A 56100-nucleotide genomic window follows, 5' to 3' on the forward strand; every position below is an offset into this window, starting at 1 on the left:
GTCATCGTCAGGCTCTTAATACCCAAAGCCCCAGTATCCTTGATGCTGGGCTTTTTTCATTTCAGGTCTGGGAAAATAATAGAAGGTCTTCCTGGCCGAGCTATTTACTGATCAGCTCTATCAGACCACCCATAATGCTTTGCATCAGCGCAAAGCGGTCACTGGTTCGTTCTGCGTGGGCCTGAAGTTGCCCTGCTTGCCGGCTGGTTATCCAGGCCAGGGCGATTACCAGCGTTATCACGGCGGCGGACAGCCATCGTATGTTCTTTCTCAGGCGCCTGCTTTGCTCTGCCTGATGGATATGCTTTTCTTCCTGCTGCTGTTTGAGTTCCCTGAGTTGCTCTTCCAGTTCTTCGTAAGCCACCTCCAGGGTGGACATTCGTCCGCTGATCTTTCTCTGTGCCTGTTCCGGAGCTTCGGTAACAGGTTGTCCGACGTTCTCCACAGCCAGTCTGAGCGCTTCGCTGTGCTCCGGTTCCGGGATGTCTGAGAGGATCAAATCCAGGGTTCGCATCAGCTGCTCACGGTCCACCTGCTTGCGGATAACCCCGGCCGCACCGAGCGCCCGGGCCTCTTCGATGTATTTTCCTGCGTTCTGGGAGGTGTACATGAATACGGGGATATCACGGGTATCCGGAAGGCTTTTCAGCTTTTCAAGGGCCTGGAAGCCGTTCATGCCTGGCAGCATATGATCGAGGAAGATGACATCAAAGTGATCGGATTGAAGAACTGGAAAGGCCTGTTCGGCTGTGGCCACGGCTTTGCTGGAAATGTCCGCACGCTCGAGCAGGCGCGCAAGAATGATGCGCGCTGTTGAAGAGTCCTCGATGATAAGCGCGTGGCCCCGTGGCATTCCCTGTCCCTCTGTGGTTAACCGTTTATGGTCTCAGAGGAAACTATATAAGCAGATCAGAAAATATACAGTGGACTAACGGGCCTGGGTGTCATATTTGAGACACCCTTTTGATTTTTCCCTTGTGCAGTGTCAGCGCTTCTGTTTGAGCTGCTTGTTCACCAGTGCCCGCAATGCCGCCGGCTTAACCGGCTTGTAAAGTACCTGGTAGCCTCGGCTGATCGCATCTTCACGTACCTCCGGCGCCATGTAGCCGGTGATCAGGATGCCCGGGATGCCGGCTCCCAGAACCTCTCTGATGCCGTCCATGGCATCGAGCCCGTTACGGTTATCATCCAGCTGGTAATCCGCCAGGATGATATCCGGTTTATGGCCTTCGAGCTTGTTCAGGGCGCTTTCCAGGCTTTCCGCGGCGGTTACCTCGCACTGCCAGTTGCTCAGCAGCGCTACCATTCCCTGAAGGATCGCAGCATCGTTATCGATGCATAGCACCTTCAGGCCGCCCAGACTGGACACCCTTCTGGAGTTGCTGCCTGCCTTGCTGGCACTGGCATGGACCTGCTCTGCCGGAGCCCTGGGCACGGTGACGGCAAAAGTACTGCCTTTGCCCTGGGTTGAGTGCACGGTTACCGGGTGGTCCAGCATGCCACTGATACGGTCGACGATGGCCAGTCCGAGGCCCAGCCCCTTCTTGTCCCGGCCGTGCTGGAAACGCCTGAACTCCTCGAAGATGTGAGCGAGTTGCTCTTCGGACATCCCGGGGCCGGTATCCCAGACTTCAATACGCAGGAAGCCCTTCATGCGCCGACAGCCCATAAGGATCTTGCCACTTGCGGTATAGCGGATGGCATTGGACAGGAAATTCTGGACTACCCGCCGCAATAGCTTCGCATCCGAGCGTACCCAGGCCGAGCTGGGCACCACGTGCAGTTCCAGCTCCTGGTCCTTGGCGATGGCGGAAAACTCGGTAGCCAGGTGCTTCAGGAGGTCGTTAACCGGGAATACCGTAATATCCGGCTCCAGGGCACCGGCATCCAGCTTGGAAATATCCAGCAGGGTGCTGATGATTTCTTCTGCGGCCCCGAGAGAGCTGTCGATGTGCTCGACCAGCTGTTTCGGTTCGCCATCGGTGATCTTGCCGGACAGGGCCGAGGTAAACAGCCGGGCAGCGTTCAGGGGCTGCAGGAGGTCATGGCTGGCTGAGGCAAGGAAGCGGGTCTTGCTCTGGTTAGCCTGTTCCGCCACGGACTTGGCCTTGAGCATCTGCTCGTTGATTACCTGCAATTCCTGGGTCCGTTCCCGAACCCGTTGCTCCAGGTAGATGTTGGTTTCCTTAAGCGCCTGTTCGGTGCGCCGCATGGCAGTGATGTCCTGGAAAGTGGTTACGTAACCACCGCCGGGTATAGGGCTGCCGTCTACCCTGACCACTGTGCCATCCGGCCGTTGACGTTCGTAGGACATGGGCTTGCCATCGCGCATGGCGCTGCAACGGTCTTCTATGATCTCGTCGATACGCCGGGCCGACAGGTTGGCGTTGGTCAGGTTGTAGCGCATCAGGTCTTCGACAGGCCGGCCTACCCGGACAAACCCTTTCGGGTAATGGAACAACTCCAGGTAGCGGTGGTTCCAGACCACCAGCTGTTGCTGGTGATTCACCACAGACACCCCGAGACTGATGTTCTCGATGGCGGATTGCAGCAATTCCCGGCTGAAGGTCATGGCCTGGGAGGCTTCATCAACGATGCTGACCACATCTTCGATCTGCATATCGCGACCGGTCAGGGTGGATTCCAATACGACGCGGGCGGTCGAGGCACCGATGACCGAGGCAAGCTGCCGCTCGATATACTTCATCAGGTGCGATGAGGCAGGCCGGTGCGGATACAGGCGAATGGCATTACGCCGCTCGTAGTTCCGGAAGATGCTTTCCGAGCGTTCCTCGCCCATGAAGCGGTCGGTAAGGGCTTGCAGGTCAGAGGTCAGAATTTCACCCTGCCAGCTCTGGTGCTGGGCGCTTTCCGCTTTTGGTTGGGCCTCATGGAAGAACGCGGCAATTTGTATCTTTTCGCGAATACGTTGCCGGGTGACCAGCGACAGGAAGATGTAGGTCCCCGTGTTAACCCCCAGGCTCCACAGAATGCCATGGCTGGTCTGGTCCAGTTCAGAGCCAAACAGGGCAGTTGGGCGGGTCCAGTGCCAGCCGAAGAGGCCGTTCTCGATGAACCCGGCGGATATCCAGCCGGTAGCAGCCAGTGCAGGCAGGAGCAGGGTGTAGCACCACATCAGGAAACCGAGGCCAAGGCCCCAGACTGCGCCGGTGTAGTTACCCCGGCGCCACAGAATGCCGCCAACCAGGGCCGGGCCGAACTGGGCAGCGGCGGCAAACGAGAGCAGTCCGAAGGCGGTGAGGCTGTAATCGGCCCCGGCCATTCGGTAAAAGCCATAGGCGGTCAGCAGGACTACAAAGATCGCGGCCCGGCGTATGGACAAGAGCAGGAAGCTGAGGTCCGTCCGCCGGTTCATGCGCGGACGGAAGAAGCGCAACAACCCGGGCATGATGATCTCGTTGCTGACCATGGTGGCGATGGCCACCGAGCAGACAATCACCATGGCGGCCGCAGCAGAGCCACCGCCAAGAAACGCCAGTACCGCCAGCCATTGCTCGCCGGCCATGATCGGGAGCTGAAGGATAACGATGTCCGGGTCACTTCCGGCCATGTCTGCGTGCAGCAAGCCGCCGGCAGCGATGGGGATCACAAAGGCGCTGGCAATCACCAGGTAGATGGGCATGGCCCAGCGGGCAACCTCGAAATCCCGGTGGTCCGTGTTTTCAACCACCATAACGTGGAACTGTCGTGGCAGGCAGATAATCGCCAGCATGGCCACCAGGGTTTGGGTGAGGAACGCCGGTGCCTCTATAGCGTCGGTGGTCAGGGTGCCAATCAGGTCCGCCTCGGCGGCTTTCTGGAACAGGTCACCGAAACCGTTGAACAGCCCGTACCCGACGAACAGGCCGACAGCGACAAAGGCGATCAGTTTGATCAGGGATTCGAAGGCCACCGCCTGGATCATGCCACGGTGGTGTTCCGTAGACTCCAGGTGGCGGGTGCCGAACAGCACGGTGAACACGGCCAGGGCAAGGGTGATGTACCAGGCCGAATCGTTCCAGGCTGCGGTACTGATCTCCTGATAGGTATCGCCGGTGCTGGACAGTACGTTGAAGCCGAGGGCAATGGCTTTCAGTTGCAGGGCGATGTAAGGCACGCTGCCGATCAGCGCGAAGATTGCCACCATCGCTGCCAGCAGTTGTGATTTGCCATAACGGGAAGCGATGAAGTCGGCAATCGAGGTGCTGTTGTTGCGCTTGCTGATGTAGATGATTCGTCGTAACAGGGGCGCAAAGAACACGAAAACCAGCAGGGGCCCCAGATAGATGGGGAGGAAGCCAAAGCCTTCCTGGGTGGCGCGGCCGACGGCGCCGTAGAAGGTCCAGGAGGTGAAGTAAACCGCCAGGGAAAGACCGTAAACATGGGTTCGCGCCAACCTGTTCCGGTAAAGCCCGGGGTGGCGGTCACCCGCCCAGGCAATCAGGAACAGCAGGGAGATGTAGGAGATCGAAATCAGTACAAGCAGCCAGGCGCTAATCATGTTGGGTTGCTATCCGGTCTTGGTTATTCAGGCCCCGCAAACAGTTGTGTACAGGGGGTCCTGAAGGTTCAGCAGTTTCATATTGTCGACCCTGGGGCTGCCGTCGGAACCCAGCGGTACCAGCTCGCGGCTCTGGCAGTTAATCAGGTGAACCCGGTGCGAAACGGCATCGGTAACGGTCTGGGAGAAGCGGTAAAGGGTAAACCGGACGATATTGGAATCCGGGGTATCTTTGCTGATGCTGGCTACATCCACCGTGGAAAACGCGGTTACGTAGGGGAAAATAAAGGTCCACGGGCGGAAGAAGATCTTTTCCTGTTCGGTGTTTACCACAACGGCCTGTTCCGGCAGCAATGAGCGTTTGTGGTCATACCAGGTGTATTCGCCGTAGATTAGGTAGCCGAGCATACCGGCACCGGCAAACACCGGGATAATCCATTTGGGCGCGCGCTTGGCGGTGGCGGCACGAATGCCCAGGGCAATACCGGCAGCACCCAGTCCGCAGAATACAGTGGCAACAAAAGTCCAGAACATAAATCGGTATCCTCAAAAAAGAACGGGCTCCCTCACAGAGGAAGCCCGTTCGGTATCAACCTGTCATTGCAGGCAATGATTCAGGCTGTCTTGCAGTTTAATGGTCTTGGGCAGATCCGGCACCGCGCGGGTAACGGACGCTTTCAACCAGTTCCTGGATCTCAACGGGCGGTTCAGCAGTCACTTTGGATACTGCGAAGGCTACCGCAAAGTTGACCACAGCACCAACTGCACCGATGGACAGCGGGGAGATACCCAGTACCCAGTTTTCAGGCGTGTCTGCCAGGTTGTTGGTGCCCGGGATGAAGAACCAGCCTTTGTAGATGAAGATATACACCAGGGTGAAGATCAGACCGGACAGCATACCCAGGGTTGCGCCCACGTTGTTCACACGCTTGGAGAAGATACCCATCATCAGCGCCGGGAACAGGGAGGCTGCCGCGATACCGAATGCCAGCGCTACCACCTGGGCTGCGAAGCCCGGAGGGTTGGCGCCCAGCCAGGTAGCAATCACAATGGCAACCGCCATGGAGATACGGGCCGCCATCAGTTCGCCTTTCTCACTGATGTTCGGGTTGAGTCGGCCTTTGATCAGGTCGTGACTCACCGCCGAGGAGATTGCCAGCAACAGACCCGCTGCAGTCGACAGGGCTGCTGCCAGACCACCTGCGGCGATCAGGCCGATAACCCAGCCCGGCAGGTTGGCGATTTCAGGGTTGGCCAGTACCAGGATGTCGTTGTTAACAACCATCTCGTTGCCTTCCCAGCCACGCTCGGAAGCGGTAGCGGCGAAGTCAGCGTTCTTGTCGTTATACAACTGGATACGGCCGTCGTTGTTCTTGTCCTCGTAGGTGATCAGACCGGTCTCTTCCCAGGTGGCAATCCAGCCCGGACGCTGATCGTACTCGATCGGCTGGGCAGCAGTGCCTTCCGGATAGATGGTGGTCATCAGGTTCAGACGAGCCATGGACGCTACAGCCGGCGCAGTCAGGTACAGCAGTGCGATGAAGACCAGGGCCCAGCCGCCGGACCAGCGCGCGTCAGCAACCTTGGGAACCGTGAAGAAGCGGATGATTACGTGGGGCAGACCTGCAGTACCGATCATCAGGGACAGGGTAAACAGAACCATGTTCAGTTTGTTGTCCACATCTGCGGTGTACTCGCGGAAGCCAAGGTCGGTAACAACCTGGTTCAGCTTGGCCAGCAGCGGCATGCCGGATTCGGCGTGGGTAGAGAACATGCCCAGGCCCGGAATCGGGTTGCCGGTCAGTTGCAGGGAGATGAACACCGCCGGAATGGTGTAGGCAACGATCAGAACGCAGTACTGGGCTACCTGGGTGTAGGTGATGCCTTTCATACCGCCGAGTACCGCGTAGATGAATACAACCACGGCTGCGATGATTAGGCCGTTGGTCGCTTCAACTTCGAGGAAGCGGGAGAACGCAACACCGGCGCCAGCCATCTGGCCGATAACGTAGGTGACAGATGCTACGATCAGGCAGATAACAGCGACCAGGCGGGCGTTGGGGCTGTAGTAACGGTCACCGATGAACTCGGGTACCGTGAACTTGCCGAACTTCCGCAGGTACGGGGCCAGCAGCATGGCCAGCAGCACGTAACCGCCGGTCCAGCCCATCAGGAAGGTGGAGTTGGCGTAACCGCCGGCGGCAATCAGGCCCGCCATGGAGATGAAGGATGCCGCAGACATCCAGTCGGCACCGATAGCCATACCGTTGGTTACCGGGTGAACACCGCCACCGGCAACGTAGAAGTCGCTGGTGCTACCGGCCTTCGCCCAGATGGCGATGCCGATATAGAGGAGGAACGAGCCCCCTACAAACAATAGGTTAATTGCAAATTGGCTCATTGGTTCTTACTCCTCGTGTACGCCGAATTGTTCGTCGATTTTGTTCATGCGCCAGGCGTAGAAGAAAATCAGAACAATGAAGGTAAGAATCGAGCCTTGCTGGGCAAACCAGAAACCGAGGTCGGTCCCGCCGACTTCAATGCCGGCCAGCATGGGGCGTAGCAGGATGGCAAAACCATAGGAGCACAGGCCCCATATGATCAGACTGCCAAAGATAAGGCGTAGGTTCGCCTTCCAGTAGTTCTCAGCGTCGTAGCTATGACCTGACATACAAAATCACTCCTGTATTGTTGTTGTAGAGCTTTGCTGGGTTTTTGCTGGGGTGGTGCGGAAAGAGAATTTATTATTCATGTAATACTTCTCCGACTTGTTGTCATCTCCGACTTTACCGGTCAATGCGTTTGAGGATATTGGCAAATAGTCTAAGTCTCAGTAACTTGCCTTGCATTTGATCAAGGACATCAACGATAAGCCGAGCTAAATCAAAGTCGGTGCATCTGCTGTAAACGGCGTTGATAATGCAGTTTATCGACCAGTTCTTTCAGGGTTTTTACGTCTTTCTTCTGAGCCATATTGAGCGCTGCAAGGGTCAATTCGGCCGTTACCATCGCATCTGCCGCAGCGTGATGCCGTTCACTAATTTGAAGATTGAAGTAGTCGGCCCAGTTATCCAGCCCGCGCCCCTTGGTCTCGGCGTGGGGGAAAAACGCCGGTAACAGCTCCGCCACATCCATCCACAGGTGCTGAGAGGTGTAGCCCAGTTGGGCTTTCAGGGTCTTCTCTAGGAATTTCTGGTCGAACGCTGAGTGGTAGGCCAGGATGGGATCGCCGTTCATCCACTCCAGCAGGTGCAGCAGGGCATCTTCGGTCTCATGGCCCTGGGTCAGGGCTTCTGGCCCGATGCCGTGAATCAGCACGGTTTCGCTGATATCCAGCTCCGGACGGCGCAGGATCAGGTCAAACTGGTCATTCAGGTGGATGACGCCGCTTTCGATGGCCACCGCGCCAATGGCGATGACTTCGTCTTTCGAGAAATTGAGCCCGGTGGTTTCCAGGTCCAGCACGACCAGCCGGGAACGGGTCAGCAGCTGGTCGCTGGCTGTTTTCGGGGCCGGCAGGCTGTCGGTGTCGTGGTCACCGGTAACGCCGCCCCGACGCTGGGCCAGCCATTGTTTGATCTGTTCGAGCATGGTTGCCGGCCTATAGTTGGTAGGTGATTTCCAGTTTTTGCTGCAGCCGCTGGGCCTGGCGGAAAGATTCCCGCAGTATCCGTCTGTCCAGCGGGTTCAGGTCATCCGGATCTATGTAGTTGGTCAGCTCTTCACCTTTATCGAGCATTTCCTGGTGGGCGCGCATGCGGATGGCCTGAATCAGGCTGTAGGCTTCTTTCCAGGCATTGGCATCCTTGGCGTCGAACACATCTTTGCGGGCCAGTGCATCAATCCGTTCCAGTGTGTTGGCGGTTTCAACGCCGTGGGCCAGGGCGAAGACCCTGACGGATTCCACAAACGGCGCCAGCCCCTGGCGTTTCAGGTCCAGGGAGTGCTTTTTCTCGTCGTTCAGGTAACGGAAGTTGCGGAACATGGTCAGCGGCGGTTTGCGCTGCAAGGCGTTGCCGGCCAGCATTTTCTGGAACAGGGCGTTCTTGCGGATGCGGGCCAGTACGTTTTCCAGTAAACGGTGCAGCGGTTCCGACGGGCCGAAGACGGCGCGCATATCCAGGAAAATCGACGAATAGACCAGGTTCTGCGGGGTCGATGCATCGATAAAGCGTATAAACCAGTCGTCCCATTCGCCGATGCTCAGGCACAGTTTCGCGTTGCTGGCCATGATGTTGCCCTTGCACAGGGTGAAGCCGCACTCAGCCAGCTCATCATTGACCTTGCGGGCGAAGGGCAGCAGCTTTTCACGAACCTGTTCCGGGGTCATGCCTTCCGGAGTCTCGAACAGGATGCCGTTGTCCTGGTCGGTCAGCAGGGTCTGCTCCTGCCGGCCTTCGCTGCCGAAGGTGAGCCAGGTGAACGGAATGCCCGGATCGTTCTTTTTCAGGTTCAGTTCCAGCACCCTTCGCACGGTGACATCATTCAGGGTGGTGATGATCTTGACCACCTGGCCGGAGTCCGCGCCATGGGCCAGCATGGCATCCACCAGCCTGGAAACGTCGGTGCGCAGGGCCACCAAGGTGCGGAGGTGGGTAGCGGTGCCGATGGTGCGGGCAAGGTTGACCAGGTCTACCCGCTGGAGGGAGAACAGGTCCCGCTCGGAGACCACACCGATGAGTCGCTGTTCTTCGTCCACCACGCACAAATGGGCAAAGTGATGTTCAGCCATCAGCATGGCTGCCTCGAAGGCATCGGCGGTTGACGGCAGGCAGCAGGGATTCGACGTCATTACCTGGCTGATGGGGGTGTCCAGTGGCCCCTTTTCTTCGGCAACCATGGTGCGCAGGTCGCGCAGGGTAAAGATGCCGGTGGGGTGGCGGCCGTCATCGGTAATGATGATGCTGCCCACGTTGTTTTCGTGCATCCGGGCCACGGCTTTGCGCACCGGCAGGTCCGGGGAGCAGACGATTGGATTGCGCAAGGCATAGCGTTCCAGCGGGGTGTCCAGGCTGTTACTGGAGCCGATGGAGGCCATGGCCTTGGATTGCAGGCGCTGGTTGACCTGCTCCAGCAGGCTGCTGACCCCGCGCAGGCAGAAATCCCGGAACGGCTCGCTTTCAGAAATCAGGGTTACGAAATCTTTCTTCTCGATGCTCAGGCAGAAGGTATCCCCGGCCGCCCGGTGCAGGGTGCGGGTCGGCCGCTCGCCCACCAGCGCGGCCAGGGGGAAGCATTCGCCCTGGCTGATTTCGAAGGTGGTTTCGGTTCGCTCTTCGGTTTTGTGCTGGCGCTCGCCCCGGATCCGGCCTTGCTTGACTACATAGAATTGCTTGGCCTGACCGTCTTCCGGCGACAGCACCACATCACCGTCCGCGTAGAAGCTGAGGGTGGCATGTTCGGCAAAGTGCGCCAGGTGGGTGTCGTCCATGCTTGAAAAGGGAGCGTGTTCCCGCAGGAACGACATAATCGCGCGGGTATTCTGGGGGCGGGTGGTGTCCTGGTTTGCTGCGGCCATAGCGGAGTTCGTCCTGGTCCTGGTGGCGCGGCGGGTTACCGGCGCTCATTCGTTATTGTTGTCCTTCTGCAGTGTAGTGCAGCAGGTCGTTGTTGTACCTTACGATTTTCGTCGCAAACCTTGTCGGTTGTCTGCTTTATGGTAGCCCCGGGCAGTGGTAGAGTTCTGATACTTGTCAATCCGGAAGCAGTTAGTGTCATGACCAGTAAAGACGAACGCCTGGCTTTCCTCGAAGAGATGAAGGATGTCCGGCGGATCCGTAAACCCAACAAAGCGGAAGTGGCGGTTCCACGGGAACTGACGCCGGGCCACCTGGCACGCCAGCAGGCTGCGGTAGAGACCCCGGTGCGCGACCTGAACCCGCTGACCTCAGACATGGTGGAGCCGCTGACGGCCCACGATGTACTGAGCTGGATGCGTCCGGGCATTCAGCATGGCGTGTTCCGCAAGTTGCGGCTGGGCCAGTATCCCATTGAAGCCCGGCTGGACCTGCACCGGATGACCGTAGAAGAGGCCCGGCGGGAAGTGTTCGCCTTTATTAACGATTGCGTGCGCTATGGCCTGCGCTCGGTGATTATCCTGCATGGCAAAGGGGAGCGTAATCCGGACGGGATCGCCCAGCTGAAGAGTTACCTGGCCAAGTGGCTGCCGGAGCTGGATAGCGTGTTGGCGTTCCATTCGGCCCAGAAGCACCACGGTGGCACCGGTGCCGTCTACGTGATGGTGCGCAAAAGCGAACGGGACAAACAGCATAACCGGGAAGTACACGGCAGCCGCTAGGGTGCCTGAACAGTGTGACAAACGAGGAAAGTAATATGACCAAGCGTTCTGTAGCAGTGTTGATGTTAGCAAGCCTTTTTGCCCTGACCGGCTGTAAAGACCGGGTGATCTGGAACGACAACGGCAAGGTGGATGAGGCAACCCAGGACCGGGAAGTCTGGAACACCAATGGCCAGGTCGATTCCGGCGAGCGCAAGATCTGGGTGAATAAAGACGGTAAGGAAGTGGTCAAGTAAGCCCGCGGGCTTGTTTCAAACCACGACACAAAAACTAGAGGAACGGCTCATGGCGTTCAGCCTGACAGTGAATGGAAACCGGCACACGGTGGATGTAGATCCGGATACGCCCCTTTTGTGGGTCATCCGGGATGAACTGGGCCTGAAGGGTACCAAGTTTGGTTGTGGTGCCGGCCTGTGTGGCGCCTGCACTGTGCACGTGAATGGCCAGCCGGCCCGTTCCTGCTCCACCGCCATTGAGCTGGTGGATGGTGCCGAGATTACCACCATCGAAGGGCTGTCAGAGGACGGCAACCTGCATCCCCTGCAGCAGGCCTGGATCAGCGAGGGCGTTCCCCAGTGCGGCTATTGCCAGTCTGGCCAGATTATGACCGCTGCCCACCTGCTGGCAAATAACCCTTCGCCCTCCCGGGATGACATCGTGGCCGCCATGACCGGCAACCTGTGCCGCTGCGGTACCTACGCCCGCATTGTGGCCGCGGTGGAATCGGTGGCCGGCGGTGTTGGCCATTATCAGCCTGGGCAGGAGGGCGCCTGATATGACCATGAACCGCCGTGATTTTATCAAAGTCAGCACTGGTGCCTCCGGCAGTCTGGTGCTGGCCTTGTCGCTCCCGGGCTGTGCCTCGGTACAAACCGGCTTTGAGCCGGAAACCGGTGAATGGACGCCGGATGTCTGGCTGGAGCTCAACAAGCAGGACGAAATTACCTTCACCCTGGCCCGGGTTGAAATGGGTCAGGGCACCTATACCGGCCTGACGACCCTGATTGCGGAAGAGCTGGATGTGGATCCGGCCCGGATTCAGGTGAAGTTCGCCCCGGTAGCGCCGGAATACCGTAACCCGTTTATTGGCCTGCAATTGACCGGCGGCAGTACCAGCGTAGCGAGTAGCTGGCAGCCCCTGCGGGAGGCGGGAGCGTCTGCCAGGTTGATGATGGTTATGGCCGCCGCCCGGGTTTGGGGGGTGGACGCCGATAACTGCCGTACCGACAACGGGCGGGTGCTTCATCCCAACGGGGTGGATTCCCTGCGTTATGGCCAGCTGGTTGAGCTGGCGGACAAAGAAGTGATTCGGGGCGATGTGCCCCTCAAACCCCGTTCGGAGTGGAAATACATCGGCAAGCAGGCCGGCAAACTGGACGCCCGGGCCAAGGCCACGGGCAACGCGGTTTACGGCATTGATGTCGAGCTGCCGGGCATGGTGTACGCGGTGATGACCCGCAGCCCTCGCTACGGAGGCCGTGCCCAATCGTTTAACCGCGATGAGATCCTGGCCATGGCTGACGTGCAGGCGGCGTTTATCACTGAACGCGGTGTCGCCGTGGTGGCAGGCAGTTACTGGAAAGCCCGGAAAGCACAGCAGGCTGTGCGCGTGGAGTGGGATTTCTCCGAGGCCCTGGATACCACGGTTGATGAGGTGTTCGAGGGCTATCGTAAAGCCGCCAGCGAAGACCCTGGCGAGCAGGAACGCTCTGAAGGCGATGTGGAAGAGGCCATCAGCAAAGCTGGGCGCGTGGTGGAAGCCGAGTACGAACAGCCATACCTGGCCCACGCGCCGATGGAACCCATGAATGCCACCGCCTGGTACCACGATGGCGGCATGGAGATCTGGGCACCAACGCAGGCACCGGATCTCGGGCGCATTGCGGCCTGCCGGAATTCGGACCTTTCACCGGATGACGTGACCGTACACACCACCTTCCTGGGTGGCGGATTCGGTCGCCGGCTGACCCAGGATTACATCGAGGAAGCCGCTGCGGTTGCCTATGAGCTGAAGGTGCCGGTCAAACTGATCTGGTCCCGGGAAGAAGACATGCGCCACGGTTTCTGGCGCCCCGCCATGCTGCACCGTATGACTGCCAGCCTGGACGGTTCTGATCTCACCGGCTGGGATCACCAGATTGTCGGCCCGCAGGTTCTGGACTGGTACGTGCGCAACGCTGCGCCGGCACAGTATCCCTGGGCACCAAAATTTCTCTACAACACCCTCGGTAAAGTGGGTTTGATGGTTGAGGGCCTGGCTACACCAAAAGATGTGTCTGCCATAGAAGGATCTATCGGCTATCCCTATCAGGTTCCGAATGTCAGCGTGCGACACACCCATACCGACCCCGGCGTGCCCATTACCTGGTGGCGCTCAGTAGGCTACTCCCACAATGGGTTTGCTGTTGAAACCTTTATGGACGAACTGGCCCACGAGGCCGGGCAGGATCCTCTGGAATTCCGCCGAAAACTGCTGGCCAAAGAGCCGCGCCACGCCAGGGTTCTGGAGCGGGCGGCGGATCTGGCGCAGTGGGGCACGCCGCTCCCCGAAGGCAGAGCGCGCGGCATAGCGCTGTTCCAGAGTTTTGGCACTTACGTAGCCCAGGTGGTGGAAGCCGGTATCGAGAACGGCGAGATCCGTGTGTACAAGGTGACCGCCAGCGTGGACTGTGGCCAGGTGGTGAACCCGCGCATCGTGGAAGACCAGATTTCCGGCGGTATTCTTTTCGGCCTGACGGCGGCGTTGTTTGGTGAAATCACCTTTAACAAGGGTGAAGTCCAGCAGAGCAACTTCCACGATTATCGGCTATTGCAGATGCACCAGGTGCCTGAGGTTGTGGTGGATATTGTCGACAGCGATGAAGCCCCCACCGGCGTGGGCGAGCCGGGTGTGCCGCCGGTGATTCCTGCTCTGGGCAATGCGCTGTTTGCACTGACCGGTAAGCGTCAGCGCCGGTTGCCGCTTACCGTATGATCAAGCGGTTTGGTGTAATAGACGGAGAATCCCAGTGTTTGATGTGACCCGATACGCTATTGCCGCCCAGTCCATCGTGGATGCCGGGCGCTTCCTGTATGACCGGGGCTGGTCGCCGGCCACCAGTAGCAACTATTCTGCCCGCATCGACAGCGACCACGTTGCTATTACCGTGTCCGGTCGTCATAAAGGCCAGCTCGCTGCCGGTGATGTGATGGTGGTAGACCTGAACGGCAACCCGGTCCAGAGTAACTGCAAGTCCTCGGCAGAAACCCTGTTGCACACGGTGTTGTACCAGGTGTTTCCGGATGCGGGTGCAGTGCTGCACACCCACTCGGTGAAGGCTACCGTGCTCAGCCGCCTGATCCCGCCGGGCAAATCCCTGGAACTGGAAGGCTATGAACTGCAAAAAGCCTTTGCCGGGGTAACCAGCCATGAGGGGCGGCTATCGATACCGGTATTCGACAACACCCAGGATATTCCGGCCCTGGCGGAACAGACCGGCGAATGGTTCCGGGCTCATCCGGAACAGCCGGGTTACCTGATTCGGGGCCATGGCCTGTATACCTGGGGCGCCACCATGGCCGATTGCCTGCGCCATGTGGAAGCCTTTGAATTCCTGTTTGAATGTGAACTTGAAACCATGAGAGTCCGCCCATGACCACCCTGAGCATTTTCCAGCAGAACCAGCCGCAAGCGGCCCACACCGTAACCACCGACCCGCAGGTGATTCGCGATACGCTGGCCAGCCAGGGTGTGCGCTTTGAGCAATGGCCAACCCGGGAGCTGCCGGCTTCGGCCACCCAGGAACAGATTCTGGAAGCCTACGCGGATGAGGTCGCCAGCCTGAAGCAGGAATGCGGTTTCCAGACCGCCGATGTGGTCAGCCTGACCGCGGACCACCCGGATAAAGACGCCTTCCGCCAGAAGTTCCTCGACGAGCACACCCACAGCGAAGACGAAGTGCGTTTCTTTGTGCGCGGGCAGGGGCTGTTCTACCTGCATTTTGGTGATCAGGTGTATGCCCTGATGTGCGAAAAGAATGACCTGATCAGCGTGCCGGATGGCACCCGCCACTGGTTTGATATGGGCCCGGAGCCGGAATTTACCTGTATTCGCCTGTTCTCTAACCCGGAAGGCTGGGTGGCCAGCTTCACCGGTGAGGAGATTGCCTCCGCCCTGCCCAGGTATGAAGCGCTGGCGGGGGTGGCCTGATGATCCGGGTGATTCTGACCGACATCGAAGGCACCACCAGCTCTATCTCCTTTGTACACGAGGTGCTGTTCCCCTACGCCAGCGAACACCTGCCGGCGTTTGTGCGGGCCCATCACCACACCACGCCGGCGGTTGCAGAGCAGCTGGCGATTGTGGCGCAGAAAAGCGGTGTCGACGGTAAGGACGTGGAAGCCCTTATCGAAGTGCTCCAAGGCTGGATCAGCGAGGACCGCAAGGAAGGTTCCCTCAAGGCCTTGCAGGGCATGGTCTGGGAGCAGGGCTATCACAGCGGCGAGCTGAAGGGCGATATCTACCCGGATGCGGCGGACTACCTGCAGCGCTGGCATGATCGGGGTCTGAGACTGTTCGTATATTCCTCTGGCTCGGTGAAGGCCCAGAAGCTGATTTTTGGTCACAGCAGTGAAGGCGACTTTACACCGTTTTTCTCCGGGTATTTTGATACCGGCGTAGGTGGCAAGAAAGAAGCGCAGTCGTACCGTAACATCCTGGATGAGCTGGGTGTCGAGCCGGGTTCTGTGCTGTTTCTCTCGGACGTTGAAGCCGAGCTTGAAGCGGCCGAGCAGGCGGGCATAAAAACCGCCTGGCTGGTACGTGAGGGTGAATTGCCGGACGCCGGTCGCTTCGTGGCCCGGGACTTTGCGGAGGTAGACGCGCTGCTGCGTAAACGCTAGGAGGTCGATTTATGCCCGGACTGTTAAGGCTGCAATGGCTGGTTCCGGGTATCTGTGCCCTGTTTCTGGCTGGATGTAACCCGTTCTCCGAAGCCAGGCCGATGATGACCGAGTACCTGGAACGCCTGGCCCGGGTACTTGAAGCCCCCGCTGTTTCCCTGCCTGAAGAGTTGCCGCCGGCATCGCAATTACCCCGCCGCCGTGACCGCGTGCTGGACATGCCGGAACTGGACATCGGCATGCTCGAATTCCTGTCGCTGTATGGCTGTGAGCTGCAGTATGTGGTGGGTGAGAAGAACTCGGTCATGGGCAGGGTGATGCAGCCGGTAAACCGCCTGCGATACGAAGTGCGTTTTATCCGCGCGGCGGAAGACTGCCTGCCGGAGGTGGAGGATGAAGACCTTGGGGAAACCCTGGCTGAAGCGATCGAGAGCAAGCGGGATTCGTTACCCCGGGCTGTCTGGAACGCTACCTGGGGCACCGAAGAAATCGAGAACCTGTTTACCCTGAGTAAAGGTTTTTACCCGGTGGGTGAAGGCCAGCTTCCGGTGTCTGACCTGCTGCGGGATCTGAAACAATTGAACGAGACGGTGAGGGCCTTGTCGCGGCAGCAGCTTGACGTTTCCCTGGACAACCTGGGTGCCATCCATCAGCGCTGGCAGGCCGAATACCGGGCCGGGCAACTGGTTAACAGTGCCCGCTTGCTCATTGCCACGCTGGATACCGGCACCGAAGTGCTTCAGGCCAGGCTGGCAGAACGGCCGCTATGCCTTAACGGGAAACCGAACAACCAGTCCGACATCGTTCGCAGTTTTTTCTTCAGTGTGTACATCGGTGAGGTTCAGCCCTACATGAGTGATGTCAGCCGGGCGGCCGATACCCTGATTGCGGGTTTCGCAGAGCTGGCGGCGAAGCAGGAAGCGCAAATGCCGGAAGTCTTTGGTGGCTGGGCTCGCCGGCACCTGCAGGCTGGTGAGGAAGGCAGCCTCTGGCATCAGCTTGATGGCGCAATGATGCGCCACACACGCCACTGGCAGCAACTGCTGGAACAATGCGGGCTGAGGCCGGGTGCCTGACAGCCCGCACTGGCTATAGCCGGCGTTAGCCCGCCGCCACTGGCCGGTTCACTTTCAGGTGCACCATGGCCACGGTGAACAGCAGGAAGGTGAGAATGGTCATGATTACTGGCCCTGCAGCACCTTCGCTCAGCCAGGCCGAAACCACCGCCTGGGTAAAGTAGAAGATCAGTACAAAGGCCATCCAGATATAGCCCCGGTTATGACCGCGGAAAACCGGCACGGCAAACGCCAGCAGCGGCAGGAGTTTGACCGTCAGCATCAGGGAAATCGAGACGCCTTCCACGGGTGCCGGGTAGAAGGTAGTCAGCAGCAAGCCGGCCAGCACCGAGATGTACAGGGCGATGGTCAGGCGTGCCGTGGTTTTTGCTTTGTCGTTGTGGAGCATAGAAGGTTCCGGGTGGTGGAGTTCGAATCAGTCAGCCAGTTTCACGGCCAGCCGGGCTAGCCGTTCGCCAAAGGCCTGGCACAGGGCTTTCTCGTGTTCGCTCAAACCTTGCTGGGCGCCGGTGCCGGCCCAGTGTGAAGGCCCGTAGGGGGTGCCGCCAGTGCTGGTTTCATTCAGGGCGCTCTCCGAGTAGGGCAGGCCGCACAGCACCATGCCGTGGTGCAGCAGAGGCAACATCATGGTGAGCAGGGTGGTTTCCTGACCGCCATGCAGGCTGCCGGTGGAGGTGAACGCACCGCCAGGCTTGCCGGCGAGCTTGCCGTTCAGCCACAGGTCTCCGGTGCCGTCCAGGAAGTGCTTGAGCGGTGCCGCCATATTTCCGAAGCGGGTAGGGCTGCCCAGTGCCAGGCCGGCACAGTTGGCCAGCTCTTCCCGGGTTGCATAGGGAGCGCCGGTATCCGGAACCGGGGGCAGGCTGGCGGTGGTGTCCGGCGACACCGGCGGAACGGTGCGGATCTTCGCTTCCATCCCGCTTACCCGGGCCACGCCCCGGCCAATCTGGGTAGCCATGTCGGCGGTCTGGCCGTTCCGGCTGTAATAAAGAACAAGAATGTACGGGCTGGTATCGCTCATGCCTGGCTCCTGGGTAATGCTTCAGAGAATCTCGAGTACGCTTTCCGGTGGCCGGCCGATGGCCGCCTTGCCGTTGGCCAGTACAATCGGCCGCTCGATCAGTTTGGGGGTGGCCACCATGGCTTTCACCAGCTGTTCCCGGCTCAGTTCCGGGTTATCCAGGCCCTGTTCCTTGTATTCGCTTTCTTTAGTACGCATCAGCTGGCGGGGCTCGCAGCCCAGCAGGTCAAGGATATGTAACAGTTCCTGCTCTGTCGGAGGCGTCTCCAGGTAGCGTATAATCTCCGGTTCGATGCCCTTTTGCTGAATCAGCTCAAGGGTCTGCCGTGATTTGGAGCACCGTGGGTTATGGAAAATGCGGGTTGGTTCTGTCATGGTCATGCCCGGTTTACAGTAATGGTTGCTGTCCTTTCGAAGGGCGGTAGTCTAACAGGAGGATATCCCTTGCAGTACCCTCGGCCGTTCATGCGTTCTCTGGCTTTAATTACGCTGGTTTTAGCGGCAGCGACCATCACCGGTTGTGAAAAAACCGAGCTGCAGCGTGCCGACGGTACGGCCGTGAACTGGGATGATTTTCGTGGCCGCTGGGTCTTGGTGAACTACTGGGCAGAATGGTGCAAGCCTTGCCTGGAGGAAATTCCCGAGCTGAATGAACTGGACAAGGCGCCGGACATCTCGGTGCTGGGTGTGAATTTTGACGGCGTTACCGGCCCGGCACTGGAACAGCTGGGAGAGGAAATGGGCATCGAGTTCCTGATGCTGGGCCAGGACCCGGGCCCGGAATTCGGCTGGAAAATGCCTGTAGGGTTGCCCGCCACATTTATTGTTGACCCCTCCGGCAACCTGGTTGAAACCCGGTTCGGGCCACAAACCGAAGAAGACATCCGCACATTGATTGGCAACTGACCATGGCAAACACTTTCGTTCACCTGCGCGTACATTCCGAATATTCCATGGTGGATGGCCTGGTTCGGGTCAAGCCGCTGATCGGCCGCGTGGCGGAGCTGGGCATGCCCGCCGTCGGCCTGACCGAACAATCCAATATGTGCTCCCTGGTGCGCTTCTACAAGGCCGCCATGGGCGCCGGCGTCAAACCGATCATCGGTGCGGACCTGTGGCTGGAAAACCCGGATGAGCCGGAGAACCCGTTCCGCCTGACCCTGCTGGCCCGCAACAATGACGGGTACCTGAATCTCACCGAAATCATCTCTCTCGGTTATACCGAAGGCCAGCGTTACGGCAAGCCGATTATCCGCAGGGAATGGCTGGAAGCCCGGCCGGCGGGTCTGATTGCCTTGTCCGGTGCCAAGATGGGGGATGTGGGTAAGGCTTTGCTGGCGGGCAAGCCGGAACTGGCCCGGGAGCGTGCCGAATACTGGATGAACCTGTACCCGGGCAGCTACTACCTGGAGCTGCAGCGTACCGGCCGGGGCGGTGATGAAGACTGCCTGCATATGAGCGTGGAACTGGCAGCTGAACTGGGCCTGCCGGTGGTAGCTACCAACGACGTGCACTTCCTGCAGGCGGACGATTTCGAAGCCCACGAGGCCCGGGTCTGTATTGGTGAAAGCCGGACCCTGGATGACCCCAGGCGGGATCGTCGCTTCAGCGATCAGCAATACCTGCGTAGCGCCGAGGAAATGATCGAGCTGTTCTCGGACATTCCCGAGGCCGTCGAGAACACCGTGGAAATCGCAAAACGCTGTTCGGTGAAAGTGCGCATGGGCGAGTACTTCCTGCCCAACTATCCGATCCCGGATGGCATGACCATGGACGATTACTTCCGCCATGTGTCCGAAGAAGGGCTGGAAGCGCGCCTTGCCAAGACCCTGAGCAAGGACGACCCGGAATACGACCAGAAGCGCGAAGACTATTACAAACGCCTGAAGTTCGAGCTGGATATCATCATCCAGATGGGGTTCCCGGGTTACTTCCTGATCGTTATGGACTTCATCAAGTGGGCCAAGAATAACGGCGTGCCGGTGGGCCCGGGCCGGGGTTCCGGTGCCGGCTCCCTGGTCGCCTATGCGCTGCTGATCACCGACCTGGACCCGCTGGAATACGACCTGCTGTTCGAGCGGTTCCTGAACCCGGAACGGGTATCCATGCCCGACTTCGACGTCGACTTCTGCATGGAAGGCCGGGACCGGGTCATCGAATACACCGCCCAGAAGTACGGCCGGGAAGCGGTTTCCCAGATCATCACCTTCGGTACCATGGCCGCCAAGGCGGTGGTGCGGGACGTTGCCCGGGTGCAGGGCAAATCCTACGGCCTGGCAGACAAGCTCTCCAAGCTGATTCCCTTTGAAGTAGGCATGACCCTCAACAAGGCCATCGAACAGGAGCCCCAGCTCAAGGAATTCCTGGAACAGGATGAAGAAGCCCAGGAAATCTGGGAAATGGCCCTGAAGCTTGAAGGCGTGTGCCGGAACGCCGGTAAACACGCCGGGGGTGTGGTGATCGCGCCCACCAAGATTACGGATTTCTCGCCGCTGTACTGCGACGATGAGGGCGGAAGCCTGGTCACCCAGTTCGATAAAGGCGACGTGGAAGACGCCGGGCTGGTGAAGTTCGACTTCCTGGGCCTTCGGACCCTGACCATCATCAAGTGGGCCTTGGGCATGATCAACCCGCGCCGGCAAGAGCGCGGGCTTGGTGACCTGGACATCAGCACCATTCCGCTGGATGACAAGCCCTCGTTCGACCTGTTGAAAAAGGCCGAAACCACCGCGGTGTTCCAGCTGGAATCCCGCGGCATGAAAGACCTGATCCGACGCCTGCAGCCGGACTCCCTGGAAGACATGATCGCCCTGGTGGCCCTGTTCCGCCCGGGGCCGCTGCAGTCCGGTATGGTAGATGACTTTATCGACCGTAAGCATGGTCGCCAGCCGATGTCTTATCCGCACCCGGATTATCAGTATCAAGGCCTGAAACCGGTATTGGAGCCCACTTACGGGGTCATCCTGTACCAGGAGCAGGTCATGCAGATTGCCCAGGTGATGGCCGGCTATACGCTGGGCGGTGCCGACATGCTGCGCCGGGCCATGGGTAAGAAAAAGCCGGAGGAGATGGAGAAGCAGAAAGCCATCTTCCTGGACGGTTGTGAGAACAACGGCATCGATAAAACCCTGGCCGAGAATATCTTCGACCTGGTAGAAAAGTTCGCCGGCTACGGCTTCAACAAATCTCACTCCGCAGCGTACGCGCTGGTGTCCTACCAGACCCTGTGGCTGAAAACCCACTACCCGGCCGAGTTCATGGCTGCGGTACTTACTGCCGATATGCAGAACACCGACAAGGTGGTCACGCTGGTGGAAGAGTGCCGGAACATGAAGCTGGACCTGCTGGTGCCGGATGTCAGCCGTTCTGCCTACACCTTCACGGTGAATGACGATGGCCAGATTGTTTACGGCCTGGGCGCGATCAAGGGCCTGGGTGAAGGTCCCATCGAAAGTATTGTTGAGGCGGCCAAAGACGGCCCGTTCCAGGATATCTTCGATTTCTGCCGTCGCATCGACCTGAAAAAGGTGAACAAGCGGGCCATGGAAGCCCTGATCCGCTCCGGTGCGATGGATAAGTTAGGCGCGGGCCGTGCCCAGCTGATGGCGAGCATCGAGAAGGCCATACAGCAAGCCGACCAGCAATCCCGTAACGATGCCGCTGGCATGGTGGATATGTTCGGCGAAATGCTCGAAGGCGGCGGCGAAGACGGTGATCCCTACGCAGATGTGGCCAACGTGCGCGAGTGGCCGGAGAAAGAACGGCTCAAGGGTGAGAAAGACACCCTGGGTATTTACCTTACCGGCCACCCGTTTGACGAATACGAGCGGGAAGTGCGGCGCTTTGTCCGTAACTCCATTGCCGACCTCAAGCCCAATAAGTCGCCCCAGCGGGTGGCCGGGCTGGTGGTGGCCCAGCGCACCATGAAAACCCGTACCGGCTCCACCATGTGCTTTATCACCCTGGATGACCGCAGCGCCCGTATTGAGGCCACGCTGTTCTCGGAAGCATTTTTCGAAAACCGCGAGCTGCTGCAGTCGGACCAGGTGATTGTGGTGGAAGGGCAGGTCAGCCACGACGATTATTCCGGCCAGATGAAAATGCGGGTCAGCTCGGTGATGGACGTAGCCACCGCCCGGCAGCAGTTCAGCCGGGGTATCCGGCTGGCCCTGCATGCTGACCAGCTGCAGAACGGCCTGCTGGACAAACTCGACGACACGCTGCGGCCTTTCCGTAACGAAGGCAGCCCGGTGTGGATCGAATACAGCAGTGCCGAGGCCAGCACCCGGATTGAGCTTGGGCCATCCTGGCGGGTGCAGCCCGATGACAACCTGTTGTTCGAGTTGAAACACCTGGTGGGAGAGAAGTCGGTGGAGTTGGTCTATGATTAAGACCAATGTCCGCTTTAGTTGAGCGTTTTGCGCTGCTATCTTTGTCCCAAATTCTGGTTATGGTGGGTTGACCGCCCACCTGGCAAGCAAATGATGGAACATCATGAACCCTAATTACCTGGATTTCGAACAGCCGATCGCCGACCTGGAAGCCAAGATTGAAGAGCTTCGCATGGTGGGTAACGACACCGACATCAATATCACTGATGAAATCAGTCGTCTGAAGAAGAAAAGCGTCAGCCTGACGGAAACCATCTTTTCAGACCTCAAGCCCTGGGACGTAGCTCGCCTGGCCCGCCATCCGCGCCGCCCCTACACCCAGGACTATATCGACCTGATTTTTGAGGATTTTGACGAACTGCACGGCGACCGTCGCTATGCGGATGACTTGTCCATCATTGGCGGCACCGCTCGCCTGGACAACAAGCCCGTGATGGTGATTGGTCACCAGAAAGGCCGCGAAGTGCGTGACAAGGTCAAGCGCAACTTCGGCATGCCGCGCCCGGAAGGCTACCGCAAGGCCCTGCGCCTGATGGAAATGGCCGAGCGCTTCAAGATGCCGATCCTGACCTTTATCGATACCCCGGGCGCCTATCCCGGTATCGGCGCCGAAGAGCGTGGCCAGAGTGAAGCCATCGCCTTTAACCTGGCGGTGATGTCGCGCCTGAAAACCCCCGTTATCTCCACCGTGATCGGTGAGGGTGGTTCCGGTGGTGCACTGGCCATTGGCGTGTGCGACCAGCTGAACATGCTTCAGTACTCCACCTACGCGGTTATCTCCCCTGAGGGTTGCGCGTCGATTTTGTGGAAGAGTGCGGAGTATGCCTCCCAGGCTGCGGAAGCTATGGGTGTAACTGCCCAGCGCCTGAAAGAGCTGGGTGTTGCGGACAACGTGATTGCGGAGCCCCTCGGTGGTGCCCACCGCAATCCGGAAAAAATGGCCGAGACCCTGAAAACGACCTTGGGTCAGGGCATTGACGAGCTGAGCCGTTTACCCCTGGACGAGCTGGTAAGCCGCCGTTACGAGCGCTTAACCAAGTATGAAGGCGGGCGGTAACACCGCCCGGGCTTCTGGCTGGCCCGGCGACCTGCTCGGGCCGGTCAGTCAACTTCCCGAATATTCCCGTCTCTGGGTGGCCTTCAGCGGCGGCCTGGATTCCACGCTGTTATTGCAGGCTGCCTCTGCCTGCCACCCCTCTGTTACTGCCCTGCACATCAATCATCAGCTCCAGCCCAATCATCAGCAGACCGAGCAATTCTGCCGGGATGTCTGCGAGCAGCTGGGTGTTGAATTGTCCGTTGCGCGGGTGGATGTCCCGGTTGGTGCCAGGGGTGCTGGCGGCCTGGAAGATGCGGCCCGTACAGCCCGTTATGAGGTGTTTCACAACACCCTGAACCCGGGCGACATGTTATTGATGGCCCACCACGCCGATGACCAGGCAGAAACGGTCCTTTTCCGGCTGTTGCGGGGCTCCGGTGTCAGCGGGCTGGCCGGAATGCCGAAAACGCGGCCGTTAGGCAAGGGCACCCTGTACCGGCCCTGGCTCGGGGTCAGTCGCGACAGGCTGGAGCAGGTGGCGACGAAACTTGGTGTGCGCTGGGTAGAAGACCCCAGCAACCAGAGCCGGCAGTTCGACCGCAATTACCTGCGCCACAGTGTTCTGCCGGGCTTGAAGGATCGTTGGCCCGGTTTGTTGAAGCGGGTTGCCCACAGTGCCCGATCCTGCGCCGAAAGTGACCAGTTGAATCAACGCCTGGCGGAACTTCAGTGGCAGATCTGTTCCGATAGCGGCCGCCTGGCGATTGAGCCGTTCTCCGCCCTGAGTGCCCCCGAGCGCCGTAACCTGGTGCGTTGGTGGATTCAGCGCGAGGGTTTCCCGCCGCCGGCTTTGGCAGGCTGGGACCAGGTTCTGGCTGAACTGCTTGAAGCCGGAGAGGATCGGGAGCCGGAGCTCCGGGGCGATGGATTCAGCCTGCGCCGTTACCGGGGGCATATTTACCTGGTGCCGGATAATCCTCCCGCGCCAGACCCAGTAGCGCTTACCCCCGGGTCGCCAGTGCGTTGGCCCGGCTGGTTGCTGTCGCTGAAATCGGTTGCCCCGGCAGAACAGCAAACAACGCCGCCGCCAATAAGGGTATCTACGAGGCAGGGTGGTGAGCGGGTCCGGCTGGCCCCGGGTAAGCCCTCCCGTGCGTTGAAAACCTGGCTGCAGGAACAGTCCGTTCCACCCTGGGAGCGCTCAGTATTACCGCTGGTCTGGCGGCAAACCAGCGAGGGCGAAGAGCTGATCGGGATTGGCGATTTGTGGTGTTCTGAACAATACTCGGGAGGCGCCCCTGCCACCGGCTGGCGGCTGATTGTGGAGAGGGATTGTGATTGAGTACAGAGGGGCTTTCTGGTAGTCTGGCGTCCCATCTTGAGATGAACAATCTCCCTCCTTCACCGAACCAGATAATCACGGAATCTGCATGACGCGTTATATTTTCGTCACCGGCGGTGTCGTGTCCTCATTAGGCAAAGGTATTGCGTCTGCCTCACTGGCAGCCATCCTCGAGGCACGCGGCCTGAAGGTCACTATTCTCAAGCTGGACCCGTACATCAACGTGGACCCCGGCACCATGAGCCCGTTCCAGCACGGTGAGGTTTTTGTCACCGAAGACGGCGCGGAAACCGACCTTGACCTGGGCCACTACGAACGCTTTATTCGTACCCCCATGAGCAAGCGCAATAACTTCACCACCGGCCGGGTGTACGAAGAAGTTATCCGCAAAGAGCGTCGTGGCGATTATCTTGGCGGTACTGTGCAGGTGATCCCGCACATCACCGACGAAATCAAGCGCCGTGTGGTTGAAGGCGCAGCCGGTGCCGACGTGGCACTGATTGAAGTCGGCGGCACAGTGGGCGATATCGAATCCCTGCCGTTCCTCGAAGCCTGTCGCCAGCTGAAGGTGGAAGTAGGCTCCCAGCGTGCCCTGTTCATGCACCTGACCCTGGTGCCCTACATTGCCACCGCCGGCGAGATCAAAACCAAGCCGACCCAGCATTCCGTGAAAGAAATGCGCTCCATCGGCCTGCAGCCAGACATTCTGCTGTGCCGTTCCGAGCACGAAGTGGATGCCAGCTCCCGTCGCAAGATTGCTCTGTTCACCAACGTGGAAGAGCGTGCGGTCATCCCGATGCAGGATGCCAAGTCCATCTACGCCATTCCGCGCATGCTGCACGAATACGGACTGGACCAGCTGGTTATCGAGCGCTTCGGCCTGGATGCCCGTGAAGCAGACCTGGGTGAGTGGGACGCTGTTGTGGAATCCCTGATGAATCCGCAGCAGGAAGTCACCATCGCCATGGTCGGCAAGTACATGGAGCTGCTGGACGCCTACAAATCCCTGATCGAGTCCCTGCTGCACGCCGGCATCAAGACCCGCACCAAGGTGAACATCAGCTACATCGACTCCGAAGACATCGAGCGTGACGGCACCGCCGTGCTGGAATCTGCTGATGCAATCCTGGTGCCCGGTGGCTTTGGTGAGCGTGGCGTGGAAGGCAAGATCCGCACGGTTCAGTATGCCCGTGAGAACAAGGTTCCGTATCTGGGCATCTGTCTGGGTATGCAGGTGGCGGTTATCGAATACGCCCGTAACGTGGCCGGCCTGAAAGACGCCCACAGCACCGAGTTCCGTGAGCACACCCCGGAGCCGGTCGTCGGCCTGATTACCGAGTGGCTCGACGCCAGCGGTGCTACCGAAGCACGCACCGAAGCCTCTGACCTTGGTGGCACCATGCGCCTTGGCGCCCAGGATTGCGTACTGACGGACGGCTCCAGCATCGCCGCCTGCTACGGCAAGAAAACCATTCGCGAACGTCATCGCCACCGTTACGAAGTCAACAACCACTTCCTGCCAAAGCTGGAAGAGGCTGGCCTGATCATCTCCGGCCGCTCCGCTGACGGCAAACTGGTTGAAGTGGTGGAAGCGCCGGAACATCCGTGGTTCGTGGCGTGCCAGTTCCATCCGGAATTCACCTCGACACCCCGCGACGGCCACCCGCTGTTCAAGGGCTTTGTTGAGGCAGCACTGGCCAACAAAAAGGGATCCTGAGTATGGCCCGCAGCAACCTGAACGTCTCGGGAATCGAAATCGCCAACGACAAGCCCTTTGTGCTGTTCGGCGGCATGAACGTACTCGAGTCCAGGGAACTGGCGTTTGAAGTGGCCGAAAAGTACGTGGATGTCTGCGGCAGGCTGGGCATCCCGTACGTGTTCAAAGCCTCCTTCGACAAGGCCAACCGCTCGTCCATCAACTCCTTCCGGGGCCCCGGCCTCGAGAAGGGGCTGCAGATCCTGGCAGACATCAAAAGCAAATTCGGCGTGCCCATCATCTCTGACGTGCACGAACCGGAGCAGGCGGCGCCTGCAGCTGAAGTCTGCGACATCATCCAGTTGCCGGCATTCCTGAGCCGTCAGACCGACCTGGTGGTGGCCATGGCCAAGACCGGTGCGGTCATCAACATCAAGAAAGCCCAGTTCTTGGCTCCCCAGGAAATGAAGCACATCATCACCAAGTGCGAAGAAGCCGGCAACGACCAGGTTATCCTGTGCGAGCGCGGCAGCAGCTTCGGCTACAACAACCTGGTGGTCGACATGCTGGGCTTCGGCATCATGAAGCAGATGAACGTGCCGGTGTTCTTTGACGTCACGCACTCCCTGCAGATGCCTGGCGGCCGGGCCGACTCGGCCGGTGGCCGACGCGCCCAGGTGACCGACCTGGCACTGGCTGGTATGTCCCAGGGCCTGGCAGGTTTGTTCCTGGAAGCCCATCCTGACCCGGACAAAGCTATGTGTGATGGCCCCTGTGCCCTGCGCCTGAGCCAGCTGGAGCCGTTCCTGGAGCGCGTGAAAGCTGTGGATGACCTGGTAAAAAGTTTTAAACCTATCGACACCGCCTGATTGGCGGTGTCGGCTATTTGAAAGACCGCATATTCCTGAGGTTGCCAAACCTGACGGCATACTGCGGACTACGAGAGCGAATGACTGGAAAGCCTTGGCGAAAATTTCGAAGGCCAAGGGTGGCCTGAGAGAAGCGCACATGGATGTGCTCGTAGCGGTTTTCGCCAAGGCTTTCCAGTTGTTCGCTCCGGCACCAAATTAAAAGTTAAGACTGGAGAAACAACCGAATGACCAAGATTGCCAACATCAAAGCTCGTGAGGTTCTGGATTCACGCGGTAACCCTACCGTTGAAGCCGACGTGATTCTGGAAGACGGTACGCTGGGTCGCGCTTGTGCGCCCTCCGGTGCGTCTACCGGTTCCCGTGAAGCGCTGGAACTGCGTGACGGCGACAAATCCCGTTACCTTGGTAAAGGTGTTCGCAAAGCCGTTGAAGCCATAAATGGCCAGATTCGTGAAGCTCTGGTAGGCAAGGACTCTGCAGACCAGCGCAGCCTCGACCAGATCATGATCGATCTGGACGGCACCGAGAACAAAGCCAACCTGGGCGCCAACGCCATCCTTGCGGTTTCCCTGGCTGCCGCCAAAGCTGCATCAACCTCTCTGGGCAAGCCGCTTTACGAGCACATTGCCGATGTTAACGGCACTTCCGGCAAGTTCTCCATGCCGGTACCGATGATGAACATTCTGAACGGTGGCGAGCACGCGGATAACAACGTCGACATCCAGGAATTCATGGTTCAGCCGGTTTCTGTAACCAGCTTCGCTGAAGCCCTGCGTGTTGGTGCTGAAATCTTCCACAGTCTGAAGAAGGTGCTGAAGGCTCAGGGCCTGAACACGGCCGTAGGTGACGAAGGTGGTTTTGCACCGAACCTGCCGTCTAACGAAGCAGCCCTTGCTGCCATCAAGCAGGCGGTTGAAGATGCGGGCTATGAGCTGGGAAAAGACGTGACCCTGGCCCTGGACTGTGCCTCTTCCGAATTCTACAAGGACGGTCAGTACCAGCTGTCCGGTGAAGGCAAGAGCTTTGATTCAGAAGGCTTTGCTGATTACCTGGCCGGCCTGTGCGAGCGCTATCCGATTGTGTCCATCGAAGACGGTATGGACGAGAGTGACTGGGACGGTTGGAAGGTTCTGACTGATAAGCTCGGCAGCAAGGTTCAGCTGGTGGGTGATGACCTTTTCGTAACCAACACCAAGATCCTGAAGCAGGGCATCGAGAAGGGTGTGGGCAATTCCATCCTGATCAAGTTCAACCAGATTGGTAGCCTGTCCGAGACTCTGGACGCTATCAAGATGGCTCAGGACGCCGGCTACACGGCGGTGATTTCCCACCGTTCCGGTGAAACCGAAGATACCACCATTGCTGACCTGGCGGTTGCTACCTGTGCAGGCCAGATCAAGACTGGTTCTCTGTGCCGTTCTGACCGGGTTGCCAAGTACAACCAGCTGCTGCGCATTGAAGAAGCGCTGGAAGGCAAGGCACCTTACCGCGGCCTGAGCGAAATCAAGGGTCAGGGCTGAGTTTTACCGATAAACTTTGACCTGTCGGCACTCGCTGGCAGGTAACAAAGTGTTAAGGCCATCGCGTTCCGGATGAAAATTCGGAAACGATGGCCTTTTTGCACAGTGACTTACGCGAATTTGTTGCTAATCTACTATAAGGTCTATACTTTACGGTCGTAGATACCGTTTAATCTGGTTAAATTCTGAGCTGATTTGGCATGAAAACGCTTTGGGCCATTCTGGTTGTGCTGATTCTCCTGCTGCAGGTTCGCCTGTGGATCGGGGAGGGTAGCTTTGCGCAGGTTTGGTCGCTGGAGAATTCGATTGCTGAGCAGCGGGCGGAGAATGCCGGGTTGGCGGCGCGTAATGACCGGCTGTATGCGGAGGTGCGGAACCTTCGTAATGAGCAGGGTGCTGTGGAAGAGCGGGCCCGCATGAATCTGGGTCTTATTCGCGAAGACGAGACTTTTTTTCTCGTAGTCGAGAACTGATTTCGGCATTGGGTGCTCCGAGCACCGGGGAGTGTCTCTCCGGGAACCGCTACGAGCACATCCATGTGCGCTTCTCTCAGGCCATCCATGGCCTTCGAAATTCCCGGAGAGACACTCCCCGGCGCTCTCCTGACATAGTGCGGGCCTTCCGATTATGAAATCTCAACTTTGGCTTGTTGTTCCTGCCGCCGGCATAGGCCAGCGCATGAAAGCTGAATGTCCCAAGCAGTACCTCAAGATCAATAACCGTTTTATCCTCGATATCACGCTCTCCCGTTTACTGGATAACGCACCGTTCAAGGGGTGCATGGTGCCGTTGAACCCGGCGGATCACTGGTGGCCGGATAGTGAGTCGGCTAAAGATGATCGCATCCAGACCTGTACCGGTGGCAAGGAGCGGGCGGATTCGGTGCTTTCGGCGTTGCATGCGTTGGCGGAGCAAGCGGAGGATTCTGACTGGGTGCTGGTGCACGATGCGGCTCGGCCGTGTTTGCATGGCCATGACCTTTCCAATCTGATTGATACCCTGTCTGAGCACCCGGTTGGTGGGCTTTTGGCGGCGCCGGTGGCGGATACGTTGAAGCTGGCGGGTGGCGGTGTGCAGCCCGAAGTTGAGGAAACGGTAGATCGGAGCCGGTTGTGGCGGGCGTTGACGCCGCAGATGTTCCGGTTTGGTGCATTGCGGGCGGCGCTGGAGTCTTGTCTTGAAAACAATCAGCCGGTCACCGATGAGTCCTCTGCCATGGAGTTTTCCGGTAAGATGCCTGTTCTGGTGGAAGGGCGGCCGGATAATCTGAAGATTACGGTGCCGTCTGACCTTGCTCTGGCCGAGTTTATTCTGGGCCGGCTGTAGGGTTTTCCCGCCTCTCGTTTATTTCTGTTTTTTTTCGGAGACGATCATGCGCATTGGTCAGGGCTTTGATGTCCATGCCTTTGGTGAGGGTGATGCTGTCATTCTCGGTGGTGTTGAGATTCCCCACAGTCACGGCCTGAAAGCCCATTCGGATGGCGATGTGTTGTTGCATGCGCTGGCGGATGCGTTGCTTGGCGCGGTCGCGCTGGGGGATATCGGGCATCTGTTCCCGGATACCAGTGACGAATGGGCCGGTGCGGATAGCCGGGATTTGCTTCGGCGGGTGATGGCGCGGGTACTGGAGGAAGGTTTTTCGGTGGTGAACGTGGATACCACCATTATTGCCCAGGCTCCGAAGATGGCGCCCCATGTGGAGGCCATGCGAATGAATATTTCCGAGGACCTGGGGGTGCCGGTGAATCGGGTCAGTGTTAAGGCCACCACCACCGAAAAGCTGGGGTTCACTGGCCGGGGTGAGGGGATTGCTTGCCAGGCGGTGTGCCTGCTTGAGGCGGTCAGCCTGTGACGGATGCTTCGGTAGAGCCACGTTGGCGGCTGGAGTGGCCGGTTTCTTCCGGGCAGCGGGTAGGTTCTGCCCAGTTGAAGGTGTCCCCTGAAGATTTCCGGGTGACCGAGTGTTTGTGGCCGGAGGTCGAAGGCCAGGCCGGTGGTGCCGAAGGTGCCGGTGAGCATCTCTGTGTGCGGCTGGAAAAGTCCGGGGACAATACCGAGTTCGTGGCCCGGGAGCTGGCCCAGCTGGCTGGCTGCAAGGCTTTCGAAGTGGGCTTTTGCGGGTTGAAGGACCGTCACGCGGTAACGTCTCAGTGGTTCAGTCTTTACTGCCCGGGGCGGGAAGCCTCTGATGCGGAATTGCTCAGTGCTATTGGCGAGCGCTGGCGGGTTCTGAACTGGCGGCGCCACGCCCGCAAGCTGCGCCGGGGCGAACACCAGGCCAACGGGTTCGAGCTGGTGTTGCGCGAGGTTCAGGGCGACAGGGAGGCGATGGAGGCTGCGTTGGCGTTGCTTGCGGAGCGGGGTGCGCCGAATTATTTCGGGCCCCAGCGCTTCGGTTTTCAGGGCGGCAACCTGGAGTGGGCGGTGAATCTTGATGTTTCCCGCCTGAACCGGAAGAAAGGCAGTCGTCATCGTGGTGGCGGAAGTGGTTCGAAAAACGTATTGTACTTTTCGGCGGCACGTTCGTGGCTGTTCAACGAGGTGCTGGCCGCTAGGGTAGAGGCCGGGAACTGGTTTGAGGCCATGGCCGGCGAACCGGAGGCCCATGGCAGCCCGACAGGCCCCTCGTGGGGTGATGGCGGCACTACAGCGACCGGTGAGCAGGAGCAGCTTGAGCGTTCCGTGGTGGCGGGCCATCCGGAATTCGAACGACTGTTTCTGAGTACCCGTATGAAGCCCGAGCGCCGGGCGCTGGTTACGCGCCCGGACAAGCTTCAGTGGCAATGGCAGGACGACAACACCCTGCGGTTACAGTTCACATTGCCACCTGGCCAGTACGCCACCACGGTGCTGGCCGATGTATTCGAGCTGCAGGACATGAGCCTCAGCCGGGATAATAAGTATTAAGAAAGCTAGCGGAGAACACTGTGCGTATTCTGTTGTCGAATGATGATGGCGTGCATTCGCCTGGCCTGATGGCCCTGTTTGAAGGGTTGCAGGGGCTGGGCGAGCTTGCCGTGGTTGCCCCGGACCGTGATCACAGCGGGGCCAGCAATTCCCTGACCCTCAGCCGGCCCCTGACGGTAGAAAAGCACCCCAGCGGCTTCTGGTCGGTAGATGGCACACCCACCGACTGCGTTCACCTGGCCGTTAACGGTCTTTTCGACAAGCCTTTTGACCGGGTGGTTTCCGGTATCAATACCCACGCCAACCTGGGCGACGACATTATTTATTCCGGCACGGTGGCCGCGGCTACAGAAGGCCGTCACCTTGGCCTGCCCGCTATTGCAGTGTCTCTGGTTAATAACGGTCACTTCCATTATGAAACCGCCGCGCGGGTGGTTCGGCTGCTGCTGGAACACAAGCGATACCTGGCCCTGGGCCCCCGTTCGATTCTCAATGTGAATGTACCGGACCTGCCCTGGAGTGAGCTGGCTGGTATCAAGGTGACCCGGCTTGGGCATCGTGACCGGGCCGAGGGTGTTGTGCCGGTAACCTGCCCGAGGGGCAAGCGCCGGTACTGGATCGGTGCCGCCGGTGGCGGTGGCGATGCCGGCCCGGGCACGGATTTCCACGCGGTTCAGAACGGCTTCGTTTCGGTTACCCCGGTGCACATCGATATGACCCGACACGAGGCAATGAGCCGACTGCAAGACTGGGTCGATGACCTTGAGGGCTTCGGGGAGGTGGCGCAATGAATGCCCCGCTTGAAGGCATCGGCATGACCTCGCGGCGCACCCGTTTGCGCCTGGTGCAGCGATTGCGGGAAGCGGGTATCGAGTCGGACCGGGTGCTGGAGATTATCGGCCAGGTGCCGCGGCATATCTTTCTGGACGAGGCCTTGTCACACCGTGCCTACGAAGACACGTCATTGCCCATCGGTTACGGGCAGACCCTGTCGCAACCCTATATCGTCGCCCGGATGACGGAATTGTTACTGGCCCACGAACCGGAGCGTGTGCTGGAATTGGGAACCGGGTCCGGTTACCAGACTGCGGTGTTGTCCCAGGCGTTCCGTGAAATCTTCAGCGTGGAGCGTATCAAGCCGCTGCAGGATCGGGCCAGGGAGCGTTTGCGGCAACTGAATATTCGTAATGCGATGCTCAAACATGCCGATGGTGGCATGGGCTGGCCCGAGAAAGGTCCGTTTGAGGGCATTATTGTGACGGCGGCGCCGATAGAGGTGCCCCGGGAATTACTGGATCAGCTGGCCGATGGTGGTGTGCTGATCGCACCGGTAGGAGAGGAGAATCAGGTGCTGGTCGAGATTATCCGAAGGGGCGACAGTTTCGAGCGCCGTGAGCTGGAACCGGTGCGGTTTGTGCCCCTGCTTGGCGGAGTGGTTCGTTAATGGAGCATAGCCCGGACTCATCGGTGAATCGCAGCCACCATCCGGTGGCTGTGTTTTTAAGGGGCATGGCCATGGGCGCGGCGGATATTGTTCCGGGGGTTTCCGGGGGCACCATCGCGTTTATTACCGGCATTTACTTCCGGTTGCTGGAGGCCATCAGTGCGGCCCCGGTAGCGTTCGTGCGCCAGTTTCTGAGAGGTGACATTCGCGGCTTCTGGCAAGCCATTGACGGCAGTTTTCTGGTGACCCTGCTGGCTGGTGTGGTTGCCAGTGTGGCCAGCCTGGCTTCGCTGATTACCTGGCTGCTGGACAGCCATCCAATCCTGATCTGGAGCTTTTTCTTCGGCCTGATTGTTGCCTCGGTTTGGCACGTGGGGCGCCAGGTCCGTCGTTTTTCGCCGTTTCTGCTGCTGCCTCTGTGTGCCGGAATTGTGTTTGCCTGGTGGGTAACCACGCTGCCGGCCAGTGAAGTGGCACCCTCACAGCTGGCGTTTTTCGGGGCCGGGGCACTGGCCATCTGTGCCATGATCCTGCCCGGGATATCCGGCAGCTTTTTGCTGGTGATTATCGGGATGTACTCGCCGGTACTGGCTGCCATAAAGTCATTCGAGGTGGCCCATCTGGGGCTTTTCCTGCTGGGTTGTCTGACCGGGCTGTTGTCTGTGGCCCGGCTGATCACCCTGGCATTCCGGCATTTCCACGACACGGTGCTGGCGCTGCTGACCGGGTTTATGATCGGTGCCCTTAGCAAGGTATGGCCCTGGCAGGAAACCCTGAGCTGGCGCACCAATAGCAAAGGCCAGGAGGTACCCTTGAGCCAGGCCCCGGTTGCACCGGACAGCTGGGCCGCTTTAACCGGGCAGGATCCGCAGGTTGTCGTTGCAGTGATGATGGCCCTGGCTGGATTGGTGCTGGTGCTGGTCCTGGAGTACGCCGGTCGTTTCTCTGCTCAAAGGCAGGCCAAGGCCGGTTAATAAACCGGGAAAAGTGTTACCTGGTGCACAATTTGATTGTTTCAGAAGGTAACAATCCTGTGTGCCAGGTAACTTGGATTCGATTGTGAATTGTGCAATATATTAACAAGTTAGTCCTGAAACATGAGAAATTGCATCCTGGACGGATGGTTTCTTATACGGTTTTATCATAATCAGGCATTTTTTATACGTGACTCTCTTTAACGGGCGCCATCAAGCAGCATTCCGTGTCAGGGCTTCGGCCCTGACAGGAACCCCGTGCTGCAGACGCCCCGGTCGCCTGGCGCGAGCAGCCGCCTTGCTCCTGCTCGCCCTCCTGTTGCCCCTATCCGGCTGTAACACGAACGCCATCTATCAGGACAATCTGTACAACCCCCCGGTTTACTGGGGTACCCATGTGGTCAAGAAGGGCGAGAACCTGTACCGGATTGCATGGCGTTATGGCCGGGACTACCGCGAGCTGGGTAATGCCAATGGCCTGGCGCCGCCCTGGAACCTGCAGGTGGGCCAGGTGCTGCGACTGGACAAGAAAGGCCGGATTCCCGAAAGCACCAGAACGGCATCTGCCCCGCGCAGCACCGCTCCCGCCCCGCGCCCCAAGGCGGTAACCCAGCGCCCGAAGGCGACAACGCCTCCTTCCACCCGAACTACCCGCCCGGCCGGTTCGGCTTCCGGCAGCAGTCAGACGGTGGCCAATGTGCGATGGCACTGGCCGCACGGTGGCACTGTTATTGCAAAATATTCCACATCCGGAAAAGTCAATAAAGGTATTGATATTGCCGGAAAACCCGGGGATGCTGTGAAGGCTGCAGCTAATGGAAATGTGGTTTACGCGGGAAGCGGGTTGCTTGGTTACGGTAACCTGATTATTGTGAATCACAACGAACATTATCTGAGCGCCTACGCACACAACCGCAAGATTCTGGTGCAGGAAGGGGAGGATGTTAAAGCCGGACAGGTAATCGCCGAGCTGGGAAGTACAGGGACAGACAAGCCGATGTTGCACTTCGAGATTCGCAAGAATGGCAATCCGGTAGACCCGTCCCGATACCTGCCCAGACGATAAATCAGGGGAGCCGGAAGTTCCCTCGTTGATTACCCGACGTCCTGACTGATACCGCACAAGACAAGAACAAGAATGGCAACGGTGGTTGCCAGCCAACAAGCAACTGTCCTGAAGAAAACCAACATTGAAAGCCCGCAATAATAAGAAGTATCGGGCGAAAACAGGATTATTGAGAGGCGGGGTAACGTAATGTCAGCAGAGCAAGAAGACATCATCATTGATCGCGTTGCAGAGATGGAAGACTCAGACGATCATATCTTGGCCGAGGACAAGCCTGATAAGGCCACGGCTGAAGACCCGGTGGCGGAAACCGAAGAGGGTTTTCCGACCCAGGGCAAATACTTCACCAGCGCAAAGCAGCTGGATGCCACCCAGTTATACCTTAACGAAATCGGTTTCTCCCCCTTACTGACACCCGAAGAAGAAGTGTACTTTGCGCGCCTGGCCCGTAAGGGCGAAGAGGCTGGTCGCAAGCGCATGATTGAAAGTAACCTTCGGCTGGTGGTCAAGATTGCCCGGCGTTACGTGAACCGCGGGCTCACCCTGTTGGATCTGATCGAAGAAGGTAACCTGGGTCTGATTCGTGCGGTCGAGAAGTTCGACCCGGAGCGGGGCTTCCGGTTCTCTACCTACGCCACCTGGTGGATCCGCCAGACCATCGAGCGGGCGATCATGAACCAGACCCGCACCATCCGTTTGCCGATTCACGTGGTCAAGGAACTGAACCTGTACCTGCGTGCGGCCCGGGAGCTCACCCAGAAGCTGGACCATGAGCCGACGGCGGAAGAGATTGCCCGGATGGTGGATAAGCCGGTCGCAGACGTAAAGCGTATGCTGGGGCTGAACGAACGGGTGGCCTCCATGGATACGCCTATAGGTGTGGGGAGTGACAAGTCCCTGATGGACACTGTGGCCGATGAAGGTGCGTCTGATCCGGCCGATGTGCTGCAGGATGACGATATCTGCTCCAGCCTGGAAACGTGGATAGACCAGCTGAGTGACAAGCAACAGGAAGTGCTGTCTCGCCGTTTCGGTTTGCGGGGTTATCCCATCAGTACCCTGGAAGAGGTGGGGCAGGAGATTGGCCTGACCCGCGAACGTGTACGGCAGATTCAGGTAGAAGCCCTGCGTCGCTTGCGGGAAATCCTGGAGAAGGACGGTCTGTCGGGTAACTTGCTGTTTAACTAACACATCTGACGCACCACACAGGCAAGTCGGTCATGGTCACATGGCCGGCTTTTTTGTTTAATGTGGCATCAAATGAGAACCAGGTGGTAAATGCCACCGGAACTTCGTTGTTAGAATGGGCCACCGGGCGGAATTCGGGTGTCGACCCGGTGCGAATGAAGCATTCAATAATAACGATCTTAAGGAAGGAAAGGACTATGAAGAAGACTCTTACAGCAGGTTTTGCATCTCTGATTCTCGCCGGCGCCCTGGCTACCCCTGCCCACGCCCTGACCGTAAGCGGTGTGGATGTTCCGGACACCTATTCCGCCATGGGCCAGGAACTGCAGCTGAACGGTGCAGGTACCCGCTCCAAGTGGTTCATGGATCTGTACGTTGGTGGCTTGTACGTTGCCGAGAAAGTCAGTGACGGGCAGGCGGTTATTAACGCCGACGAGCCCCAGGCAATCACCCTGCATATCACCTCCGGCATGATCACCAGCGAGCGCATGACCGAAGCCACCATGGACGGCTTCAAGTCATCCACCGACGGTGACCTGTCAGCCATCCAGTCTGATGTCGACCAGTTCATGTCCGTGTTCCAGGAAGAAATCAAGGAAGGCGACGTCTTTGACCTGGTCTATGCGCCGGGAGAAGGTGTGCATGTGCTGAAGAACGGCGAGCAGAAAGACACCGTAGGTGACCTGGAGTTCAAGAAGGCCCTGTTTGGTATCTGGCTGTCAGACAATCCGGCCCAGAAAGACCTGAAAAACAAAATGCTCGGCCAGAACTGAGTTTCTGGAAGGAGTGATGAAAAAGCCGGCGAATGCCGGCTTTTTCGTGTCTGAGGGGACGCGAGTGTTGGTTACTGATAGTCCCGCTTTTGCTTGAATTCGCAAAGGTCTTCGATAATACAGGCACCACATTTGGGCTTGCGGGCGGTACAGGTGTAGCGGCCGTGCAGGATCAGCCAGTGATGGGCGTCCATAAGGAATTCCCTGGGCACCAGTCGCATCAGCCGCTTTTCCACCTCCAGTACGTTCTTGCCAGGCGCAATACCGGTACGGTTGGAGACCCGGAAAATGTGGGTATCCACCGCCATGGCGGGCTGACGGAAAGCGGTGTTCAGTACCACGTTGGCGGTTTTCCGGCCGACTCCGGGCAGGGCTTCCAGCGCTTCGCGGTTATCCGGCACCACACTGCCGTGCTGTTCCATCAGGATCTTGCAGGTTTTGATGACGTTCTCGGCCTTGCTGTTAAACAGGCCGATGGTCTTGATGTACTCCTTCAGGCCGTCCACGCCCAACGCATAGATAGCTTCCGGGGTGTTGGCTACCGGAAACAGCTTGTCGGTGGCTTTGTTGACCCCCACATCGGTGGCCTGCGCCGACAGGATCACGGCAATCAGCAACTCGAACGGATTGCTGTAGTTAAGCTCCGTGGTCGGGTTGGGGTTGGCATCCCGCAGGCGGGTAAATATCTCGATGCGTTTCTGTTTGTTCATAGGAAGACGAAATCAGCTTCAGGAAATGTTGCCGGTTACCCGGACCCGTTTGCTGCCTGTGGTGGCGGCCACCGGCTCTGCCGCTTTCCGGCGTTCGCTCAGGTAATTGTCGATGCCGTTCTTCAACGCGATCAGCAGGCCAAGGCCTACGAAAGCGCCGGGCGGCAGCACCATAAACAGCATATCCGGATACTGGTCGAAGGGCCGTACTACCCAATCGGCTGCCATGGGCCCCAGCAGCAGGTGCATGTCGGCAAACAGGGTGCCCTGGCCGAGCAGTTCCCGCATACCGCCGAGCACAACCAGGACCGCCAGGAAGCCGAGGCCCATCATGGCACCATCCAGGATGGCCGGCAGCGGTGGGTTCTTGGAGGCAAAGGCATCGGCGCGGCCGAGAATGGCGCAGTTGGTAACGATCAGCGGGATGAAGATGCCGAGAATTTCGTACAGTTCGTAAGTGAAAGCCTGCATCAGCAGTTCTGCACAGGTAACAAACGAGGCGATGATCATCACGAAGGCCGGCAACCGGACGGACTCACTGACAAAGTTCCGGATCACCGAGACGGACAGGTTGGAACCAATCAGCACCAGCAGGGTGGCAATGCCCAGACCGATGGCGTTGACCACGGTACTGGTCACCGCCAGCAGGGGGCACAGGCCTAACACCTGAACCAGCGCCGGGTTGTTGTGCCACAGCCCGTCTTTGATGATCTCTCCGTTGGTTTTGGTAGCCATGTCAGGAGTGCTCCTCAGACAGCGGATGGGCGGCAATGGCCTCGCGGATATCGGCCCGGTGTTTGCGGAAATACACCAGCGTTTTCTGGACGGCTTTCACCACCGCGCGCGGCGTGATGGTGGCTCCTGTGAACTGGTCAAATACGCCACCGTTCTTCTTTACGTTCCACTCCCGGGGCTTGGGATTGTTCAGGGAGCGGCCATTGAAATCATAAACCCAGTCTGATTTTCGGGTTTCGATACGATCGCCCAGCCCCGGTGTTTCCCTGTGGCTGGTTACCCGAACGCCCAGTACCGTGCCGTCCAGGTCCACGCCCACCAGCAGGTGGATGTCACCGGAATAGCCATCGGGGGCCACTGCCGGAAAGATCAGGCCCACCGGGCGGCCATCCTGCCGGGCTACCCATGCCAGTACCGGCCCGGCTTCCGTTGCTCTCTCGTCAGCCGGCAGGGCAACCGCGCTGTTCAGCAGGTCGTTGTTGTGGCGGCTCTCAGGAATAATCTCGAACAGGGCTTTTGCCTCGGCCCGGGCGGCCTGCTCGGCAATCCGGTCTTTGGTGAGGCCCTGGGTCAGCGCAATGGTGCCGCCGGTCAGTACGGCAAACAGGCCAAGGCCGATAGCGCTGCGACGGATGGAGGTGGTCAGTGTGCTCATGGTCAGCCTCCGTTCCTGCCCGGCAGGCCGCGCCGGGGCTTGTGGTGGCCGTAGGTTCTGGGCGGCGTGTAATGATCGATAAACGGAACGGCAAAATTCATCAGCAGTACGCTGAAGGCGACGGCGTCCGGGTAGTTACCCCAACTGCGAATCAGGTAGATGAGCACCCCGATGCCGGCGCCATAAATCAGCTTGCCCTGGTGGCTGGTTGCCGCCGAAACCGGGTCGGTCGCGATAAAGAAGGCACCCAGCATGGTGCCGCCGGCCAGCAGGTGCAGTTGCAGGGGCGCGTATTGGTCCGGGTTGCTGCCAAAGGCCAGGCTCATCAGGGCGATACCCGCCAGAAACGCCACGGGAATATGCCAGGTGATGATTTTCAGGCCGATCAGCAGCAGGCCACCGGCCAGGAAGGCCAGGTTGACCCATTCCCAGCCTGCGGCTATCTGCTCGCCGAATGTCGGGTGCTGCAGCACTTCAGCGGCGGTGTGGCTGGCAATCTTGTGCTTGTACTCATCCAGTGGGGTAGCCATGGTCCAGCCGTCGACCGTTGTCTGACTGGCGGAGAAAATGGTGCTGAGTGTTTCGCCGAATCCGGGAGCATTGCCCCAAAGGGTCGCCGCCTGTGCCCAGTTGGTGGTCATGGCCACCGGGAAGGAAATAAGTACCAGGGCATAGCCGACCATGGCCGGATTGAACGGGTTGGAGCCGAGCCCGCCGTATAGCTGCTTGGCCACCACGATGGCGGTAATCACCGCAATGCCGGAGACCCACCAGGGAGCAAACTGCGGCAGGGACAGGCCCAGCAGCAAGCCGGTTACCGCCGCGGTATTGTCTTTCAGGAAAAACACCACCGGCTTACCGCGGAGTTTCAGAATGGCGGCTTCGGCCGCCAGTGCCAGTGCGATACACCACACCACATTGATCAGGTTACCCCAGCCGAAAAACAGGGTCTGGGCCAGCAGGCCGGGCAGGGCGGCAAGAATGACCCAGAGCATGACCCGTGACGTGGGGCGGGCGTTGTGGGCATGGGGTGACGACTGTTGAACTAATGCCATGAACAATAAGCCTGCAATGGGTTATTCGGATGCGGCGGAGCCGGTTTGCTCAGCGAGAACGTTTCGGGCATCAGCCAGGGCCTGTTCGGCTCGCTGTACCCGGTCGTGGTTCTTGGCCACGGCCCGCTCCAGTTTGTCCACGTTGTCGGCCTGCTGGGCCCGGGCTTCTTCCAGCATGCCTTGCATGGTGTCGAGTTTGCCCTGAGCCTGCATAAGCTGCTTCTCCAGTGCCTCGATATCCGGCAGCGCCTGCTCTTCCCCTGTAGTGTCGGGTGATGCAGTCTCTTGAGAGGGTGCAGGCGTAGCTGCAGCCGCTTCTGCGGTTTTGGCGGCCTTGGCCTTTTTCCGCTCCAGCGCCTGCTGGACCAGGGCGGCCTTGGCGGCACGGTCGTCCACGGCTTCGCCCTGCTGTGCCGCCTGTTCTGCTTCAGCCTGTTTCTTTGCCTGGGCTTCTGCAGCGGCCTTGGCCCGTTCCTTACGGCGCTGTTCCTTCTCTTGCTGCTCCCGCTCAAGGCGGGCCTGGCGGGCTTCGAAACGTTCCCGGGCATGGTCGGATTTCAGCTGCTCTGCACGCTGCTGGCGGATTTCGCCCTTGGCGTACCGGTAATACTGCACCAGCGGGATTGAGCTAGGGCACACGTAGGAGCAGGCGCCGCACTCGATACAATCGAACAGGTTCAGGTGCTCGGCTTTCTCGAACTCGGCGGCCTTGGCGTGCCAGAACAGTTGTTGTGGCAACAACTCCATGGGGCAGGCAAGCGCACACTGGCCGCAGCGGATACAAGGCTGTTCCGGAGGTGGAGCTGGAAGTTCCCCGGCAGTTGCTGCAATCACGCAGTTGGATGTTTTTACTACCGGCACGTCATCTGAGTGCAGGGTATAGCCCATCATGGGCCCGCCCAGCACCAGGCGGTTGAGCTGTTCCGGCCGCAGCCCGGCCTGTGCCAGCAGATAACTTATTGGGGTGCCGATCAGTGCTTCTACGTTGCCGGGCTGTTGCAGTGCTTCACCGGTCAGGGTGACCACGCGGGAAATCAGGGGTTTGCCTTCAAAAACCGCCCTGGAGACAGCCAGCGAGGTACCGATGTTCTGGCACATCACGCCGACATCTGCAGGAATGCCGCCACTGGGCACTTCCAGGCCAGTCAGGATTTCGATCAGTTGCTTTTCACCACCGGAAGGATACTTGGTGGGGATCACCGCAATCTCGATCTGGGTGCCCTGAACCGCTGCCTGCATGGCGGCAATGGCTTCAGGTTTGTTGTCTTCAATGCCGATCACGCAGCGGGCAGGGCGAAGAATCCAGGCCATTACCTGCATGCCGGACACCACTTCGGCGGCATGCTCGCGCATGGTCATGTCGTCGGCGGTGATGTAGGGCTCGCATTCGGCACCGTTCAGGATCAGGGTTTCAACCTTGCGGTCCCTTGGCGGACGCAGCTTGATATCGGTGGGGAAGCCTGCGCCACCCATACCGGCAATGCCGGCATTCCGGATGATCTGCAGAACCTGTTCCCGGTCCATCAGTTTGTAGTCGGAAATCGGGGACAGCTCTGTCCACCGGTCTTCGCCATCAGGCTTCAGAACCACGCACCAGTCGGACATGCCAGATGGGTGCGGCACCGGCAGCTGCTCGACAGCTTCAATGGTGCCGGAGGTAGGGGCGTGTACCGGCACGCCCATTCCTGAAGTAACATCGGCCACAACCTGGCCTTTGAGTACCTGGTCGCCAACGTTGACGACCACTTCTGCAGGCTCCCCAATGTGCTGCTGCAGGGGCAGAACCAGTCGCTCAGGAATGCCTGCTTGCTGAATGGAGCGAGTGGTGGACTGGTGCTTGTTTTCCGGCGGATGAATGCCACCGGCGAAATTCCACAGCTGAGTCATCAGGTGCTGGCTCCCTGGCGGTCCGTGGCAATCAGGTTGGGTTTCGGTGGTGTCCAGGTCCAGGTGCGGATATTCGGTTCCAGGGTGACCATGTCGATGCAGTCAACGGGGCAGGGCTCTACGCACAGGTCGCAGCCGGTGCATTCGCTTTCGATGACGGTGTGCATATGCTTGGCGGCGCCGAGGATGGCGTCTACCGGGCAGGCCTGAATACACTTGGTACAGCCGATGCATTCATCTTCACGAATGACTGCGACACGCTTGGCCTGTTCAACGCCGTGTTCGGCGTCCAGGGGCTGGGGTTCTACGTCCAGCAGTTCTGCCATGGCCTTGATGGTGCTTTCGCCGCCTGGCGGGCACTTGTTGATGGCTTCGCCTTGGGCGATAGCTTCGGCGTAGGGGCGGCAGCCGGGGAAGCCGCACTGGCCGCACTGGGTCTGCGGCAACAGTGAATCGATCTGGTCTACCAGCGGATTGCCTTCAACCCTGAACCGCTCAGCGGCAAACCCCAGCAACCCGCCAAAGACCAGCGCCAGTGCCAGCAGAACCACAACGGCAATCAGAAAGCTTGTCCACATAAAACAACTGCTCCGTCAGACCGTAACCAGGCCGGTAAAGCCCAGAAACGCCAGCGACATGAGACCTGCGGTAATCATACCAATGGCGGCGCCACGAAAGGCAACCGGTACATCAGACACGGCAATCCGCTCGCGCATGGCCGCAAACAGCACCAGCACCAGGGAGAAACCGGCCGCTGCGCCAAAGCCGTACAGCACGGATTCAACGAAGTTGTTGTTTTTATTCAGGTTAAGCAGGGCCACGCCCAGAACCGCGCAGTTGGTGGTAATCAGCGGCAGAAAAATACCGAGTACCCGGTACAGCAAGGGGCTGGTTTTGCGCACCACCATTTCGGTAAACTGAACCACCACCGCAATTACCAGGATGAAGGTGATGGTTTTCAGGAAAGCCAGGTCCAGCGGTGCCAGCAGATAGGTATAGGCCAGATAGCTGCACACCGACGACAGAGTCAGCACAAACGTGGTCGCCAGCGACATACCCATGGCGGTTTCCAGTTTCCCGGAAACCCCCATGAAGGGGCACAGTCCCAGAAACTGCACCAGCACGAAGTTGTTCACCAGAATGGTGCTGACCAGTATCAGCAAATACTCTGTCATCGGAGCGTCTCAGCCTTGCTGCTTACATTACCCGCATGCCGGGTGTGGCGCCGGAATCCGGAGACAGGATGAAAATCTCTTTGCCACCCGGGCCTGCGGCCAGAACCATACCTTCAGACATGCCGAACTTCATTTTCCGGGGTTTCAGGTTGGCCACCATCACGGTCATACGGCCTTCCAGATCTTCCGGTTTGTAGGCGGACTTGATACCAGCAAACACGTTGCGTTCGCCATGGCCTATATCAAGTGTCAGGCGAAGAAGCTTGTCTGCGCCTTCCACATGCTCGGCTTTGACGATCTTGGCGACCCGCAGGTCCACCTTGGCAAAGTCGGGGAATTCGATTTCCTCAGCCACAGGTTCCAGGTCTGCGGCCGGCGCCGCTGAGGGCTGACCGACGGCTGCCGGCATTTCTTCTTTCGAAGCGTCCAGCATTTTCTCGATCTGCGCCATATCCACCCGGTTCATCAGCGGCTTGAACTTGTCGATGCCGTGATTTTCCAGCAGGGCGGCGCGGTTGTTCCAGTCCAGGCGGGAGTTCAGGAACGACTGCGCGGCATCGGCGGTCTTCGGCAGCACCGGTGCCAGGTAAGTCATCAGCAGGCGGAACATGTTCAGGGCGTTGGTGCAGATGGCCTGCAGGTTGTCGTCCTGGCCTTCCTGCTTGGCAATCACCCAGGGCTGCTCATCGTTCACATACTGGTTCGCAATGTCTGCCAGCTCCATGATCCGGCGCATGGCGCGGCCGAATTCGCGGGCTTCGTAGAACTCGGCGATCTGCTCACCGGCATCGATAAACTCTTTCAGTTTGTCCTGCTCGGTGACCTTGCCCAGCTTGCCGTCAAAGCGCTTGGTAATGAAACCGGCGCTGCGGCTGGCGATGTTGACCACCTTGCCCACCAGGTCCGAATTCACCCGTGCGGCAAAGTCTTCCAGGTTCAGGTCCATGTCATCAACGCCACCGGTCAGCTTGGCGGCAAAGTAGTAACGCAGGTACTCCGGATCCAGGTGATCCAGGTAGGTGCGGGCCATGATGAAGGTACCGCGGGACTTGGACATCTTCTTGCCGTTCACCGTCACGAAGCCGTGGGCCCAGACCGCGGTCGGGGTACGGAAACCGGCATCGTGCAGCATGGATGGCCAGAACAGGGCGTGGAAGTTGATGATGTCCTTGCCGATGAAGTGGTACACCTCGGCGGTGGAATCTTTCTTCCAGAAATGCTCGAAATCGATGCCTTCGCGGTTACACAGATTCTTGAAACTGGCGAGGTAACCGATAGGCGCGTCCAGCCAGACATAGAAATACTTGCCCGGGGCATCGGGAATCTCGAAGCCGAAATAAGGCGCATCACGGCTGATGTCCCACTCCTGCAGGCCGGCATCCAGCCACTCGGCCAGCTTGTTGGCCACCTGCGGCTGCAGGGCACCACTGCGGGTCCACTTGCTCAGGAAGTCGTGGAACTCCGGCAGCTTGAAGAAATAGTGCTCGGATTCTTTCTCCACCGGCGTGGCGCCGGAGACTGCAGAGCGCGGGTTGATTAGCTCCGCCGGGGTATAGGTGGCACCACAGGCTTCACAGTTATCGCCATACTGGTCATCTGTCTTGCACTTGGGGCAGGTGCCCTTGATGAACCGGTCCGCCAGGAACATTTCCTTTTCAGGATCGAAAAACTGGGTAATCTTGCGGGTCGCAATATTCCCGTTTTCCTGGATCTGGCGGTAAATGTACTCGGAGAAATACTGGTTCTCCTCCGAGTGCGTGGAGTAGTAATTGTCGAAGCGGATGTGGAAGCCGGCAAAATCTTCCTGATGCTCCTGGCGAATCCGGTCAATCAGCTCTTCGGGGGTAATGCCCTCACGCTCGGCCCGCAGCATGATGGCGGTACCGTGGGCATCGTCGGCGCAAACGTAGTAGCAGTTGTGGCCCCGCATGTTCTGGTAGCGCACCCAGATGTCGGTCTGAATGTATTCCAGCAGGTGCCCCAGATGAATGGGCCCGTTGGCGTAGGGCAGGGCGCTGGTAACCAGAATATCGCGCTGTTGCTTGCTCGCTTGCGTCATGGTGATGTCCGAACCTTATGTTGATACGGGTTGGAAAGACAAACAGGGCTCAGGAGCATCGGCAACCGCTTGCTCCAGGTGAAGACCCCGTATGGTCAGAAACGGCCACAGATGATACCTTCCAAGCCATCATTTTTCACCTGCAATCAAGCTTATGTGCTTATTCCGGAGACCCCGATGACCCAGATATCCCAACAGGCCCTTGAGGCCGCCGTAAAAGAATACCGGGACCCGTACCTGAACAAAGACCTCTACGAACTGGGCGCGGTAAAAAGCCTGAGCGCAGACGAACAGGGCAAAGTCACCCTGATGGTCGAGTTGCCATACCCTTCAAAAGGCATCGCCGGCGGCCTGAAACAGATCGTCGCCAATGCCCTGGAATTTGTCGCCGGCGTTGAAAGCGCCGAAGTCCACGTGGGCCAGAAAATCCACGCCTGCAAAATCAACAAAGACCTCCCGGCCGTACCGGGCGTGAGAAACATCATCGCGGTAGCCTCCGGCAAGGGCGGCGTGGGCAAATCCACCACCGCCGTCAACCTCGCCCTGGCCCTGCAAGCCGAAGGTGCCCGAGTCGGCATCCTTGACGCCGACATCTACGGCCCCAGCATCGGCATGATGCTCGGCGTCCCCGAAGGCCAGCGCCCGGACGTACGCGAAAACAAATACTTCGTGCCCATGCAAGCTCACGGCTTGCAAGCCAACTCCATGGCCTTCGTCACCACCGACAAAACCCCCATGGCCTGGCGCGGCCCCATGGTCAGCGGCGCCGTTATGCAACTGCTCCAGCAAACCCTGTGGGATGAACTCGACTACCTCATCGTCGACATGCCCCCCGGCACTGGCGACATCCAGCTCACCCTCGGCCAGAAAGTCCCGGTAACCGGCGCCGTCATCGTCACCACCCCGCAAGACATCGCCCTGCTGGACGGCAAAAAAGGCATCGAAATGTTCCGCAAAGTCGACATCCCGGTGATCGGCGTCGTCGAAAACATGAGCGTTCACATCTGCTCCAACTGCGGCCACGAAGAACCCCTCTTCGGCCACGGCGGCGGCGAACGCATCGCAGAGGAATACGAAACCGTCTTACTGGGCCAGCTACCCTTGCACATGACTATCCGGGAACAGACCGACAGCGGCTCACCCACGGTTGTTGCTGAGCCGGATTCCGAAGTGGCCAGAAGATATCTGGATATTGCGAGAAGGGTGGGTGCTGAGCTGTCTACCCGGGAGCGCAATCTTGGTGGGACGATTTCCAGTGTTTCTGTAACGGAGCATTGACCAGAATCAGGTATAGAGGGACTCCAGCTCCGTAGTCTGTTCGCGGCATCAGGCCCTTCTGTCCAAAAATGTCGGAGGCCATGGATGGCCGGAGAGAAGCGCACAGGGGTGAGGCAAGCGTTTATGAAGCGGAGCTTCATGCGCAGCCGAACGACAGCAATCTGTGATTGCTGGCTGGACCCGCTTGCGGGTGCTCGTAGCGGTTTTTGGAAAGCGCCCCTCACTTCCTCAGACTCCAAACTAGCAGGCTACAAGGATCGCGAGCGCCAAGCCTTCGACAGCCATCAAGGGACAAGGTAAACTACGCCCCAATTTTTCCCAGCTGGAAACGAGAATTCACCCATGAGCATCAAATCCGACAAGTGGATCCGCCGGATGTCCGAACAACACGGCATGATCGAACCCTTCGAAGCCGGACAAGTTCGGGAAAACGAAAAAGGCCGCGTCATCTCCTACGGCACCTCAAGCTACGGCTACGACGTACGTTGCAGCAACGAATTCAAAATCTTCACCAACGTCCACAGCGCCACCGTAGACCCCAAAAACTTCGATGAAAACAGCTTCGTCAACTACACCGGCGACGTCTGCATCATCCCCCCGAACAGCTTCGCCCTGGCGCGCACCGTAGAATACTTCCGCATCCCCAGAAGTGTGCTCACTATCTGCCTTGGCAAAAGCACCTATGCCCGCTGCGGCATCATCGTGAACGTCACCCCGCTGGAGCCGGAGTGGGAAGGCCAGGTAACCCTCGAATTTTCCAACACCACCAACCTGCCGGCGAAAATCTACGCCAACGAAGGTGTGGCCCAGATGCTGTTCTTCGAATCCGACGAAATCTGTGAAACCAGCTACAAAGACCGCGGCGGCAAGTACCTTGGCCAGACCGGCGTGACCCTGCCCAGGACATGAACGCCAACCAGTTTCTTAAAGCCGTCTCACAACTGCAGGGCTGGCGCGAATGCGCCTTCCTGCTGACCCTGGCCGAACGGGCCTTCCCTAACTACGCACTGTTTGCAGACGCAGTCGGCATGAAAAGCGGCGGTAAAATGCGCCAGCTGCTCGACCTTGCCTGGGGCATGCTGCAAAAAGACGCCTCCGAAGCGGCCATCCCCCAGCTGCTGAGCAAGCTTGAAACCCTGAGCCCGAATGTCGACGAGCACGATGCCTACGGCGTATACCCGGCCTTCGACTTCTGCCAGTTGCTGGAGCAGGCCCTGCTCAACCGCCTGAACCCCAACAAGCATCGGGCAACCGAAGCATCGCAGCTGGCCACCAAGACCGTGATGGACTTCGTCGAAATGTCCGAAGGTGAGGGCATGGATGACGATGAACTGATCCGCATGTTCGAGCACCATCCCCTGCTCAAAGAAGATAAGCTGTTCCAGCGTGACACCGTGCTCGCCCTCAAGCGCCAGCGCACGCCCCGGGAAGACTTCATTGCCGAACTCAAGGCCGAGGCCGCCAACGACGGCGTCAGCAATCTCGGTATTTCCCTCGATAGCTGAGCCGTTCCGGCTCAGATTAAACTTGTTAGCTACCTGTTGAATTGCCTGTTGAACGGATAACTGCCATGAAACTCTCTGCTTTTGGTCGTAAATTTACCGCCGACGCCGGTATCACTTCCCTGATGGATGACCTTGGCAATGCCATGGCCTCCGGCGAGGGAATGATCATGATGGGTGGTGGTAATCCCGGGCACATTCCGGAGATTCAGGAGCGGGTGCAGGAAATCCTGGCGGGTATGGCGGCAGACGAAGAGCAGGTGCGCCGGCTGGTGGGTATCTACGATCCCCCTCAGGGTGAGAAGCAGTTCATTGCCTCGCTGGCGGAGTTGCTGAACAAGGAATACAACTGGGGCCTGAAGCCGGAAAACATCGCCCTGACCAACGGCAGCCAGGCCGCCTTCTTCATGTTGTTCAACATGTTTGGCGGTGAATATGGCGAGGGCCAGCGCAAGCACATCCTGCTGCCACTGGCGCCGGAATACATCGGCTATGCCGATGCGGGCATTGATGCAGACTTGTTCCGGGCCGTGCAGCCGGACATTTCATTTACCGATGCCCACGAATTCAAATACCGGGTGGATTTTGATGCGGTGGAGGTTACGGGTGAAACTGGTGCGATCTGTATCTCCCGGCCCACCAATCCCACTGGTAATGTCATCACCGATGAAGAGCTGGCCCGGCTTGAAGAAATGGCCCGGCAGCAGGGTATTCCGCTGATTGTCGATGGCGCCTACGGTACGCCGTTCCCGAGCTTGCTGTTTGTGGATGCGCAGCCCACCTGGAACGAGCAGATTATTCTGTGCCTGAGCCTGTCCAAGCTCGGCTTGCCGGCTGCCCGCACCGGTATCGTGATTGCCGCAGAGCCCATCATCAAGGCGTTGTCCGGCATCAATGCCATCATGAACCTGGCCACTGGCAGCTTTGGCGCCATGCTGGCGGAGCCACTGGTGCGTTCTGGCGAAATCCTGTCCCTTAGCCGGGATGTGGTGTGCCCCTTCTATAAGGCGAAAATGGAAAAGGCCGTGGCAGCGTTCCGTGACGCTATGGGCGAAGACAGCTGCCGTTGGTACATCCACAAACCGGAAGGTGCCATGTTCCTGTGGCTATGGTTTCCGGATTTGCCGATTTCCAGCCTGGAGCTGTATCAGCGCCTGAAAGAGCGGGGTGTGCTGGTGGTGTCCGGGCACTATTTCTTCCCGGGCCTGCCGGATGACGACTGGAAGCATCGTCACGAATGCTTGCGGGTTACCTACTCCCAGGATGATGCGCAGGTGGCGGAAGGCCTGCGCATCATCGCGGATGAGGTCAAAGCGGTATGGCGGGAGTTCGGCCGGGCCGGTCAGTCCTGAACCCGGGCATCTCTGAGTTTCAGTTCATATTCGCTGCCGTCCGGCTCTACCTGTAGCAGCCGGACCAGCAGGTAGTCCTGGGCCGGATCAAACCACATCAGGGTCTGGCGCCGGGCATTCTCGCCGCGAACCTTTTCCGCTTTCAGGGTGTTCATGGTGCGGCCCCGATCGCTCAGGCTGTCTTCATCAATCACCGAGAACCGGTCTTCATCGTAGTCACCCTTGTCGAGCACATGGTAGGTGACGTCCCGTTTGCCTGCTTTCAGGTCCTGGTGCAGCTGCAGCTGGTAGCCCAGCGGGTCCAGGGTGCCTTCCCTCAGCTCAACGTTGAACGACTCGCCCCGGTAAGAGCCCCTGGCCATACCTTTCTGCCAGTCGAAATCGATGGCCTGTTCGCGATCTTTAATCAGAAATCCTGACAACCGGTAGCGATAGCGCAGGGGAATGACCTGGCCGTCCTGCCACTTGAAGATCAGTGATTCGTCGATATCGGCAATGAAGGAGTCAACGTCTGTGCGGTACAGCCAGACGTTGTTGCCCTGGTCGGTCAGCGTGCGCACGCCTTCGCCGCTCAGGCTGACACCCTTCGACATGGAAGCGGTGTAGCTGGCTTCGTACGGGGTAAGCTCAGGGTTGGCGTCGGCAGCGCTGGCGGATAGCGCAAACAGGCCGGACAAAAGCCCGGCCAGCAGGGCGGAAGTTCTGGTGACAGCTGAGTTTCTTTGCATCCGGTTGCCTCTTTCTCTGTCTATGCTTGCGACAGTCTAGCTGCTCCCGGTGCTCAGGAGGATGACAATCTGTTCAGCTGGCTGTCAGCCGCATGGGGTGTTTCAGAAGTTTGCCGTCAAACTGGACGCCGTCGGCGGTCAGCTGAATGCGGCCTTCGCAGAACCAGCGCACCACAATGGGGTAAAGCACATGTTCCTGCTGCTGTACCCGCTCGGCCAGTGATTCTGCATCGTCGTCCGATTGAACCGCGACTTCGGCCTGTGCGATTACCGGGCCTCCATCGAGTTCTTCGGTAACGAAGTGAATGGATACGCCGTGTACCTTGTCGCCGGCATCGAGCACCCGCTGGTGGGTGTTCAGGCCGGTATAGGCTGGCAGCAGGGAAGGGTGGATGTTCAGCATCCGGCCCCGGAATGCCCGCACAAAGTCGGCGGTCAGAATGCGCATGAAACCGGCCAGTACGATCACGTCCGGGTTCAGTCGACGCAGCTCGGCCATCAGGGCGCCATCAAACTCTTCGCGGGAACCATACTTCTTATGGTCCACAACGAAGGTTTTGATGTTTGCCTGGGCTGCCCGCTCCAGCGCGAAGGCACCGGGGCGGTTGCAGCCAACGGCGAGGATTTCGCCGGGGAAATCCCGTTCACGGCTGGCGTCTATCAGGGCCTGAAGGTTGGTGCCGCTGCCCGAAGCCAGAACAACAATGGTCGGTAGCGGTGCTGGGTCTGCCATCATGCCTTCAGCAGCTCCGGTGCGTAGCGCACCTTCGGCTCGGCATCACTGGCATCGGCGGCTTCCATAACGCCAACCTGCCAGACTTTCTCGCCCATGGCATTGAGGGTATCGATGGCCAGGTCTTTCTGGTCAGCCGGTACACACACGATCATGCCAATACCACAGTTGAAGGTGCGGTACATTTCTTCAGCGGCCACGCCGCCTGCGTCCTGCAGCCACTGGAAGACCGGGGGCAGTTCCCAGCTATGGGTATCGATGGCGGCAACGGTGCCCGCCGGCAGTACCCGGGGAATGTTTTCCGGCAGGCCGCCACCGGTGATGTGGCACAGTGCGCGCACATCGACTTCGCGGATCAGTTGCAGCAGGTTTTTCACGTAAATGCGGGTCGGGGCCATCAGCGCATCGGCCAGGGTGCTGTCACCCATGGGCTGGCTGAGGTCCGCGTTGCTGACTTCGATGATCTTGCGGATCAGCGAGTAGCCGTTGGAATGCGGGCCGGAGGAGCCCAGGGCCAGCAGCACATCGCCTGGCTGTACACGGCTGCCGTCGATGATGTCGCTGCGCTCGGCCACGCCTACGCAGAAGCCGGCCAGGTCGTAGTCGTCGCCTTCGTACATGCCCGGCATTTCGGCAGTTTCACCGCCGACCAGGGCACAGCCGGAAAGCTCGCAGCCTTTACCGATGCCTTCTACTACCTGGGCTGCAATGTCGACATTCAGCTTGCCGGTGGCGTAGTAATCCAGGAAGAACAGGGGCTCGGCACCGCCAACGACCAGGTCGTTCACGCACATCGCCACCAGGTCGATACCGATGCTGTCGTGCTTTTGCAGCTGCATGGCAAGGCGAAGCTTGGTGCCCACGCCATCGGTGCCGGATACCAGTACCGGCTCCTTGTAACCTGCCGGGATGGATACCATCGCACCAAAACCGCCAAGACCGCCGAGCACTTCAGGACGACGAGTCCTGGCTGCGGTATTCTTGATGCGGTTGACCAGTTCGTTGCCGGCATCGATATCAACGCCGGCGTCACGATAGGTAAGGGAGGGCTTCTGTTCGCTCATGGAATGTTAACCGTTGGCCTGTGGGTCAAGCGGCGGATTTTAACAGGTGCGCACGGGGGCTCCAAATGGAATTCCCGCTTAGTCTCGGGAATTGCCTGCCTTTATTGCGAACCTGCAACAGGGGCTCTTGCTACTCTAGTCAAAGGTGATGGTGTATCCTGTGCGCCATTCATGGGAACGGCAGGGTGTTACATGACTGAATCACGACGGAAAAATTCCAGGCCTTGGCTGCTTTGGCCAGTATTGTCTGCATTGCTGGCCCTGGCCACTCCGGCCGCGGCAGTCTCTGTATCCGGGCTGTACAACGCCGACGTTCCGGTGCAGGGCGGTTCTGCCGCCGCGTTGCAGCAGGGCTATGCCGATGGTCTGCGCCAGGTAATGGTGCGGGTGTCCGGCAGTCGGGATGTATTGCAGCGAGAAGGCATTGATCAGGTGTTGTCCGAGGCGGAAAGCCTGTTGCAGGCCTACCAGGTTGGCAGCGAGGCTGGCCAGTCACGGCTGCGGATGAGTTTTGGTGCAGTTGGCGTTAACCGGGCCCTGGCCTCGATTGGTGCGCCGGTCTGGGGTGCTAACCGCCCACTGACCCTCGCCTGGGTGGCGGTAGAGGATCGCGGTAGTCGCAGTTTGCTGACCCGCTCCGGCGCCGGTGCCGAGTGGCGTGATGCGTTCCGGCAGGCGGCTGGTGTCCGGGGCTTGCCGATCGAATTTCCGTCCGAGAACCAGGGCAGTGACCGGGCGTTGCTGTCTGATCTTTGGGGGCAATTTATCGGGCGCATCCAGAAGGCATCTGAAGATGTCTCCTATGACGTCCTTGCCCTGGTCCGGGTGAGCCGCTCCGGCGGCCAGTGGCGCGCCGGCTGGGTTGTGGACGGCATGGGTATGGACGCTGCCGAGCGTTCGGTATCTGCCGGTAATCCGGATGACCTGGCCCAGGCCGTGGTCGATTACTGGGCCGAACAGTACGCCAGCCGCTACGCGGTTTCAGCCGGTGAAATCGGGGACTCGCCCAAGGTGGATGTGGTGTTCGACGGAGTATCCACACTGGCGGACTACGGGCGGATCAACAAGGTGCTTGAAGGCCTGACACCGGTAGTCTCGGTGAGCGCTGCCCGCATTCGCGGCGAACGGCTGACCGCGCGGATTGCGTTTACCGGCGAGCTGGAGCAGCTTAAAGAGTACATTGCGCTTGATCCGCGCTTTGTACCGGTTGAAGGTGAGTCCGAACAGACGCAGCCCGCCGATGAGCAGGATGCCGAACAGGCCTTTGAATCCCTCTATCAGGTGCTTAACTATCGCTGGCAGCCGTCCCCGGTTGTCAGCAGTGGTGAAGACGGCTGATAAATTGACGGAGGCAGCCGGGTGAAATCAACACAGTGGCGCTGGATTCCCAATGCCCTGACTTTCATGCGGATGGTGTTGATCATTCCGTTTGCAGGTGCGCTGCTGGATGGCAACTACCGGTTGTCATTGCTGATTTTCCTCGTGGCTGCCATCAGCGATGGCGTTGATGGCTTTCTCGCCCGCTATTTCAACTGGCGCACGCGGGTAGGGGCCATTGCTGACCCCCTGGCCGACAAGGCGTTACTGATTACCACCTACCTGATGCTTACCATCACCGGTATCCTGCCGGTGTGGCTGTTTGTGCTGGTTCTGGCGCGGGATATTGCGATTGTTGGCGGGGCATTGGCGTTTCATTACGGCATTGGCCGGTTCGAAATGGCGCCGAGTGTGCCCGGCAAGATCAACACGCTGGTGCAGATCCTGGTGGCCCTGGCCATTATCATCCTGCTGGCGGGCTGGCCGATGCAGCCCTGGGTGATTGATGCGGGCGTCTGGCTGGTGGCGGGTTCTGCCATCTTCAGCGGCTGCCACTATGTGATTGTATGGAGTTTGCGGGCCTTAAGGATGGAGCGATCATGACTACTGCCTCCCAGATGGCCCTAGGTGTCCGGCTGCGTGACGATGCCCGCTTTGACAATTTCCACGGCGACCGTAACCGCGATGCCGCCCGCAGGCTGGAAACCCTGTGTGAGCAAAACCACGATCTGCCGGTGATGGTGATCTGTGGCGATTCCGATACCGGCAAAAGCCATCTGTTACAGGCGGTCTGCCACAGGGTAGAGCAGCTTGGCCAGAGTGCTGTGTGTATCAGCATCGAAGAGTTGTTGCCATTTGGCCCGGATGCATTATCGGGGTTAGAGACCCGTCATGTAGTCTGTCTGGATGACCTGGACAAGCTGGCGGGCGATCCTCGCTGGGAAGAGGCGGTGTTCCATCTGTATAACCGGATCCTGGATCGCCGCGGTTTGTTAGTGGTGTCGATGTCGGAAGTGCCCGCCTCGTTACCCTTTGGCCTGGCGGATCTCGGTTCCCGGCTGGCCCACGGCCTGCTGGTGCAGCTGGGCGTGTACCGGGATGAAGACCGCATGCGCATCCTGGTGGCCCGGGCGGAACAGCGAGGCATGGTGATGACCGACGAAGTCGCCAGCTTCATCATGCGCCGGGCTCCCCGAAGGCTGGGCGAGCTGCTGGCCATCCTGGATTCTCTCGATGAGAACTCGCTGCAGGCCCAGCGCCGGCTCACCATCCCCTTTGTTAAAACCGTGATGGGCTGGTAGTCACAGATCAATAACTACAAGTGTTTACTGGAGAGACAACATGAGACGGGTTGTATTCAATCAGAAAGGTGGTGTGGGCAAGTCCAGCATCACCTGTAACCTGGCGGCCATCAGTGCGGCCCGGGGCAAGCGCACGCTGGTGGTAGACCTGGACCCACAGGGCAACTCCAGTCATTACCTGCTCGGCAAGCCTGCATCTGAACTGCGGGATACCGTGGCGGACCTGATGGAGCAAACCGTGGCGTTCAGCATGTTCAACCGGCGCCCGGACGAGTTTGTGCATGCCACGCCGTTTGATAACCTGTTTTTGCTGCCGTCCAGTCCGGAACTGGATTTTCTCGAGCGCAAGCTTGAAGCCAAGCACAAGATCTACAAGTTGCGGGAGTATCTGAAAAAACTCAGCGAGTCGTTCGATGAAATCTACATCGACACAGCCCCGGCCCTGAATTTCTATACCCGTTCGGCGCTGATTGCGGCCCAGCGTTGCCTGATTCCGTTTGATTGCGACGATTTCTCCCGCCAGGCGCTTTATAACATTCTCAACGAAATCCGGGAGTTGCAGGAAGATCATAACGAAGAACTGGTGGTTGAAGGTATCATTGCCAACCAGTTCCAGCCCCGGGCCAGCTTGCCGAGACAGCTGGTTAAGGAGCTGCTGGAGGAAGGTTTGCCGGTATTGCCGGTGAGGCTTTCCAGCTCGGTGAAGATGAAAGAATCCCACCAGAGCCGGCAGCCACTCATTCATATGGCTCCGAAACACGGCCTGACCCGTCAGTTCGAAGACCTCTACAGGGTGCTGCACGGGGAGTCGGTGGAGCTGGAACCGCTTCAGGATTGATCAGAACCCATGAGTGACGAAAACCAACACCTCGACCTGCTGACTGACGGACTGCTGCAGATAGAGATCGAACTCCGGCAGCTGGGAGTCTGGCAGGCCGAGCCGCCACCGCAAGAGGCGTTTCAGAGCACCCAGCCATTCTGCCTGGATACCATGGAGTTTCCGCAGTGGCTGCAGTTTGTGTTTCTGGAACGCATGAAAGTGCTGGTTGAGCACAATCATCCGCTGCCGTCTGCGTCCGGGATTGCGCCCATGGCGGAAGAGCATTTCCGGGGGCGTCCGGAATCCGGGCAGGGCCTGGTGAAGGCGCTGGAAGAAATGGACCGGTTGCTGACCCGGTCCTGAGCCCGGTAACTGGCCGGGTTATTCCAGCCGCATCGACAGGTCGATGGCCTTGACGTCTTTGGTCAGGGCGCCGATCGAAATGTAGTCCACTCCGGTCTCGGCAATTGGCACCAGGGTTTGCTCATTAATGCCGCCGGAGGCTTCAAGCCTGGCGCGGCCTGCAGTCAGCTTGACCGCTTCAACCATATCCTCCAGTGAAAACTCGTCCAGCATGATAATGTCGGCACCGGCGTCCAGGGCCTGGGTGAACTCGTCCATATTCTCGGTTTCCACCTCAACCGGTTTGCCCGGCGCAATGCGGTGCGCTTCAGCAACGGCCCGTGCGATAGAGCCACAGGCCGCGATGTGGTTTTCCTTGATCAGGAAAGCGTCCCACA

The 56100-nt window shown here is 59.0% G+C and carries 56 protein-coding genes (1 of these 56 only partly in view); 34 read left to right on the plus strand and 22 right to left on the minus strand.

Features of this window, described 5'->3' with window-relative positions:
- Positions 1-100: 100 nt before the first annotated feature.
- From B2589_RS10030 to B2589_RS10060, 7 genes are all read right to left on the minus strand, one after another.
- Entirely contained in the window at positions 101-853 is a 753-nt protein-coding gene (locus B2589_RS10030; RefSeq protein ID WP_199455904.1) for a response regulator, read from the minus strand.
- 132 nt (positions 854-985) lie between these two features.
- Positions 986-4501 carry a PAS domain-containing hybrid sensor histidine kinase/response regulator gene (locus B2589_RS10035; RefSeq protein ID WP_286816486.1) on the minus strand — a complete coding sequence of 1172 codons (3516 nt, stop codon included), beginning with the start codon at positions 4499-4501 and terminating at the stop codon, positions 986-988.
- A gap of 27 nt (positions 4502-4528) precedes the next feature.
- Positions 4529-5035: a hypothetical protein gene (locus B2589_RS10040; RefSeq protein WP_199455902.1), complete on the minus strand. Its 507-nt coding sequence runs from the start codon at positions 5033-5035 to the stop codon at positions 4529-4531.
- A 97-nt stretch (positions 5036-5132) separates the two neighbouring features.
- Complete coding sequence (locus B2589_RS10045) at positions 5133-6902, minus strand: sodium:solute symporter family protein (protein ID WP_286816487.1); 1770 nt, start codon at positions 6900-6902, stop codon at positions 5133-5135.
- A 6-nt stretch (positions 6903-6908) separates the two neighbouring features.
- Positions 6909-7172 (minus strand): DUF4212 domain-containing protein, encoded by a 264-nt coding sequence (locus tag B2589_RS10050; RefSeq protein ID WP_022990046.1) that lies wholly within the window; start codon positions 7170-7172, stop codon positions 6909-6911.
- Positions 7173-7384: 212 nt separating this feature from the next.
- Complete coding sequence (locus tag B2589_RS10055; RefSeq protein ID WP_094625604.1) at positions 7385-8092, minus strand: 3'-5' exonuclease; 708 nt, start codon at positions 8090-8092, stop codon at positions 7385-7387.
- 10 nt (positions 8093-8102) lie between these two features.
- Positions 8103-10019 carry a putative nucleotidyltransferase substrate binding domain-containing protein gene (locus B2589_RS10060; protein ID WP_286816488.1) on the minus strand — a complete coding sequence of 639 codons (1917 nt, stop codon included), beginning with the start codon at positions 10017-10019 and terminating at the stop codon, positions 8103-8105.
- 198 nt (positions 10020-10217) lie between these two features.
- On the opposite strand from B2589_RS10060, the gene smrA reads away from it, so the two are divergent.
- Genes smrA through B2589_RS10100 form a run of 8 tightly spaced genes read left to right on the plus strand, consistent with a single transcriptional unit; the run spans position 10218 to position 16756 of the window.
- Positions 10218-10799 (plus strand): DNA endonuclease SmrA, encoded by a 582-nt coding sequence (gene smrA / locus B2589_RS10065; protein WP_022990049.1) that lies wholly within the window; start codon positions 10218-10220, stop codon positions 10797-10799.
- Between the two features lie 35 nt (positions 10800-10834).
- Positions 10835-11035 (plus strand): hypothetical protein, encoded by a 201-nt coding sequence (locus B2589_RS10070; RefSeq protein ID WP_286816489.1) that lies wholly within the window; start codon positions 10835-10837, stop codon positions 11033-11035.
- 49 nt (positions 11036-11084) lie between these two features.
- On the plus strand, positions 11085-11573 hold the full coding sequence (locus B2589_RS10075) for a (2Fe-2S)-binding protein (RefSeq protein WP_022990051.1): 489 nt from the start codon (positions 11085-11087) through the stop codon (positions 11571-11573).
- A 1-nt stretch (position 11574) separates the two neighbouring features.
- Positions 11575-13773 (plus strand): xanthine dehydrogenase family protein molybdopterin-binding subunit, encoded by a 2199-nt coding sequence (locus B2589_RS10080; RefSeq protein WP_286816490.1) that lies wholly within the window; start codon positions 11575-11577, stop codon positions 13771-13773.
- Between the two features lie 34 nt (positions 13774-13807).
- Positions 13808-14434, plus strand: a complete 627-nt coding sequence (locus B2589_RS10085; protein ID WP_058340651.1) for a methylthioribulose 1-phosphate dehydratase — start codon at positions 13808-13810, stop codon at positions 14432-14434.
- Positions 14431-14988 (plus strand): 1,2-dihydroxy-3-keto-5-methylthiopentene dioxygenase, encoded by a 558-nt coding sequence (locus B2589_RS10090; RefSeq protein ID WP_286816492.1) that lies wholly within the window; start codon positions 14431-14433, stop codon positions 14986-14988. Before B2589_RS10085 ends, B2589_RS10090 begins: the two co-directional genes overlap by 4 nt.
- On the plus strand, positions 14988-15680 hold the full coding sequence (gene mtnC, locus B2589_RS10095; RefSeq protein ID WP_286816493.1) for an acireductone synthase: 693 nt from the start codon (positions 14988-14990) through the stop codon (positions 15678-15680). The genes B2589_RS10090 and mtnC overlap by 1 nt, the downstream gene beginning before the upstream one ends.
- Positions 15681-15691: 11 nt before the next feature.
- Positions 15692-16756 carry a DUF3080 domain-containing protein gene (locus B2589_RS10100; RefSeq protein ID WP_286816495.1) on the plus strand — a complete coding sequence of 355 codons (1065 nt, stop codon included), beginning with the start codon at positions 15692-15694 and terminating at the stop codon, positions 16754-16756.
- A 25-nt stretch (positions 16757-16781) separates the two neighbouring features.
- Here the strand turns inward: B2589_RS10100 and B2589_RS10105 are convergent, their stop codons facing one another.
- The 3 genes from B2589_RS10105 to arsC are packed head-to-tail and all read right to left on the minus strand — an operon-like array spanning position 16782 to position 18152.
- Positions 16782-17144 carry a DUF2069 domain-containing protein gene (locus B2589_RS10105; protein WP_022990057.1) on the minus strand — a complete coding sequence of 121 codons (363 nt, stop codon included), beginning with the start codon at positions 17142-17144 and terminating at the stop codon, positions 16782-16784.
- A gap of 27 nt (positions 17145-17171) precedes the next feature.
- A complete protein-coding gene (gene wrbA / locus B2589_RS10110) occupies positions 17172-17777 on the minus strand; it encodes an NAD(P)H:quinone oxidoreductase (protein ID WP_022990058.1) in 606 nt (201 codons plus the stop codon).
- A 21-nt stretch (positions 17778-17798) separates the two neighbouring features.
- Positions 17799-18152 (minus strand): arsenate reductase (glutaredoxin), encoded by a 354-nt coding sequence (gene arsC, locus B2589_RS10115; RefSeq protein ID WP_036219981.1) that lies wholly within the window; start codon positions 18150-18152, stop codon positions 17799-17801.
- A gap of 69 nt (positions 18153-18221) precedes the next feature.
- On the opposite strand from arsC, the gene B2589_RS10120 reads away from it, so the two are divergent.
- From B2589_RS10120 to B2589_RS10200, 17 genes are all read left to right on the plus strand, one after another.
- Complete coding sequence (locus tag B2589_RS10120; RefSeq protein ID WP_286816498.1) at positions 18222-18683, plus strand: TlpA family protein disulfide reductase; 462 nt, start codon at positions 18222-18224, stop codon at positions 18681-18683.
- A 2-nt stretch (positions 18684-18685) separates the two neighbouring features.
- Entirely contained in the window at positions 18686-22168 is a 3483-nt protein-coding gene (gene dnaE, locus B2589_RS10125; protein WP_286816499.1) for a DNA polymerase III subunit alpha, read from the plus strand.
- Between the two features lie 103 nt (positions 22169-22271).
- Positions 22272-23225, plus strand: coding sequence for an acetyl-CoA carboxylase carboxyl transferase subunit alpha (accA, locus tag B2589_RS10130; RefSeq protein WP_022990062.1), 954 nt, complete (start codon positions 22272-22274; stop codon positions 23223-23225).
- Positions 23209-24549, plus strand: coding sequence for a tRNA lysidine(34) synthetase TilS (gene tilS / locus B2589_RS10135; protein ID WP_286816502.1), 1341 nt, complete (start codon positions 23209-23211; stop codon positions 24547-24549). The genes accA and tilS overlap by 17 nt, the downstream gene beginning before the upstream one ends.
- An 88-nt stretch (positions 24550-24637) precedes the next feature.
- Entirely contained in the window at positions 24638-26266 is a 1629-nt protein-coding gene (locus B2589_RS10140) for a CTP synthase (RefSeq protein WP_273133571.1), read from the plus strand.
- Positions 26267-26268: 2 nt separating this feature from the next.
- Positions 26269-27114, plus strand: coding sequence for a 3-deoxy-8-phosphooctulonate synthase (kdsA, locus tag B2589_RS10145; RefSeq protein ID WP_286816504.1), 846 nt, complete (start codon positions 26269-26271; stop codon positions 27112-27114).
- 227 nt (positions 27115-27341) lie between these two features.
- Positions 27342-28637, plus strand: coding sequence for a phosphopyruvate hydratase (gene eno, locus B2589_RS10150; RefSeq protein ID WP_286816506.1), 1296 nt, complete (start codon positions 27342-27344; stop codon positions 28635-28637).
- 200 nt (positions 28638-28837) lie between these two features.
- Complete coding sequence (locus tag B2589_RS10155) at positions 28838-29110, plus strand: septum formation initiator family protein (RefSeq protein ID WP_058340644.1); 273 nt, start codon at positions 28838-28840, stop codon at positions 29108-29110.
- A gap of 154 nt (positions 29111-29264) precedes the next feature.
- Positions 29265-29963 carry a 2-C-methyl-D-erythritol 4-phosphate cytidylyltransferase gene (gene ispD / locus B2589_RS10160; RefSeq protein WP_058340643.1) on the plus strand — a complete coding sequence of 233 codons (699 nt, stop codon included), beginning with the start codon at positions 29265-29267 and terminating at the stop codon, positions 29961-29963.
- 46 nt (positions 29964-30009) lie between these two features.
- Positions 30010-30489 carry a 2-C-methyl-D-erythritol 2,4-cyclodiphosphate synthase gene (ispF, locus tag B2589_RS10165; RefSeq protein WP_094625622.1) on the plus strand — a complete coding sequence of 160 codons (480 nt, stop codon included), beginning with the start codon at positions 30010-30012 and terminating at the stop codon, positions 30487-30489.
- Complete coding sequence (gene truD, locus B2589_RS10170) at positions 30486-31544, plus strand: tRNA pseudouridine(13) synthase TruD (protein WP_286816509.1); 1059 nt, start codon at positions 30486-30488, stop codon at positions 31542-31544. Before ispF ends, truD begins: the two co-directional genes overlap by 4 nt.
- Positions 31545-31564: 20 nt before the next feature.
- Positions 31565-32335, plus strand: a complete 771-nt coding sequence (surE, locus tag B2589_RS10175) for a 5'/3'-nucleotidase SurE (protein ID WP_286816510.1) — start codon at positions 31565-31567, stop codon at positions 32333-32335.
- Positions 32332-32988 carry a protein-L-isoaspartate(D-aspartate) O-methyltransferase gene (locus tag B2589_RS10180; protein WP_286816511.1) on the plus strand — a complete coding sequence of 219 codons (657 nt, stop codon included), beginning with the start codon at positions 32332-32334 and terminating at the stop codon, positions 32986-32988. The genes surE and B2589_RS10180 overlap by 4 nt, the downstream gene beginning before the upstream one ends.
- Positions 32988-33962, plus strand: coding sequence for a DUF368 domain-containing protein (locus B2589_RS10185; RefSeq protein WP_286816512.1), 975 nt, complete (start codon positions 32988-32990; stop codon positions 33960-33962). The genes B2589_RS10180 and B2589_RS10185 overlap by 1 nt, the downstream gene beginning before the upstream one ends.
- Positions 33963-34260: 298 nt before the next feature.
- Entirely contained in the window at positions 34261-35028 is a 768-nt protein-coding gene (locus tag B2589_RS10190; RefSeq protein ID WP_286816513.1) for a peptidoglycan DD-metalloendopeptidase family protein, read from the plus strand.
- A gap of 189 nt (positions 35029-35217) precedes the next feature.
- Positions 35218-36216: an RNA polymerase sigma factor RpoS gene (rpoS, locus tag B2589_RS10195; protein ID WP_286816514.1), complete on the plus strand. Its 999-nt coding sequence runs from the start codon at positions 35218-35220 to the stop codon at positions 36214-36216.
- Between the two features lie 197 nt (positions 36217-36413).
- Positions 36414-36989 (plus strand): chalcone isomerase family protein, encoded by a 576-nt coding sequence (locus B2589_RS10200; protein WP_286816515.1) that lies wholly within the window; start codon positions 36414-36416, stop codon positions 36987-36989.
- A 71-nt stretch (positions 36990-37060) separates the two neighbouring features.
- Here the strand turns inward: B2589_RS10200 and nth are convergent, their stop codons facing one another.
- From nth to metG, 8 genes are read right to left on the minus strand one after another with little or no spacing between them, the layout of a single operon-like run.
- Positions 37061-37699, minus strand: a complete 639-nt coding sequence (nth, locus tag B2589_RS10205; RefSeq protein ID WP_273133579.1) for an endonuclease III — start codon at positions 37697-37699, stop codon at positions 37061-37063.
- Between the two features lie 18 nt (positions 37700-37717).
- The gene (locus tag B2589_RS10210; protein WP_058340636.1) at positions 37718-38434 is read right to left on the minus strand and encodes an electron transport complex subunit E; all 717 of its coding nucleotides are present in this window, start codon (positions 38432-38434) and stop codon (positions 37718-37720) included.
- Between the two features lies 1 nt (position 38435).
- Positions 38436-39089 (minus strand): electron transport complex subunit RsxG, encoded by a 654-nt coding sequence (gene rsxG, locus B2589_RS10215; RefSeq protein WP_199455877.1) that lies wholly within the window; start codon positions 39087-39089, stop codon positions 38436-38438.
- A gap of 2 nt (positions 39090-39091) precedes the next feature.
- Positions 39092-40144 carry an electron transport complex subunit RsxD gene (gene rsxD, locus B2589_RS10220; protein ID WP_199455876.1) on the minus strand — a complete coding sequence of 351 codons (1053 nt, stop codon included), beginning with the start codon at positions 40142-40144 and terminating at the stop codon, positions 39092-39094.
- A gap of 21 nt (positions 40145-40165) precedes the next feature.
- Positions 40166-42031 carry an electron transport complex subunit RsxC gene (gene rsxC / locus B2589_RS10225; protein ID WP_286816516.1) on the minus strand — a complete coding sequence of 622 codons (1866 nt, stop codon included), beginning with the start codon at positions 42029-42031 and terminating at the stop codon, positions 40166-40168.
- Positions 42031-42609, minus strand: a complete 579-nt coding sequence (gene rsxB / locus B2589_RS10230; protein ID WP_199455874.1) for an electron transport complex subunit RsxB — start codon at positions 42607-42609, stop codon at positions 42031-42033. The genes rsxC and rsxB overlap by 1 nt, the downstream gene beginning before the upstream one ends.
- A 15-nt stretch (positions 42610-42624) precedes the next feature.
- Positions 42625-43206, minus strand: a complete 582-nt coding sequence (rsxA, locus tag B2589_RS10235; protein WP_022990084.1) for an electron transport complex subunit RsxA — start codon at positions 43204-43206, stop codon at positions 42625-42627.
- 22 nt (positions 43207-43228) lie between these two features.
- Complete coding sequence (gene metG / locus B2589_RS10240; protein WP_286816517.1) at positions 43229-45265, minus strand: methionine--tRNA ligase; 2037 nt, start codon at positions 45263-45265, stop codon at positions 43229-43231.
- A gap of 177 nt (positions 45266-45442) precedes the next feature.
- Here metG and apbC point away from each other — a divergent pair, with 177 nt between their 5' ends.
- From apbC to B2589_RS10260, 4 genes are all read left to right on the plus strand, one after another.
- The gene (gene apbC / locus B2589_RS10245; protein WP_286816518.1) at positions 45443-46543 is read left to right on the plus strand and encodes an iron-sulfur cluster carrier protein ApbC; all 1101 of its coding nucleotides are present in this window, start codon (positions 45443-45445) and stop codon (positions 46541-46543) included.
- A gap of 342 nt (positions 46544-46885) precedes the next feature.
- Complete coding sequence (dcd, locus tag B2589_RS10250) at positions 46886-47452, plus strand: dCTP deaminase (RefSeq protein WP_022990087.1); 567 nt, start codon at positions 46886-46888, stop codon at positions 47450-47452.
- Positions 47449-48048 carry a YjaG family protein gene (locus B2589_RS10255; protein WP_286816519.1) on the plus strand — a complete coding sequence of 200 codons (600 nt, stop codon included), beginning with the start codon at positions 47449-47451 and terminating at the stop codon, positions 48046-48048. The genes dcd and B2589_RS10255 overlap by 4 nt, the downstream gene beginning before the upstream one ends.
- 65 nt (positions 48049-48113) lie before the next feature.
- A complete protein-coding gene (locus tag B2589_RS10260; protein ID WP_286816520.1) occupies positions 48114-49397 on the plus strand; it encodes a valine--pyruvate transaminase in 1284 nt (427 codons plus the stop codon).
- Here B2589_RS10260 and B2589_RS10265 read toward each other — a convergent pair.
- The 3 genes from B2589_RS10265 to purM all read right to left on the minus strand — a co-directional run bounded on the left by B2589_RS10265 (position 49388) and on the right by purM (position 51922).
- Entirely contained in the window at positions 49388-50125 is a 738-nt protein-coding gene (locus tag B2589_RS10265; RefSeq protein ID WP_286816521.1) for a DUF3108 domain-containing protein, read from the minus strand. The genes B2589_RS10260 and B2589_RS10265 overlap by 10 nt on opposite strands.
- Positions 50126-50198: 73 nt before the next feature.
- Positions 50199-50861: a phosphoribosylglycinamide formyltransferase gene (purN, locus tag B2589_RS10270; RefSeq protein ID WP_286816522.1), complete on the minus strand. Its 663-nt coding sequence runs from the start codon at positions 50859-50861 to the stop codon at positions 50199-50201.
- Positions 50858-51922, minus strand: a complete 1065-nt coding sequence (purM, locus tag B2589_RS10275; protein ID WP_058340627.1) for a phosphoribosylformylglycinamidine cyclo-ligase — start codon at positions 51920-51922, stop codon at positions 50858-50860. Before purM ends, purN begins: the two co-directional genes overlap by 4 nt.
- A gap of 192 nt (positions 51923-52114) precedes the next feature.
- Between purM and B2589_RS10280 the strand changes: the two genes are divergently transcribed.
- From B2589_RS10280 to B2589_RS10300, 5 genes are read left to right on the plus strand one after another with little or no spacing between them, the layout of a single operon-like run.
- Positions 52115-53260 carry a DUF2066 domain-containing protein gene (locus B2589_RS10280; protein ID WP_094625638.1) on the plus strand — a complete coding sequence of 382 codons (1146 nt, stop codon included), beginning with the start codon at positions 52115-52117 and terminating at the stop codon, positions 53258-53260.
- Positions 53261-53281: 21 nt separating this feature from the next.
- Positions 53282-53842 carry a CDP-alcohol phosphatidyltransferase family protein gene (locus B2589_RS10285; protein WP_286816523.1) on the plus strand — a complete coding sequence of 187 codons (561 nt, stop codon included), beginning with the start codon at positions 53282-53284 and terminating at the stop codon, positions 53840-53842.
- Positions 53839-54540, plus strand: coding sequence for a DnaA regulatory inactivator Hda (hda, locus tag B2589_RS10290; protein ID WP_058340625.1), 702 nt, complete (start codon positions 53839-53841; stop codon positions 54538-54540). Before B2589_RS10285 ends, hda begins: the two co-directional genes overlap by 4 nt.
- A gap of 40 nt (positions 54541-54580) precedes the next feature.
- Positions 54581-55378, plus strand: a complete 798-nt coding sequence (locus tag B2589_RS10295; protein WP_286816524.1) for a ParA family protein — start codon at positions 54581-54583, stop codon at positions 55376-55378.
- Positions 55379-55387: 9 nt separating this feature from the next.
- A complete protein-coding gene (locus B2589_RS10300; RefSeq protein WP_022990097.1) occupies positions 55388-55723 on the plus strand; it encodes a YqcC family protein in 336 nt (111 codons plus the stop codon).
- 18 nt (positions 55724-55741) lie between these two features.
- On the opposite strand, the gene nadC is transcribed toward B2589_RS10300, so the two are convergent.
- Positions 55742-56100, minus strand: partial view of a carboxylating nicotinate-nucleotide diphosphorylase gene (nadC, locus tag B2589_RS10305; protein WP_199455864.1) — the 3' end only. Its footprint extends 481 nt past the window's final position; only the last 359 of its 840 coding nucleotides appear in the window; its start codon lies beyond the right edge, outside the window — the gene reads right to left on this strand; the stop codon is at positions 55742-55744.

The sequence above is a fragment of the Marinobacter sp. UBA3607 genome (assembly GCF_002375525.1).
In the GTDB taxonomy this organism is placed as follows: Bacteria; Pseudomonadota; Gammaproteobacteria; order Pseudomonadales; family Oleiphilaceae; genus Marinobacter; species Marinobacter vinifirmus.

What these genes read in the sequence shown, in the direction of transcription:
- B2589_RS10030 (WP_199455904.1), bottom strand. Translation starts at nt 853, where the DNA reads ATGCCACGGGGCCACGCGCTTATCATCGAGGACTCTTCAACAGCGCGC.
- B2589_RS10035 (WP_286816486.1), bottom strand. Translation starts at nt 4,501, where the DNA reads ATGATTAGCGCCTGGCTGCTTGTACTGATTTCGATCTCCTACATCTCC.
- B2589_RS10040 (WP_199455902.1), bottom strand. Translation starts at nt 5,035, where the DNA reads ATGTTCTGGACTTTTGTTGCCACTGTATTCTGCGGACTGGGTGCTGCC.
- B2589_RS10045 (WP_286816487.1), bottom strand. Translation starts at nt 6,902, where the DNA reads ATGAGCCAATTTGCAATTAACCTATTGTTTGTAGGGGGCTCGTTCCTC.
- B2589_RS10050 (WP_022990046.1), bottom strand. Translation starts at nt 7,172, where the DNA reads ATGTCAGGTCATAGCTACGACGCTGAGAACTACTGGAAGGCGAACCTA.
- B2589_RS10055 (WP_094625604.1), bottom strand. Translation starts at nt 8,092, where the DNA reads ATGCTCGAACAGATCAAACAATGGCTGGCCCAGCGTCGGGGCGGCGTT.
- B2589_RS10060 (WP_286816488.1), bottom strand. Translation starts at nt 10,019, where the DNA reads ATGGCCGCAGCAAACCAGGACACCACCCGCCCCCAGAATACCCGCGCG.
- smrA (WP_022990049.1), top strand. Translation starts at nt 10,218, where the DNA reads ATGACCAGTAAAGACGAACGCCTGGCTTTCCTCGAAGAGATGAAGGAT.
- B2589_RS10070 (WP_286816489.1), top strand. Translation starts at nt 10,835, where the DNA reads ATGACCAAGCGTTCTGTAGCAGTGTTGATGTTAGCAAGCCTTTTTGCC.
- B2589_RS10075 (WP_022990051.1), top strand. Translation starts at nt 11,085, where the DNA reads ATGGCGTTCAGCCTGACAGTGAATGGAAACCGGCACACGGTGGATGTA.
- B2589_RS10080 (WP_286816490.1), top strand. Translation starts at nt 11,575, where the DNA reads ATGACCATGAACCGCCGTGATTTTATCAAAGTCAGCACTGGTGCCTCC.
- B2589_RS10090 (WP_286816492.1), top strand. Translation starts at nt 14,431, where the DNA reads ATGACCACCCTGAGCATTTTCCAGCAGAACCAGCCGCAAGCGGCCCAC.
- mtnC (WP_286816493.1), top strand. Translation starts at nt 14,988, where the DNA reads ATGATCCGGGTGATTCTGACCGACATCGAAGGCACCACCAGCTCTATC.
- B2589_RS10100 (WP_286816495.1), top strand. Translation starts at nt 15,692, where the DNA reads ATGCCCGGACTGTTAAGGCTGCAATGGCTGGTTCCGGGTATCTGTGCC.
- B2589_RS10105 (WP_022990057.1), bottom strand. Translation starts at nt 17,144, where the DNA reads ATGCTCCACAACGACAAAGCAAAAACCACGGCACGCCTGACCATCGCC.
- wrbA (WP_022990058.1), bottom strand. Translation starts at nt 17,777, where the DNA reads ATGAGCGATACCAGCCCGTACATTCTTGTTCTTTATTACAGCCGGAAC.
- arsC (WP_036219981.1), bottom strand. Translation starts at nt 18,152, where the DNA reads ATGACAGAACCAACCCGCATTTTCCATAACCCACGGTGCTCCAAATCA.
- dnaE (WP_286816499.1), top strand. Translation starts at nt 18,686, where the DNA reads ATGGCAAACACTTTCGTTCACCTGCGCGTACATTCCGAATATTCCATG.
- accA (WP_022990062.1), top strand. Translation starts at nt 22,272, where the DNA reads ATGAACCCTAATTACCTGGATTTCGAACAGCCGATCGCCGACCTGGAA.
- tilS (WP_286816502.1), top strand. Translation starts at nt 23,209, where the DNA reads ATGAAGGCGGGCGGTAACACCGCCCGGGCTTCTGGCTGGCCCGGCGAC.
- B2589_RS10140 (WP_273133571.1), top strand. Translation starts at nt 24,638, where the DNA reads ATGACGCGTTATATTTTCGTCACCGGCGGTGTCGTGTCCTCATTAGGC.
- kdsA (WP_286816504.1), top strand. Translation starts at nt 26,269, where the DNA reads ATGGCCCGCAGCAACCTGAACGTCTCGGGAATCGAAATCGCCAACGAC.
- eno (WP_286816506.1), top strand. Translation starts at nt 27,342, where the DNA reads ATGACCAAGATTGCCAACATCAAAGCTCGTGAGGTTCTGGATTCACGC.
- B2589_RS10155 (WP_058340644.1), top strand. Translation starts at nt 28,838, where the DNA reads ATGAAAACGCTTTGGGCCATTCTGGTTGTGCTGATTCTCCTGCTGCAG.
- ispD (WP_058340643.1), top strand. Translation starts at nt 29,265, where the DNA reads ATGAAATCTCAACTTTGGCTTGTTGTTCCTGCCGCCGGCATAGGCCAG.
- ispF (WP_094625622.1), top strand. Translation starts at nt 30,010, where the DNA reads ATGCGCATTGGTCAGGGCTTTGATGTCCATGCCTTTGGTGAGGGTGAT.
- B2589_RS10180 (WP_286816511.1), top strand. Translation starts at nt 32,332, where the DNA reads ATGAATGCCCCGCTTGAAGGCATCGGCATGACCTCGCGGCGCACCCGT.
- B2589_RS10185 (WP_286816512.1), top strand. Translation starts at nt 32,988, where the DNA reads ATGGAGCATAGCCCGGACTCATCGGTGAATCGCAGCCACCATCCGGTG.
- rpoS (WP_286816514.1), top strand. Translation starts at nt 35,218, where the DNA reads ATGTCAGCAGAGCAAGAAGACATCATCATTGATCGCGTTGCAGAGATG.
- B2589_RS10200 (WP_286816515.1), top strand. Translation starts at nt 36,414, where the DNA reads ATGAAGAAGACTCTTACAGCAGGTTTTGCATCTCTGATTCTCGCCGGC.
- nth (WP_273133579.1), bottom strand. Translation starts at nt 37,699, where the DNA reads ATGAACAAACAGAAACGCATCGAGATATTTACCCGCCTGCGGGATGCC.
- B2589_RS10210 (WP_058340636.1), bottom strand. Translation starts at nt 38,434, where the DNA reads ATGGCTACCAAAACCAACGGAGAGATCATCAAAGACGGGCTGTGGCAC.
- rsxG (WP_199455877.1), bottom strand. Translation starts at nt 39,089, where the DNA reads ATGAGCACACTGACCACCTCCATCCGTCGCAGCGCTATCGGCCTTGGC.
- rsxD (WP_199455876.1), bottom strand. Translation starts at nt 40,144, where the DNA reads ATGGCATTAGTTCAACAGTCGTCACCCCATGCCCACAACGCCCGCCCC.
- rsxC (WP_286816516.1), bottom strand. Translation starts at nt 42,031, where the DNA reads ATGACTCAGCTGTGGAATTTCGCCGGTGGCATTCATCCGCCGGAAAAC.
- rsxB (WP_199455874.1), bottom strand. Translation starts at nt 42,609, where the DNA reads ATGTGGACAAGCTTTCTGATTGCCGTTGTGGTTCTGCTGGCACTGGCG.
- rsxA (WP_022990084.1), bottom strand. Translation starts at nt 43,206, where the DNA reads ATGACAGAGTATTTGCTGATACTGGTCAGCACCATTCTGGTGAACAAC.
- metG (WP_286816517.1), bottom strand. Translation starts at nt 45,265, where the DNA reads ATGACGCAAGCGAGCAAGCAACAGCGCGATATTCTGGTTACCAGCGCC.
- apbC (WP_286816518.1), top strand. Translation starts at nt 45,443, where the DNA reads ATGACCCAGATATCCCAACAGGCCCTTGAGGCCGCCGTAAAAGAATAC.
- dcd (WP_022990087.1), top strand. Translation starts at nt 46,886, where the DNA reads ATGAGCATCAAATCCGACAAGTGGATCCGCCGGATGTCCGAACAACAC.
- B2589_RS10255 (WP_286816519.1), top strand. Translation starts at nt 47,449, where the DNA reads ATGAACGCCAACCAGTTTCTTAAAGCCGTCTCACAACTGCAGGGCTGG.
- B2589_RS10260 (WP_286816520.1), top strand. Translation starts at nt 48,114, where the DNA reads ATGAAACTCTCTGCTTTTGGTCGTAAATTTACCGCCGACGCCGGTATC.
- B2589_RS10265 (WP_286816521.1), bottom strand. Translation starts at nt 50,125, where the DNA reads ATGCAAAGAAACTCAGCTGTCACCAGAACTTCCGCCCTGCTGGCCGGG.
- purN (WP_286816522.1), bottom strand. Translation starts at nt 50,861, where the DNA reads ATGATGGCAGACCCAGCACCGCTACCGACCATTGTTGTTCTGGCTTCG.
- purM (WP_058340627.1), bottom strand. Translation starts at nt 51,922, where the DNA reads ATGAGCGAACAGAAGCCCTCCCTTACCTATCGTGACGCCGGCGTTGAT.
- B2589_RS10280 (WP_094625638.1), top strand. Translation starts at nt 52,115, where the DNA reads ATGACTGAATCACGACGGAAAAATTCCAGGCCTTGGCTGCTTTGGCCA.
- hda (WP_058340625.1), top strand. Translation starts at nt 53,839, where the DNA reads ATGACTACTGCCTCCCAGATGGCCCTAGGTGTCCGGCTGCGTGACGAT.
- B2589_RS10295 (WP_286816524.1), top strand. Translation starts at nt 54,581, where the DNA reads ATGAGACGGGTTGTATTCAATCAGAAAGGTGGTGTGGGCAAGTCCAGC.
- B2589_RS10300 (WP_022990097.1), top strand. Translation starts at nt 55,388, where the DNA reads ATGAGTGACGAAAACCAACACCTCGACCTGCTGACTGACGGACTGCTG.